Source organism: Mesorhizobium sp. WSM4822 (assembly GCF_055811155.1).
In genome coordinates, this window is record NZ_JBVVQM010000017.1 from 1 (window position 1) to 55984 (window position 55984).

At 62.9% G+C, this 55984-nt stretch carries 56 protein-coding genes and 1 tRNA gene (1 of these 57 cut by a window edge); 24 read left to right on the forward strand and 33 right to left on the reverse strand.

Annotation, left to right across the window (positions count from 1 at the left end; translation table 11 throughout):
* Positions 1–222 precede the first annotated feature (222 nt).
* Positions 223–2037, reverse strand: a complete 1815-nt coding sequence (locus AC0L3E_RS30005; protein WP_473606347.1) for a methyl-accepting chemotaxis protein — start codon at positions 2035–2037, stop codon at positions 223–225.
* A 424-nt stretch (positions 2038–2461) separates the two neighbouring features.
* Here AC0L3E_RS30005 and AC0L3E_RS30010 point away from each other — a divergent pair, with 424 nt between their 5' ends.
* From AC0L3E_RS30010 to AC0L3E_RS30025, 4 genes are all read left to right on the forward strand, one after another.
* On the forward strand, positions 2462–3343 hold the full coding sequence (locus AC0L3E_RS30010; RefSeq protein WP_473606348.1) for a D-alanyl-D-alanine carboxypeptidase family protein: 882 nt from the start codon (positions 2462–2464) through the stop codon (positions 3341–3343).
* Between the two features lie 402 nt (positions 3344–3745).
* Positions 3746–4672, forward strand: coding sequence for a DUF1003 domain-containing protein (locus tag AC0L3E_RS30015; protein WP_473606349.1), 927 nt, complete (start codon positions 3746–3748; stop codon positions 4670–4672).
* A 132-nt stretch (positions 4673–4804) separates the two neighbouring features.
* Positions 4805–4881: transfer RNA gene (locus AC0L3E_RS30020), tRNA-Arg, on the forward strand.
* Positions 4882–4996: 115 nt separating this feature from the next.
* Complete coding sequence (locus tag AC0L3E_RS30025) at positions 4997–5752, forward strand: sce7726 family protein (protein WP_473606350.1); 756 nt, start codon at positions 4997–4999, stop codon at positions 5750–5752.
* On the opposite strand, the gene AC0L3E_RS30030 is transcribed toward AC0L3E_RS30025, so the two are convergent.
* The 5 genes from AC0L3E_RS30030 to AC0L3E_RS30050 form a co-directional block, all read right to left on the reverse strand.
* Positions 5719–6768 carry a beta family protein gene (locus AC0L3E_RS30030; protein ID WP_473606351.1) on the reverse strand — a complete coding sequence of 350 codons (1050 nt, stop codon included), beginning with the start codon at positions 6766–6768 and terminating at the stop codon, positions 5719–5721. The two genes, AC0L3E_RS30025 and AC0L3E_RS30030, sit on opposite strands and share 34 nt — an antisense overlap.
* 17 nt (positions 6769–6785) lie before the next feature.
* Entirely contained in the window at positions 6786–7286 is a 501-nt protein-coding gene (locus AC0L3E_RS30035) for an ImmA/IrrE family metallo-endopeptidase (RefSeq protein ID WP_473606352.1), read from the reverse strand.
* Between the two features lie 11 nt (positions 7287–7297).
* Positions 7298–7684 carry a hypothetical protein gene (locus AC0L3E_RS30040; RefSeq protein ID WP_473606353.1) on the reverse strand — a complete coding sequence of 129 codons (387 nt, stop codon included), beginning with the start codon at positions 7682–7684 and terminating at the stop codon, positions 7298–7300.
* Positions 7685–7810: 126 nt separating this feature from the next.
* Positions 7811–7990 carry a hypothetical protein gene (locus AC0L3E_RS30045; protein WP_473606354.1) on the reverse strand — a complete coding sequence of 60 codons (180 nt, stop codon included), beginning with the start codon at positions 7988–7990 and terminating at the stop codon, positions 7811–7813.
* A 145-nt stretch (positions 7991–8135) separates the two neighbouring features.
* Positions 8136–9257, reverse strand: a complete 1122-nt coding sequence (locus AC0L3E_RS30050) for a LacI family DNA-binding transcriptional regulator (RefSeq protein WP_473606355.1) — start codon at positions 9255–9257, stop codon at positions 8136–8138.
* A 576-nt stretch (positions 9258–9833) separates the two neighbouring features.
* Between AC0L3E_RS30050 and AC0L3E_RS30055 the strand changes: the two genes are divergently transcribed.
* The 4 genes from AC0L3E_RS30055 to AC0L3E_RS30070 all read left to right on the forward strand — a co-directional run bounded on the left by AC0L3E_RS30055 (position 9834) and on the right by AC0L3E_RS30070 (position 14422).
* Positions 9834–10796: a sugar-binding protein gene (locus tag AC0L3E_RS30055; RefSeq protein WP_127330493.1), complete on the forward strand. Its 963-nt coding sequence runs from the start codon at positions 9834–9836 to the stop codon at positions 10794–10796.
* 115 nt (positions 10797–10911) lie between these two features.
* On the forward strand, positions 10912–12450 hold the full coding sequence (locus tag AC0L3E_RS30060; RefSeq protein WP_473606395.1) for a sugar ABC transporter ATP-binding protein: 1539 nt from the start codon (positions 10912–10914) through the stop codon (positions 12448–12450).
* A 53-nt stretch (positions 12451–12503) separates the two neighbouring features.
* Positions 12504–13499: an ABC transporter permease gene (locus AC0L3E_RS30065; RefSeq protein ID WP_128289663.1), complete on the forward strand. Its 996-nt coding sequence runs from the start codon at positions 12504–12506 to the stop codon at positions 13497–13499.
* A gap of 23 nt (positions 13500–13522) precedes the next feature.
* On the forward strand, positions 13523–14422 hold the full coding sequence (locus AC0L3E_RS30070) for an aldose 1-epimerase (RefSeq protein WP_473606357.1): 900 nt from the start codon (positions 13523–13525) through the stop codon (positions 14420–14422).
* A gap of 9 nt (positions 14423–14431) precedes the next feature.
* On the opposite strand, the gene phnN is transcribed toward AC0L3E_RS30070, so the two are convergent.
* From phnN to AC0L3E_RS30115, 9 genes are all read right to left on the reverse strand, one after another.
* Positions 14432–15061, reverse strand: a complete 630-nt coding sequence (gene phnN, locus AC0L3E_RS30075) for a phosphonate metabolism protein/1,5-bisphosphokinase (PRPP-forming) PhnN (RefSeq protein ID WP_164748922.1) — start codon at positions 15059–15061, stop codon at positions 14432–14434.
* Positions 15058–16197: an alpha-D-ribose 1-methylphosphonate 5-triphosphate diphosphatase gene (locus tag AC0L3E_RS30080; protein WP_473606358.1), complete on the reverse strand. Its 1140-nt coding sequence runs from the start codon at positions 16195–16197 to the stop codon at positions 15058–15060. The genes phnN and AC0L3E_RS30080 overlap by 4 nt, the downstream gene beginning before the upstream one ends.
* A gap of 13 nt (positions 16198–16210) precedes the next feature.
* On the reverse strand, positions 16211–16918 hold the full coding sequence (locus tag AC0L3E_RS30085) for a DUF1045 domain-containing protein (RefSeq protein WP_473606359.1): 708 nt from the start codon (positions 16916–16918) through the stop codon (positions 16211–16213).
* Between the two features lie 153 nt (positions 16919–17071).
* Positions 17072–17884 carry a 5-deoxy-glucuronate isomerase gene (gene iolB, locus AC0L3E_RS30090; RefSeq protein ID WP_127382913.1) on the reverse strand — a complete coding sequence of 271 codons (813 nt, stop codon included), beginning with the start codon at positions 17882–17884 and terminating at the stop codon, positions 17072–17074.
* A gap of 192 nt (positions 17885–18076) precedes the next feature.
* Complete coding sequence (locus AC0L3E_RS30095) at positions 18077–18295, reverse strand: DUF3329 domain-containing protein (protein ID WP_473606361.1); 219 nt, start codon at positions 18293–18295, stop codon at positions 18077–18079.
* Between the two features lie 58 nt (positions 18296–18353).
* Entirely contained in the window at positions 18354–19271 is a 918-nt protein-coding gene (gene iolE, locus AC0L3E_RS30100) for a myo-inosose-2 dehydratase (RefSeq protein WP_127330503.1), read from the reverse strand.
* A gap of 223 nt (positions 19272–19494) precedes the next feature.
* On the reverse strand, positions 19495–21345 hold the full coding sequence (gene iolD / locus AC0L3E_RS30105; RefSeq protein WP_473606362.1) for a 3D-(3,5/4)-trihydroxycyclohexane-1,2-dione acylhydrolase (decyclizing): 1851 nt from the start codon (positions 21343–21345) through the stop codon (positions 19495–19497).
* Positions 21346–21379: 34 nt separating this feature from the next.
* Entirely contained in the window at positions 21380–23314 is a 1935-nt protein-coding gene (locus tag AC0L3E_RS30110; RefSeq protein WP_473606363.1) for a bifunctional 5-dehydro-2-deoxygluconokinase/5-dehydro-2-deoxyphosphogluconate aldolase, read from the reverse strand.
* A 141-nt stretch (positions 23315–23455) separates the two neighbouring features.
* Positions 23456–24301: a MurR/RpiR family transcriptional regulator gene (locus AC0L3E_RS30115; RefSeq protein ID WP_164762714.1), complete on the reverse strand. Its 846-nt coding sequence runs from the start codon at positions 24299–24301 to the stop codon at positions 23456–23458.
* A 156-nt stretch (positions 24302–24457) separates the two neighbouring features.
* Between AC0L3E_RS30115 and AC0L3E_RS30120 the strand changes: the two genes are divergently transcribed.
* Positions 24458–25567 (forward strand): Gfo/Idh/MocA family protein, encoded by a 1110-nt coding sequence (locus AC0L3E_RS30120; protein ID WP_128308913.1) that lies wholly within the window; start codon positions 24458–24460, stop codon positions 25565–25567.
* 170 nt (positions 25568–25737) lie between these two features.
* On the opposite strand, the gene AC0L3E_RS30125 is transcribed toward AC0L3E_RS30120, so the two are convergent.
* Complete coding sequence (locus AC0L3E_RS30125) at positions 25738–26436, reverse strand: helix-turn-helix transcriptional regulator (protein WP_127331216.1); 699 nt, start codon at positions 26434–26436, stop codon at positions 25738–25740.
* A gap of 129 nt (positions 26437–26565) precedes the next feature.
* Between AC0L3E_RS30125 and AC0L3E_RS30130 the strand changes: the two genes are divergently transcribed.
* Complete coding sequence (locus tag AC0L3E_RS30130; protein ID WP_128310101.1) at positions 26566–27201, forward strand: LysE family translocator; 636 nt, start codon at positions 26566–26568, stop codon at positions 27199–27201.
* Positions 27202–27397: 196 nt separating this feature from the next.
* On the opposite strand, the gene AC0L3E_RS30135 is transcribed toward AC0L3E_RS30130, so the two are convergent.
* From AC0L3E_RS30135 to AC0L3E_RS30165, 7 genes are all read right to left on the reverse strand, one after another.
* Positions 27398–28489, reverse strand: coding sequence for a 3-deoxy-7-phosphoheptulonate synthase (locus AC0L3E_RS30135; protein WP_128308932.1), 1092 nt, complete (start codon positions 28487–28489; stop codon positions 27398–27400).
* A gap of 500 nt (positions 28490–28989) precedes the next feature.
* The gene (locus tag AC0L3E_RS30140) at positions 28990–29784 is read right to left on the reverse strand and encodes an SDR family oxidoreductase (protein WP_473606364.1); all 795 of its coding nucleotides are present in this window, start codon (positions 29782–29784) and stop codon (positions 28990–28992) included.
* A 32-nt stretch (positions 29785–29816) separates the two neighbouring features.
* Positions 29817–30812, reverse strand: coding sequence for an inositol 2-dehydrogenase (gene iolG / locus AC0L3E_RS30145; RefSeq protein ID WP_027039991.1), 996 nt, complete (start codon positions 30810–30812; stop codon positions 29817–29819).
* A gap of 111 nt (positions 30813–30923) precedes the next feature.
* On the reverse strand, positions 30924–31691 hold the full coding sequence (locus tag AC0L3E_RS30150; protein ID WP_023810655.1) for an ATP-binding cassette domain-containing protein: 768 nt from the start codon (positions 31689–31691) through the stop codon (positions 30924–30926).
* Positions 31692–31693: 2 nt separating this feature from the next.
* The gene (locus AC0L3E_RS30155) at positions 31694–32770 is read right to left on the reverse strand and encodes an ABC transporter permease (RefSeq protein ID WP_027039989.1); all 1077 of its coding nucleotides are present in this window, start codon (positions 32768–32770) and stop codon (positions 31694–31696) included.
* A 112-nt stretch (positions 32771–32882) separates the two neighbouring features.
* Positions 32883–33824 (reverse strand): sugar ABC transporter substrate-binding protein, encoded by a 942-nt coding sequence (locus AC0L3E_RS30160; protein ID WP_127382807.1) that lies wholly within the window; start codon positions 33822–33824, stop codon positions 32883–32885.
* A gap of 302 nt (positions 33825–34126) precedes the next feature.
* Positions 34127–35158, reverse strand: coding sequence for a LacI family DNA-binding transcriptional regulator (locus tag AC0L3E_RS30165; protein ID WP_473606365.1), 1032 nt, complete (start codon positions 35156–35158; stop codon positions 34127–34129).
* 169 nt (positions 35159–35327) lie between these two features.
* Here AC0L3E_RS30165 and AC0L3E_RS30170 point away from each other — a divergent pair, with 169 nt between their 5' ends.
* The 3 genes from AC0L3E_RS30170 to AC0L3E_RS30180 all read left to right on the forward strand — a co-directional run bounded on the left by AC0L3E_RS30170 (position 35328) and on the right by AC0L3E_RS30180 (position 38065).
* Positions 35328–36419: a fatty acid desaturase family protein gene (locus AC0L3E_RS30170; protein ID WP_473606367.1), complete on the forward strand. Its 1092-nt coding sequence runs from the start codon at positions 35328–35330 to the stop codon at positions 36417–36419.
* Between the two features lie 96 nt (positions 36420–36515).
* Positions 36516–36830: a Rieske (2Fe-2S) protein gene (locus AC0L3E_RS30175; protein ID WP_027161041.1), complete on the forward strand. Its 315-nt coding sequence runs from the start codon at positions 36516–36518 to the stop codon at positions 36828–36830.
* The gene (locus tag AC0L3E_RS30180; protein ID WP_473606368.1) at positions 36827–38065 is read left to right on the forward strand and encodes an NAD(P)/FAD-dependent oxidoreductase; all 1239 of its coding nucleotides are present in this window, start codon (positions 36827–36829) and stop codon (positions 38063–38065) included. The genes AC0L3E_RS30175 and AC0L3E_RS30180 overlap by 4 nt, the downstream gene beginning before the upstream one ends.
* A gap of 238 nt (positions 38066–38303) precedes the next feature.
* Here the strand turns inward: AC0L3E_RS30180 and AC0L3E_RS30185 are convergent, their stop codons facing one another.
* The 6 genes from AC0L3E_RS30185 to hslV form a co-directional block, all read right to left on the reverse strand.
* The gene (locus AC0L3E_RS30185) at positions 38304–39263 is read right to left on the reverse strand and encodes a DUF1402 family protein (RefSeq protein ID WP_473606369.1); all 960 of its coding nucleotides are present in this window, start codon (positions 39261–39263) and stop codon (positions 38304–38306) included.
* Positions 39264–39494: 231 nt separating this feature from the next.
* The gene (hslU, locus tag AC0L3E_RS30190) at positions 39495–40808 is read right to left on the reverse strand and encodes an ATP-dependent protease ATPase subunit HslU (RefSeq protein ID WP_473606370.1); all 1314 of its coding nucleotides are present in this window, start codon (positions 40806–40808) and stop codon (positions 39495–39497) included.
* A gap of 4 nt (positions 40809–40812) precedes the next feature.
* Positions 40813–41412 (reverse strand): DUF2585 domain-containing protein, encoded by a 600-nt coding sequence (locus AC0L3E_RS30195; RefSeq protein ID WP_473606371.1) that lies wholly within the window; start codon positions 41410–41412, stop codon positions 40813–40815.
* Positions 41413–41464: 52 nt separating this feature from the next.
* Positions 41465–42643 (reverse strand): hypothetical protein, encoded by a 1179-nt coding sequence (locus AC0L3E_RS30200; RefSeq protein ID WP_473606372.1) that lies wholly within the window; start codon positions 42641–42643, stop codon positions 41465–41467.
* On the reverse strand, positions 42640–43155 hold the full coding sequence (locus AC0L3E_RS30205; protein ID WP_473606373.1) for a GNAT family N-acetyltransferase: 516 nt from the start codon (positions 43153–43155) through the stop codon (positions 42640–42642). The genes AC0L3E_RS30200 and AC0L3E_RS30205 overlap by 4 nt, the downstream gene beginning before the upstream one ends.
* Positions 43145–43696 (reverse strand): ATP-dependent protease subunit HslV, encoded by a 552-nt coding sequence (hslV, locus tag AC0L3E_RS30210; protein ID WP_473606374.1) that lies wholly within the window; start codon positions 43694–43696, stop codon positions 43145–43147. Before hslV ends, AC0L3E_RS30205 begins: the two co-directional genes overlap by 11 nt.
* A 227-nt stretch (positions 43697–43923) precedes the next feature.
* Between hslV and hisB the strand changes: the two genes are divergently transcribed.
* The 9 genes from hisB to coaA all read left to right on the forward strand — a co-directional run bounded on the left by hisB (position 43924) and on the right by coaA (position 49703).
* Positions 43924–44523, forward strand: a complete 600-nt coding sequence (hisB, locus tag AC0L3E_RS30215) for an imidazoleglycerol-phosphate dehydratase HisB (RefSeq protein ID WP_127266875.1) — start codon at positions 43924–43926, stop codon at positions 44521–44523.
* A 4-nt stretch (positions 44524–44527) separates the two neighbouring features.
* The gene (locus tag AC0L3E_RS30220) at positions 44528–45004 is read left to right on the forward strand and encodes a DUF2628 domain-containing protein (protein ID WP_128289654.1); all 477 of its coding nucleotides are present in this window, start codon (positions 44528–44530) and stop codon (positions 45002–45004) included.
* Position 45005: 1 nt separating this feature from the next.
* A complete protein-coding gene (hisH, locus tag AC0L3E_RS30225; protein WP_128306798.1) occupies positions 45006–45656 on the forward strand; it encodes an imidazole glycerol phosphate synthase subunit HisH in 651 nt (216 codons plus the stop codon).
* 6 nt (positions 45657–45662) lie between these two features.
* The gene (locus AC0L3E_RS30230; RefSeq protein ID WP_127289536.1) at positions 45663–45953 is read left to right on the forward strand and encodes a DUF1330 domain-containing protein; all 291 of its coding nucleotides are present in this window, start codon (positions 45663–45665) and stop codon (positions 45951–45953) included.
* A 4-nt stretch (positions 45954–45957) separates the two neighbouring features.
* The gene (gene hisA / locus AC0L3E_RS30235; RefSeq protein ID WP_127380293.1) at positions 45958–46701 is read left to right on the forward strand and encodes a 1-(5-phosphoribosyl)-5-[(5-phosphoribosylamino)methylideneamino]imidazole-4-carboxamide isomerase; all 744 of its coding nucleotides are present in this window, start codon (positions 45958–45960) and stop codon (positions 46699–46701) included.
* Positions 46698–47534 (forward strand): arginase family protein, encoded by an 837-nt coding sequence (locus tag AC0L3E_RS30240; RefSeq protein ID WP_128306799.1) that lies wholly within the window; start codon positions 46698–46700, stop codon positions 47532–47534. The genes hisA and AC0L3E_RS30240 overlap by 4 nt, the downstream gene beginning before the upstream one ends.
* Positions 47531–48325: an imidazole glycerol phosphate synthase subunit HisF gene (gene hisF / locus AC0L3E_RS30245; protein ID WP_164748906.1), complete on the forward strand. Its 795-nt coding sequence runs from the start codon at positions 47531–47533 to the stop codon at positions 48323–48325. The genes AC0L3E_RS30240 and hisF overlap by 4 nt, the downstream gene beginning before the upstream one ends.
* A gap of 70 nt (positions 48326–48395) precedes the next feature.
* The gene (locus AC0L3E_RS30250; protein ID WP_128306800.1) at positions 48396–48719 is read left to right on the forward strand and encodes a phosphoribosyl-ATP diphosphatase; all 324 of its coding nucleotides are present in this window, start codon (positions 48396–48398) and stop codon (positions 48717–48719) included.
* A 24-nt stretch (positions 48720–48743) separates the two neighbouring features.
* Entirely contained in the window at positions 48744–49703 is a 960-nt protein-coding gene (gene coaA / locus AC0L3E_RS30255) for a type I pantothenate kinase (RefSeq protein ID WP_127320239.1), read from the forward strand.
* Here the strand turns inward: coaA and AC0L3E_RS30260 are convergent.
* The 4 genes from AC0L3E_RS30260 to AC0L3E_RS30275 all read right to left on the reverse strand — a co-directional run bounded on the left by AC0L3E_RS30260 (position 49690) and on the right by AC0L3E_RS30275 (position 53130).
* Positions 49690–50319 carry an alpha-ketoglutarate-dependent dioxygenase AlkB family protein gene (locus AC0L3E_RS30260; RefSeq protein WP_127808275.1) on the reverse strand — a complete coding sequence of 210 codons (630 nt, stop codon included), beginning with the start codon at positions 50317–50319 and terminating at the stop codon, positions 49690–49692. The genes coaA and AC0L3E_RS30260 overlap by 14 nt on opposite strands.
* A 101-nt stretch (positions 50320–50420) precedes the next feature.
* On the reverse strand, positions 50421–50894 hold the full coding sequence (gene lysM / locus AC0L3E_RS30265; protein ID WP_027039967.1) for a peptidoglycan-binding protein LysM: 474 nt from the start codon (positions 50892–50894) through the stop codon (positions 50421–50423).
* A gap of 88 nt (positions 50895–50982) precedes the next feature.
* On the reverse strand, positions 50983–51420 hold the full coding sequence (gene arfB, locus AC0L3E_RS30270; protein ID WP_023810634.1) for an alternative ribosome rescue aminoacyl-tRNA hydrolase ArfB: 438 nt from the start codon (positions 51418–51420) through the stop codon (positions 50983–50985).
* Between the two features lie 84 nt (positions 51421–51504).
* Positions 51505–53130, reverse strand: coding sequence for a phosphoenolpyruvate carboxykinase (locus AC0L3E_RS30275; RefSeq protein WP_127266884.1), 1626 nt, complete (start codon positions 53128–53130; stop codon positions 51505–51507).
* 343 nt (positions 53131–53473) lie between these two features.
* On the opposite strand from AC0L3E_RS30275, the gene AC0L3E_RS30280 reads away from it, so the two are divergent.
* Both AC0L3E_RS30280 and AC0L3E_RS30285 read left to right on the forward strand, forming a co-directional pair.
* Complete coding sequence (locus AC0L3E_RS30280) at positions 53474–54175, forward strand: response regulator transcription factor (protein ID WP_013528337.1); 702 nt, start codon at positions 53474–53476, stop codon at positions 54173–54175.
* A 142-nt stretch (positions 54176–54317) separates the two neighbouring features.
* Positions 54318–55984 carry the 5' portion of a sensor histidine kinase gene (locus AC0L3E_RS30285; RefSeq protein WP_013528336.1) on the forward strand. The gene runs 118 nt beyond the window's last position, so only the first 1667 of its 1785 coding nucleotides appear in the window; the start codon lies at positions 54318–54320; its stop codon lies beyond the right edge, outside the window.

Here is a 55984-nt window from a genome sequence, read left to right on the forward strand (position 1 = left end):
GGAATCGCCGCCGAGGCCGAAGGTGCGCATGGCGACGGCCTCGACCATGGTGCGGAAGCCGCCGACGGTGGCGCCTTGGGGGGGGGGGGGGGGGGGGGGGGGGGCGCGCGGCCGCCGCCGCGGGGGGGGGGGGGGGGGGGGGGGGGCCCTGGCGCCGGCGTTACCCCCACCCCGATCCGCTGGGCGGATCGACCCTCCCCACAAGGGGGAGGGTGGGCGCCTCTACTGCCGCTTGTATTCCCGCACCGGCGACTTGGTGTCGTCGGTGTAGGTGACCTGCACCGACATCGATTTCACGCTGTCGGCGACCTTGAAATAGGGCTGGTAGTCGTAGGGGATGGCGTAAGGGTCCTTCTTGTCGCAGGGCGGCATCTTGATCTCCTTATCGAGCGCCGCGCCGTTCAGGCTGTAATGCACCTGTTTGATGGCGCAGCGGTAGGACAGCATCTGGGTGAAATAGACCAGCCCGTGATTGCCGCTGGCATCGAAAGCGATCCACGAGGTCCAGAACTGGTCGAGGATCTGCTTGTTGCCTTGCTGGAGCGCTGTCTCCGGGTCGAAGCGGATGTCGAACGGGCCGGTCTCGCGGCCCCTGATGTCGAGATATTTGATGGCGATAATGCCGGCCACGGTGCTGTCGGGCATCTCGAAGCTCGGATTGGCCATCGGCTTGCCGGTCGTCTGATCGTTCATCGCCAGGAAACCGGTGTCGGTGAACGGACCGCTGTCGCCCATGCGCCAGGAGATGGCGGTCGCCGGCTCCGGCAGCGAGATGGTCATCGACCAGCCCTGGTTGGAGCGCATCGGCGTCAGCGAAGGCACGAAGCGGGCGGGGTCGAGCACGTCGCCGAGTGCCGCCAGCCGGCTGCGGCTGCGGTCCAGCCAGTCGGCCAGCTGCGTCTGGTCGACGAAATATTTGAGCAGCCCGCCATCCTTCTCGTAGGACACGAACCTGGTCAGCGCCTTGGCCTCGTTGCGCTTGTCGGCCAGCGTCTGGGCGCCGAGCCGGTCTTCCGAAAACTCCTGCGCCAGCAGGAAATAGGCCGGCGCGAAATCCGCATTGGCTGATATGAAGGCGTTGAGCTTGTCGAGGCGCTGGGCGTCGTCGAACTGCTGGATATGCACAAGCTTGATCGACAGCGCCTTGCCCTTGTCGGCAAGCGCGCCGAACACTTCGCGCGCGCCGGCCTTACCGTCCTGCACCCGAAGCAGCGTGGCAAAGCGCGTGTAGGGGTCGATGGCGTCGACATCGAAACCGGCGAAGGCGAGGTAGGAGCGCCGCGCGTTGAGCATGTCGCCGGACAGCTCGTAGACGCGGGCATTGTGGTAGAATTCGTCCGGCCGCTTCGGCTCGGCAATCGCCCCGCCTTGCGCGGCCAAGGCGGCAAAGCCCTTGGCGATGGTGTCGATCGAGGCGGCGATCTGCTGCGTCGTTTCTTGCAGCTTCTCGGTCTGGGCCTGCTGCTGCGCCTGGCCGGCGGCCAGCGTCTCGGTCTGCTTCTTCACCTCGTCGGTGGTCTTCTGCACCTCCGCCGTCTGCTGCGTCTGCTGCTGCTGGGTCGAGGCGATCTCGTCGGCCTTTTTCGCCACCGTGTCGGTCGTCTGCTTGACCTGTTCGACCGTCTTTTGCGTCTGCGTGACGGTCTGCTCGATCCTGGCCACTTTTTCGGACACGATCCCCATCGACTGCTGCAGCCCGGCAATGGCCGGCACCAGGCTTGCGATCACCCCGTTCTGGGCGTTGGTCTGCTGCTGCAGGCCGTAGACGCCGCTGGCGACGGCAGCCGCTGTTGTGGCGAAAATCAAGGCCGGCAGTGCCTTGGCCGCCAGCACCAGCCTGAGCACGATGGCAATGGCGATGATGATTGCGGCCACCGCGGCGATCAGCGCGATATAGGCGGCGAACGGCGCCAGCGGATTGAGGATGTCTGATACGGCACCCCCGATAAAGGCGACGCTGCCGGCCCATTTGCCGGTGCGGCTGAGCGATGCCTTGATAAGCGAGGGCGCAGCGCCCCCGGCCCCGATATTCGTCATGCCAAGCCCCCAAGCCCTCGGATACCACGCCCCTTCCCACGGGAAACGCGGCCCTGGCAAGGAAAGACACGGGAAAACCGGCGTTTTCGGGGCAGATGCTCGGCGGGGCCGATAGCCGACGCCGGCGCTGCCCCTCATCCGCCTGCCGGCACCTTCTCCCCGTGAACGGGGAGAAGGGAGATGCCGCGGCGTTGGCGTTCACTCTGCGACGCCGGCGGTTGGCGAACCCGTCGAGGAGAGCGTCCTTCTCCCCGTTCACGGGGAGAAGATGGCGGCAGCCAGATGAGGGGCGGCGCCAAGCTCTGAAAATTGCGCAAACCTGGGCAAATGCCTTGCTGCCGCCATTAACCAAATGGACGCATCACATGCGTTACGTTAGCTTCGCCGCATCTCAGCAACAGCCGACCCCAGAACAGACTTGCCCTTGTACAACCCCCTTCCGCTCATCCAGAGATTTTTTGCGGCACTCGCCCTGCTGGTGCTGCTTGCCGGCTGCGCCACGACGCCGCCGGACTCGGTGCTGGCCGTGCCGGCGCCGGCGCAGAAATATGCGGCCATCGTCGTCGACGCCAGGACCGGCAAGCAGCTGTTCGAGGTCAGCTCGACGGCGCAGCGCTACCCGGCCTCGCTGACCAAGATGATGACGCTCTATCTGCTGTTCGAGGCGCTGGACTCCGGCCGCGTCAGCAAGCAGACGCAGATCCCGGTTTCGGACCATGCCGCCTCGCAGCCGCCGACCAAGCTGCGCTTCCGGCGCGGCGAGAGCATCGACGTCGATTCCGCGATCCGCGCCATCGTCGTCAAATCCGCCAACGACGTGGCCGTGGCGGTCGGCGAATATCTCGGCGGTTCGGAGGACCAGTTCGCCGCCATGATGACATCCAGGGCGCGCCAGCTCGGCATGACCAGCACCATTTTCCGCAACGCCTCCGGCCTGCCCGACGGTGGCCAGATGACGACGGCGCGCGACATGGCGGTGCTCGGCATGGCGCTGCATCGGCGCTTTCCCCAGCAGTTCCACTATTTCTCCGAAAGCGACTTCATGTTCCGCGGCCGGCTGGTGCGCGGCCATAACGACATGCTCGGACGCGTGCGCGGCGTCGACGGCATCAAGACCGGCTACATCAGGGCCTCGGGCTTCAACATCGTCACCTCCTACAATGCCGACGGCCGCAATTTGATCGTCGTGGTGATGGGCGCCGACTCAGCCCGCCAGCGCAACGACCATGTCGAAGCGCTGATCCAGCGCAGCCTGTCGCCGACCATGGATGGCGCGAAGACAAGGCTGATGTTCGCCGAGCAGTAGTGGCCGCGGCGCGGTTCGCGTCTGGGTGCACGGCTGCCGCCCACCACTTCGTCATCCACGGGCGAAGCAAGGAGCGTAGCGACGCGGCGCAGACCCGAGGATCCATGCCGGGACTCCAAACGCATCACCACGGTGCAGAACCTTGCGCACGCTGGCAGGACAGAGGGGGGTGATTGGCGCCAACATCGGGCAAGTTCTTCACCGCAAGCGACACTCGCAGGTCGCGGCATGGATCCCTTGGGCCGCGAAGCAGCTCCAGGGGTCTGCGCGTCCGCTTCGCTCCCGCTCCGCCCGTGGATGACGAAGTCGGGAAGCGATCAAAAACACTTGTAGTCCCACGAAATCCGTCGCGATGCTGGCGATGTTGCGGCATACGTCGCCCAGCACCATCAGGAGCCCGCCATGAGCACCGTCCCCAAAACGCCCGAGCAACCGGAAGACAACCAGCACGACAGCGGCGGCGAATATTTCGAGGCGCCGACCCTCAGTGAGCTGGAGGCCGGTCCGGTATCGGACGAGCACTTCGAGACGCCCGAAGTGCCGGACTCCGAACCCGCGGGCCCCGGCGCCCACCGTGGCAAGCCGAAGAAAAAACCGTCGGCGATCTCGGGCCGCAAATTCCGCAAGCGCGATCTGGTGCGCATCGACACGCTGCGCCCGAGCCTCGCCGACCGCATCCGCTCGGACCATCCCGACCTGCCGGCCGGCGCCCGCATCAGCCGTGCCGAGCTCGGACGCTACCGCATGCGCTACATGGAGGAGCTGCTGCAACAGGAGCACGGCGAATTCTCCGAGCTCGACCGCCAGGTGGTCGAATCGATCGCCAGGCAGGACACGATTTCCGAAAACTCGGAGGAGGAGTTCGAAGAGCACCGGACCTTCGCCGACCGCGTCTCCGACAACATGGCGGCCTTCGGCGGCAGCTGGTGGTTCCTGATCTCGTTCGGCAGCGTGCTTCTGGTGTGGATCGGCATCAACCTGCTCGAAGGCATGAGCGCCGCCTTCGACCCCTACCCCTTCATCCTGCTCAACCTGCTGCTCTCCTGCATCGCCGCCATCCAGGCGCCGATCATCATGATGAGCCAGCGGCGGCAGGAGTCCAAGGACCGCCTGCGCTCCTTCAACGACTACCGCGTCAACCTCAAGGCCGAGCTCGAAGTGCGCCACCTGCACGAAAAACTGGACTACCTCATCTCGCGCCAATGGACGCGGCTCGCCGAAATGCAGCAGATGCAGCTGGATGCGATGCACGAACTGGCGGGCGCGAAGAAGCCGAAGCGCGCGGTGCGCGGAAGGCGGACGGTGAAGGCGGGGGCGGAAACCTCATAGGCCGCAGCCTGGGCGCCCCGGGCCCAAGTCGCTGCGCCAATCTCCAATTGCCCGTTGAAGCCCGCGCCCGCTTCCGCTAAGAAGCCGTGACTTGCCGGTTCACCGGCTGGTTCGTTTTCCGGATTCCGGAAAGCACCCGTAGCTCAGCTGGATAGAGCGCTGCCCTCCGAAGGCAGAGGTCACAGGTTCGAATCCTGTCGGGTGCGCCAGTTAAGGCAATCCGCGATGCCAAATTTGAAAAATTTCACTACCAAGCCATGTTGTTAAGGGTCCCTTGGTGGCGCGTGTCTATTGTTTCGTTCAGTCTCTGACAGGTACCTTTCCATGACAGGCAAATACTACGAGTCACAGATAAAATGCGATGTCCTGAACGTGTTGCGGAAGCGCAAAATCATTGATTCCCGTTCGATCGTTGCGTCTGAATATGTTCTGGGCTCGACGGGACGGCGGGCCGATCTTGCTGTCTATAACGGGTCAAAGCTGATTGGTATCGAGATTAAGAGCAAGCATGACACGCTGGCTCGCCTAAAGCCTCAGCTTGATGTATACACGTCGTGCTTTGACGAGGTCATACTTGTCGCTGATGAGAAACATTTAACATCCGCTGTAGACATTGCTCCACCTGACGTTCGCATATTCGCCATAGGCGAATCGGGTTCGATCGAGATATGGCGGGAACCGCTAGAGCAGGGAGCAAAAATAAAATCTGTTGGCCTCAGATTGCTAACTATGAGCGAACTAAAGAAGCTAGCGGGAGTTCCCGTCGGTGCGTCGGTGAAGAAGACGGTACTCCTGCAACTTGCACAAGAGCTTTCCCAGGAACTCATCTTCGAAGCAGTCACGGCATCGTTCATCCAGACGTTTTCCGAGACGTCTGTCAATTTCTGGAATCGCGTGGGTAGAAGAAATGTCTCCAACAAAGAGATGTTTCATTTGAGCCGTTTTGCTCCGGAACGAATCAATGTGATCGAAAAGAAAGAGAAACAACAACTCTTCTGGGAATTGTGGAGGCTTCAGGCGAAAGAGACTCTCCAAGCCATGGGCGTTCAGAGATCGCTCCATTCAATTTCGGTTGGTTGATCGTCCGCGCCCGACTGCATGTGCATGTGGATGTTGATGCGAGCTGAGGTTGACATTTTCGGTGAGTAAATCGCGTTCTCCTCTCCGACCGCAGTTTTCTTGATCATCTCAGTACCCCAAATGCCCATATCCTTCCAATCTGGACACTTGGTGGCGCGTTTTGCAGCGAGCTGATAGGCCTCGTCGCGATCCTCTTCGTCAGCTTCCCGGAAAAATTTCCATTTGGTTGAAAAGGCATTGTCGATTCTAGGTGCTGGACTCCCACCACCGCCGCTTTGCTTCTCCGCTCGAACGCTGGCGCGATCGCAATAGATATTGTGGGTTTGGCCAATTTGCTCTGCGACCAACTTATAAAAGCTTCGTTCGAAAATCTCTTGTTCGACTATTCCCGTGAACGATGTGGGAAATGTTGACGCCGACACAGATATATAGCAATCAGCCAGTTCGGATCGTATGGCCTTGCATATATTGGTTGCAATCAGCGCCTTATTCAGGATGTTCTTGTCCTGGCGCTGAAAGTCGAGGATGAAATACACGTCCTCGTTAGAAGGATATCCCTTAAATAATTTTGCGATATCTGCCGAGAGAGAGAAAATTTGCTCATGAAGGCGAATTACAACGCCCCGGCCCATCGCTTTGAATGCCCTGATCTGAGGCACCAGCTCCTTCGGATCGTTGAGTTGGACCGTAGGAGTGAACGTTGGATTCTCATCGATCAAGTTACGCCAAGCCAAATACCCACCTTCGGAGTCTCGCAACGCGTCGAAAACGTCGTGCACCGGCCTTTTGTTTCCGTCGAAGATCTCATCCGTCAGATCAACAATAATCGGCTTACCGGAAGTACAGGCGGAAACCTTGGCTATCGTGCTTGGGAATTCCTTCGCGGTAGCCCAAGGCTGAAGGATTATAAAAGGAAGCAGGCCTGCCTTAACTTGGGGCGACAGTTCCTCTATAGCCTGCATCTCTGAGGGGCGAACTCCGAGAATTGGAACGTAACCAAATGCCCCAAAATCCATGATTTACATGCCTTATCTTATGGGATGCCCAGCCGAATCTTCATCGCAGCCTCGGACACGTTAAACTTATCAGCAAGGAAACCAACAACGTTGTCAACCTTAAGTGTCCTTGCCCTATCCAACCAATCATCAACGAGGTGTTGGGGCATCAATAGGTCAGCAGCAATTCTGTTGGCTTGCGCCTCGCGCCGATCTGACATTTCAGAGCGGTACAGAACGTCATCCGTAATCCCGTCCCCAATCTGGTCGCTATGCAGGAGATAGTGCCCGATTTCATGTGCAACAGTGAAACGCTGCCGACGCGCTGAGTCATTCCTATTGACCTTGATGACAAACTGCCCAGCATTGTCGGGGTCCGGCCTAATCTCTCCAGAAATCCCGCTAGGTAACGTTGTAGCAACCACCTTGACGCCTAATGCGTTAGCGATTGCCGATAAGCGAATAGGTGCTCCGTCCTGATGAGCTTGAATTATCGCCAGTATCCCGTCATCTAAAGAATGCCATTCTCGGCTCATCATTTTGGCTCTCCTCAGTCAGTAAAAGGCTTTTCTTCTGGTGGTGCCGGATCCTTCTCCGCGCGTGAAGATGCGTCATTCAATATTATTCTATCAACTCGCTCGGCCAATAGATTACGTAATTGCCCCTGCTGGAGTTGTTCGGATACATGCTGAATTATTACCGCCTCAATTCGTTTGGCGAATGGGCTATCGATCAGCATTTTTTCTAAGTGATTCTGCGAGGCAGTCTCTGTTAATTTCTGAAACTGCGAATAACCCCATATAGCCAGTATGGCTATAAATATAGCCAAATTATCACTACAGTTACCGCCGTTAGCATCACTGTTATAAAGTCGGTATACGACATGTTCAAACTCTGAATCTGTTCCGGCGCTATCTTTATGCGGACTAGAATACATGCAATGAGAACGGCCCCGGCGAGAAGCCCTAAAACGAAAATTGGCAGGTAATCAGTTTGCTCTCTATCTCGCACGATTCTCTTTCGACGCTGTGTTCTCATTATGTTCACATTCGACGGACTGTCGTCAAGAGGATCTAGATGCGGACTGGCGCAGATATGCACCCAGCTCATCCTGCTTTACGTCCAGGGATTGCCATGCATGTTCGAAGATTTTCGCGCAGGCTTTTTTGGCGCGCGCCTGTTGCGCGGGGATGACCCGGTCGATGGAGTTGTCCAACTGCATCACCGGTGATGGTCGCGTCATCAGTGTTCGAACGATGGTGAAGTCGAAAGCTGGTCCTTTGAGCCTCCGAGCGCTGCGACAACTTCCGGAAAGGTGGCGTATGCCCTGTCGACGACGCGACAGCTCGGTTCGGACTATGCGATAGTCGTTGCCAGCCGCACCGCCGTCAACCAGCCTTCACCGCCCTTACACTCTCCCTTTCCACCAGCGGGCACTCCAGCTTCGTGATCGGGTACCTCCCGCGTCCAGGCGCCGCCGGCGCCTCCAGCTGTTCGATCGCCCATTGGCCCATCGCCATGTGCGGCAGGATCGAGGTGGTCAGCGGCGGGAACAAATGCCTGGCGATTTCCTCGTCGTCGTAGCCGACCACGGAAATGTCTTGCGGGATGTGCAGGCCGGCTTCCTTCAGCGCTTCGTAGCAGCCGATGGCTGTGCGGTCGTTCTGGCAGAAGATGGCGGTGGGCCTGTCCCTGAGCGCCAGCAGCTTGACGGTGGCGGCATAGCCGGCGCTGGCCGACCAGTCGCCCTCGACCACCAGGTCGGGATCGAACGGGATGTCGGCGGTGGCGAGCGCGCGGCGGTAGCCTTTCAGCCGGTCCTGGGCCGCCTGCATCCACGGCTCGCCGGTGATGGTGGCGATGCGGCGGTGGCCGTGGCTGATCAAATGCCGGGTCGAGCTCTGGCCGCCGGCGATCTCGCTCGGCACCACGGCGGGGAAGGCGTAGTCTGATGTGTAGCAGTTGAGCAGGATCACGGGGATGTCGAGGCCGTAGAGGTAATCGGGCGCCGTGATCTCGCGGGTGAAGATGGTCATGTAGATCAGCGCCGAAATGCCCCGCTTGGTCAGCGCCGAAATGGCGCGCGGTTCCATGACGGAATCGCCCAGCGTCTGCGCCACCAGAAGCACGTTGCCGGCATTCCACGAGGCCTGGCGCGCGCCCTCGATGGCGACCACGGCTTCCGGACTGGTGGCGAGCTGGTCCACGGCGAAGCCGATCACCCCGTCCAGCCCTTCGAAGGCGGCCCCCCCGAAGGCAGGCAACGTCGGGTGAAGGGCCTCGAAAGCGGGCGCGGCGTAGCCAAGTGCGCGCGCGGCTTCGATCACCCGCTCGCGGGTCTGCTGCGACAGCTTGATCCCCGGCGAATTGTTGAGCACGAAGGAGACGGTCGCCTGCGAGCAGCCGGCGGCCCTGGCGATGTCGATCATGGTGACGCGGCCCTTGGCGCCCTTGGCCGGCGCCTTGCGCCGCCTCGCCGTGTCGCTGGCCCGATCCGTCGTCTCGCTCATGGCAAATCCCAGTCTGGCAGGCCGGTCAGGCCGGCAAGGTGGTGTGACGCCGTCGGTATATAGAGATAACGTCAAAGCCGTTTATAACTATTAGTATACCGGAGGTCCATCCGCCACGGATCTCCATACAACCCAAAACTCAAAGGGCGAAAGGCTTGGGCTGCGGCTCAGCGGTGGCGACGGCTCGTGGACGTATACGCATCGAAACCGCTGATATTGCCTCAAAACTAATACAGTTTACTAATACAAAAATGCGCTGTACCGTCAATCCGTCGCGTCCGGCCGGTCAGGTCCGGGGCGGCGGGAGAGTACGAAAAATGGCCCGGTGGCGAGCGGATACGACCTCCGCAAGCCTTGTCTCGCATATGTGATATGTCAGACAAATCGGACTATTTACGAACGAAGGATGAGTCTTTAAGGTCCATGATCGTGGCTGGAACGACGCCATTCTTCGGTGCCGGGAACCCCTTTGAGGAGGAGGGCGTCCACGCTGCAAACGGCAAATCAGGTCAGTGCCAAAATCAGGTTAATGCAAGATCGGCCGGTCCAACGACTGAGCCAAACGGGAGGTTGAACATGAAATCCTTGATACGAACTGCATCCGTAGCCGCGACCGCGCTGCTGCTTGGCCTGTCGGCCACGGCCATCGCGCGCGCCCAAGACAAGCCGACGCTGGCCTTCGTCGTCAACGGCGCTTCCGATTTCTGGAAGGCCGCCGAAGCCGGCGTCAAGAAGGCGCAGGGCGAACTGCCCGACTACAATCTTGAGCTCAAATATCCCGAGCAGTCCTCGGTCGCCATCCAGCAGCGGCTGATGGACGATCTGGTGACCGCAGGCGTCAAGGGCATCATGGTCTCGGCCGTCGATCCCAAGACCTCGACCGATGGGTTGAACAAGATCGCCTCGGAAACGGCGCTGTTCACCACCGACTCTGACGCACCGCAGACCAAGCGCGTCGCCTATATCGGCTCGTCCAATGTCGACGCCGGCAAGCAGGCGGCCGAAATCGCCAAGAAGGCGATGCCCAATGGCGGAAAATGCCTCGGCTTCGTCGGCCTGCTCGGCGCCGACAATGCCAAGGAGCGCATCCAGGGCATGAAGGACGGCCTCGCCGGCACCAAGATCGAGCTGATCGACGTGCGCGGCGACGACATCGACCAGGCGCGCGCCAAGAAGAATGTCGAGGACGCGCTGGTCGCCAGCCCCGACGTCACCTGCATGGTCGGCTTCTACTCCTACAACACGCCGCGCATCTATGAAGCGCTGCGCGACGCCGGCAAGCTCGGCTCGATAACCGTCGTCGGTTTCGATGACGATCCGATCACGCTGGGCGGCGTCAAGGAAGGCACCGTTGCCGCAACCGTCGTGCAGCAGCCCTTCGAATGGGCCTATCAGGGCATGAAGCTGATGGCGGCCTATCTCAAGGGCGACAAGTCGGGCATCCCGGAAGGCAACCTCATCATCATCCCGACCAAGATCATCGGCAAGGATGACGTCGACGCCTACGCCGCCAATCTGAAGGCGATGTCTGGAAACTAAGACTTGAAGCAGTTCAGCCGGCTCAACGTCGCTTGGGCCGGCTGCTCGCATTGACGAACCGCACGCGGATCGTCAGTCTGCCAAAAGGTCGGCCCGCCAATCGCTGTCAGGCATGATGAATTATTCCGATACATCCATCGTCGCGACTAGCTCGTTCCTCAGCCTCGAGAACGTGCGCAAGACCTATCCGGGCGTCGTCGCGCTCGACGGCTTCTCCATGGAGGTCAGGCCGGGCGAGGTCATCGGCCTCGTCGGTGAAAACGGCGCCGGCAAATCGACCTTGATGAAGATCCTCGGCGGCGTCACCACGCCCGACAGCGGCACGATCACCGTCGACGGCACCGCGCATGACAGGCTCTCCGTCGAAGCCAGCCTGGGCTCGGGCATCGCCTTCGTCCACCAGGAACTCAACCTGTTCGAGAATCTCGATGTCGCCGCCAACATCTTCTTCGGCCGCGAGCCGTTGCGCGCCGGGCCGCTGAAACTCGTCGACCGCGCCAAGCTGCGCACCATGGTGGCGCCGCTGTTGAAGCGCGTCGGCGCCAATTTTTCCGCCGACACGCCGGTTGCGACCCTGTCGCTGGCGCAGCAGCAGATGGTCGAGATCGCCAAGGCGCTGTCGATCGAGGCAAGGCTGGTCATCCTCGACGAGCCGACGTCGAGCCTGCCGCTCGCCGAAACCGACAAATTGCTCGACGTCATCAAGGCGCTGAAGGCCGACGGCATCAGCGTCATCTTCATTTCGCACCGCCTGCACGAGGTCGAGCGCGTCGCCGACCGCGTCGTCGTGCTGCGCGACGGCATGCTGGCCGGTACGCTGGGCAAGCACGACATCGGCCACGACCAGATGGTCAAGCTGATGATCGGCCGCATGCTGAAGGAGCGCGAGAAAGCCTCGGAAGCGGCGCGGGCGCCCGGCGCCGTAGCGCTTGCGGCCAAGGCCATCCGCACACCTGCCTATCCCGGCCGGCCGGTCGACCTCGACGTCAGGCGCGGCGAAATCCTCGGTCTTGCCGGCCTTGTCGGTTCCGGCCGCACCGAGCTGGCGCGGGTGTTCTTCGGCATCGACTCGAAGCTTGGCGGCACGCTGGAACTCGACGGCAAGCCGCTTGCGCTGGCGTCCGCGGCCGACGCCGTCGCGCATGGCATCTTCCTGGTGCCGGAAGACCGTAAGCTCACCGGCATCCTGCTCGACCTGTCGATCGCGCAGAATATTTCCCTGCCCAATCTGCCGGCGCATGCGCGCCGCTCGCTGGTGTCCTCAAGCGCCGAGACCGCCACCGCCGAGAAGCAGAAGAAGGATCTCGGCATCAAGGCGCCTTCGGTGCAGACGCGCACCGGCACGCTGTCGGGCGGCAACCAGCAGAAGGTCGTGCTCGGCAAGTGGCTGGCCATGAACCCCAAAGTGATGATTTTGGACGAGCCGACGCGCGGCATCGACATCGGCGCCAAGGCGGAAATCTACGGGCTGATGCGGGCGCTCGCCGATGCCGGCGTCGCCGTGCTGATGATCTCGTCGGACATGGAAGAGGTGATCGGCGTGTCCGACCGCATCGCCGTCATGCATGAGGGCCAGATCTCCGGCATTCTCGACAAGGATCGGTTCAGCCAGGAAAACGTGCTGCTGCTGGCGGTGGGCAAGCAGCCGAAGTAGTTTTGCCGGGGTCTCGCTCAAGCGCGATCCGCTCAGGCATTGGGGAGAAGACGATGAGCAAGAAAGATCTCGGCCTGCTGATCCTGATCCTGGTGGTCGGGGCGATCGTGGCGATCATCAATCCGCGCTTCCTGCTGCCGATCAACCTCGCCAACACCTCGAACCTGATCGGCCTGTTCGGCATCCTGTCGATCGGCCAAGCCTTCGTCATCATCACCGGCGGCATCGAATTGTCGGTCGGCTCGGTGGTCGCGCTGCTCGGCACACTGTTCATCGACTTCATCGCCGTGCGTGGCATGGAATGGCCGCTGGCCTTCGTGCTCATCCTGGTGCTTGGCGCCATCATCGGCCTGGCGCATGGCTGGCTGATCACAAGGCTCAAGCTGCAGCCCTTCGTCGTCACCTTGTGCGGCCTGCTGATCTATCGCGGCGTCGCCCGCTTCTACACCGCCGACGGCACCGCGGGTTTTGCCTTCGGCCAGAATTTTCCCGACCTCGAATTCCTCACCGCCGGGCGCTCCTATGGCGTTCCCAACAGCTTCATCGCGCTGATCGTCATTTCCATCATCATGTGGGTGGTGCTGCACCGCTCGGTGTTCGGCCGCTATCTCTACGCCATCGGCAAGAACGAGGAGGCGGCGAAATATTCCGGCATCCGCACCGGCCGCGTCGTCATCGCCGCCTATGTCATCTGCGGCGTTCTGACGGCGCTGTCGGCGATCTATTTCGCCATGTACACGCGCTCGATCTCACCGGCCAGCCACGGCCAGTTCTACGAACTCTACGCCATCGCCGCAGCCGTGCTCGGCGGCTTTTCGCTGCGCGGCGGCGAAGGTTCGCTGATCGGCGTCATCCTCGGCACGGTGCTGCTGCAGGAGCTGCAGAACCTCGTCAACCTGCTCGGCATCCCGTCCTCGCTCAATTTCGCGGTGATGGGCGGCGTCATCCTCATCGGCGTGCTGGTCGACCAGCAATGGGGCGTGTTCCGGGAACGGCGGCTGATGGTCGACGCCACCCGCAAAAGCGCTGCCGGCGCGGCCGCGGAATAGCGCCTCGCGGCGAATGGCGGGCGATGGCTGCAATTCCTGAACCGTTGACGCTCAGGGCCGGCGCGCTCGAAGCCGAACTGGTGCCGCAAATCGGCGGCAGCCTCGGCGCGCTGCGCTGGCGCGGCATCGATCTCATGCGCAGGCTCTCGGACCATGATCGCGAAGCCGGCAATGTGCTTGGCGTCGCCATGTTCCCGATGACCCCCTACGCCAACCGCATCGCCGGAAACACCTTCGAGTTTCGAGCGATGCGCTGGCGAGTCCAGCCCAACAATCCGCCCGAAGCCATCAACGTGCATGGCAGCGGTTGGAAACACCCCTGGACTGTCACTGTGGCGGGCGACGCCCAGGCAACGCTGTCGCTGGATATCGCAGCCGGCCTCGAAGCCTACTCCTATCACGCGACGCAGGCTTTCGTGCTGTCCGAAGAAGGCCTCGACGTGACCATGACACTGACCAACACGGGGCCGGTTTCCATGCCGTTTGGTTTCGGCCTGCATCCCTGGTTCGATCGCGACCCGGACGTCACGCTGCAATTCAAGGCCGCGCGGTTCTATCTGGAGGAACCGCAAGGCATCGCCGGCGATCCGATAGCGCTTGCGCCCGAACTCGACTTCGCCGAGGGCCGGCCTTTACCCGCCGGCTGGCGCAACAATGATTATGGCGGCTGGACGGGTGAGGCGACGCTTCGCTTTCCGGCGCGCGGCGCGGGTTTGCGCATCAAGGCCGATCCGATCTTCAAGCACCTGATGCTGTACGCCGACCCGGCCAAGCCTTACTTTTGCGTCGAACCGCAGACCATGGCCTCCGGTGCTTTCAACCGGGGCGGATGGAGCGATCCGGACGAGGGCGCCATCGTGCTCGCCCCAGGTGAAAGCATCGCCGGCACCGTCTCGTTCACGCCCTTCGCGCTTGGGGCCTGAAGGCCTATTTCAGATCAGGCCCGACATGTCGGAAAAAGCCATCGCCTTGCGCAGCACCTCGGCGAAGCGTTCGCCGGCCGCCTCGCGCGGGCCGCTGTTGTCGATCGAGGTGACGCCGGACCCGGACAGAGTGACATTGGCGCTGCGTGCCAGCCGCGCCAGCACTTCGCCGCGTGACTCGCGGCCGCGCATCGCCAGACGCTCGGCCAGCACTTCAGGCGAGGCGGTGATCTCGACGATGGCCAGATTGGCATAGCGTTCGCGCAAGGAGGGGATGATCGCGCGCGACACATTGGCGACAGCGACACGGCCATTGGCGACGGACCAGTCGACATCGGCGGGGATGCCGTAGCGCAAGCCGTGCGCTTCCCAGGAGATGGCGAAGGCGCCATCGGCTTCGGCCTCGACGAAGGCGGCATCGGCCAGCGTGTCGTGGTCCTCGCTGGCGACATCGCTCGGCCGCGTGATGACGCGGCGGACGAACTCCAGCCTTGTCTCATCGGCAAAGCGGGCGCGGGCGTAGCCGATCACTGTGTCCTTGCCGGCGCCGCTTGGGCCGACGACGGCGACGAAAACGCCATCGCGGATCGGAAACGTCTCGGCCGACAATTCCCGCTCGATCGACGCCGACACCATCATGCGACCCGGCTTCCCTGCCGCCACACGGTACGCACCACCGGGACATGGTCGTCGACGCGCACCCGCACCAGGTCGGCGCGGCGGCCCTGTTCGATGACGCCGCGATCGGTCAGGCCAACCGCATCGGCCGGGTTCTTCGAGACCATGGCGACGGCCTGCGGCAGGGAAATGCCTTCGACGACATCGCCGAGGAAGAACGCCGACTGGATCAGGCTGAAGGGAATGTAGTCGGACGACAAGATGTCGAGCAGGCCGTCGCTGGCCAGCGTACGGGCCGAGACATTGCCCGAATGCGAGGCGCCGCGCATGACGTTGGGCGCGCCCATCAGCACGCCCATCCCGGCCTCTTTCGAGGCCCTGGCGGCCTCTTCCGTGGTCGGGAATTCGGCGACGCGCACGCCCTGCTCGATCGCCTCGTCGACATGGCCTGATGTGGCGTCGTCGTGGCTGGCCAGCACGATGCCGCGCTCCTGGCAGGCGGCTGATATCACCGCCCGGTTCGGCGCCGAATTGCGCGCCGATTCGGCCATCCGCTTTTCGCAGAACAGCTTGAAGTCGCGATCGGTCAGCTTCAGCTTGCGCTGGTAATAGTAGGCATAAGTCTCGAGATCGACGAACTGGCGCTGGCCTGGCGCATGGTCCATCAGCGACGCCAGCTTGACCCGCTCGTCGTCGTCGAAATTGGCGAAAGCCCTGAGGCAGTCCGGTGCCGAAACCTCGCAGCGCAGGTGGATGAAATGGTCGGCGCGCAGACGGTCCTGCTTCACACTGTCCTCGATAGCGTCGGCCAGCTTGCGGATGTCGGCCGATGTCAGGTCGGCGTCTTCGTCCATGCCGACGCGCAAGGCGTCGAGCACGGTGGTGATGCCGGCGGTCGCCACCTGCGCGTCATGGGCGAGCACGGCGGCGATCGGATTCCAGCGCACCTTGGGCCGCGGCGCGTAGTGGCCTTCGAGATGGTCGGTGTGCAATTCGACCAGCCCGGGAATGATATAGTCGCCGCCCATATCCTCGCCGATGCGGCTGATGCCGGATTCGATGCCGGCGATAAAGCCGTCGCGCAGCACCAGCGAACCTTCGACGATCTCGTCGGCAAGCACGATGCGGGCATTGTGGAGAACAGTCTCGGCGGTCATTTCAGGCAGTCCTTCAGGCGGTTTTTCTGGCCGGGCGGCGCCCGAGCGCGTGATGCGAGAGCACCATGAACGGTGCACCCGGTTCGGTTTCGACAAACAAGGTCAGCGCATCCACCAGCACCTTCTGTTGCAGCACTTCCGCGAACAGGCTGTCGATCGCTGCGCGCAAACGAGGGCTTTCCTGTGACCCCGCCCGGCCGGAGAGCGTCATGTGGAAGCGAAAGGTTTCGAAGACATAGGGATAACCCCATTGGCAGAGATTGCGGAACTCGGCCGGCTTCAGCGAATCCGGGCTGCGCCGCTCGATTTCCGCTTCGCTCAGCGGTGCGCGAAACCGGTCGAAATCGCGCACCACGTCATCGGCGAACCGGTTGAGCGCAGGCACTGGCCCTTCCGGCACCAATGCGAAGAAGCCGTCGATCTGGCTGACCACGAGACGCGGGATGGTCACCAACGGCGTCGCCTCGGCGAATTGGTCGAGTGCGGCGCGCAGCGAGGCTTCCGTCTCGTCGGCAGCCAGGCGGAAGGGGGCTTTCAGCGTTGCGTGAAAGCCATAGCGGCGCGCCGAAGCGGTGTGGAAAGCGACTTCCGCCGCCGACAGGTCCGCCACCGCTTCGACCGGCCTCGTCGCGGCGCCGAACGCGTCGCGGCCCAGCCAGTCGGCGGCGATCCGCGCCAGAGGCTCGTCCTGCCGGGGGGTGAAATAGAGGGCGTAGCGCATGGAAAGTCCTTGTCAGCTTCGCTGCCATAGGTGATTTCCATGACGAATTGACGAAGCCTTGCTGGCTTTCAGGTAACAAAACGCTGCGGCGGGGTCATTAGCCGACGATTTTTTCGTGCTGGACCAGGGAGCGAGTGCTCACGCAGCGACCGATCAGGCCTTCATCAACCACTCGTGCTCGGGCGCGTTGTGGAATTTCCACGTCCGCTTCGGCCCTGCCATGACGTTGAGATAATAGAGGTCGTAGCCGTGGCAGGCGGCGCAGGGGTGATAACCCTCGGGCACCAGCACGACATCGCCATCCTCGATCGCCATCGCTTCGTCGAGCGCGCGGTGGCCATTCTTGTCGGCATCGGTGTAGACGCGCTGGAAGGCAAAACCCTGCGGCGGGTTGAGGCGGTGATAGTAGGTTTCCTCGAGGTAGGATTCGGCGGGTAGATTGTCCTGGTCGTGCTTGTGCGGCGGATAGCTCGACGTGTGGCCGCCGGGCGTGATCACCTCGACCACCAGCAGCGAATCGGCCGGCTTGCCTTCCGGCAGGATGTTGGTGACGTAGCGGGTGTTGGTGCCCTTGCCGCGCACCTCCTGGCCGAGGTCGTCCGGCGCGATCACCCGCACCGGCAGACCGCCGCCAAGGCCCGGCGCCGAGCAGACCGCGAGTTCCAGTCCGGTGTCCGCTGTCACCGACCAGTCCGAACCCTCAGGCACATACACCGACCACGGCTTGCCCTCGAAGGGCGACATGCGCTCGCCGAGCAGGCCGAGCTCCTTGCCACCGGCTGACGCCTTGCCCTTGCCGGTGACGAACACCAGGCAGACTTCACGATCCTCCGTCTTGCCGGAGACGCTCTCGCCGGGCTTCAGCCGATGCAGGTCGAAACCGACATAGGTCCAGCCGGCGCTTTTCGGCGTCACATGGGCGACGCGGCCAAGGCCTTTGTCGGCTTTGACGAGCAGCTTCGACATTTTTGTCTCCTATTCCGTTGGCTTGAAGGACTCCGTGAAGCCAAGCCGCCTGTTTGAAAGGGCCATCGCAAATCTTCGGCCGGCGCTCTTCCAACTTCGTCATCCTAGGGTCTGCGTCGCTTCGCTCCTTGCTCCGCCCCAGGATGACGAAACGAGAAGCACTGCAAGCTAGTCGCCAACGCATGCGATCAGTTACTCCTTCGGCTCGGGCTCGACTGGAGACTTCGCCTCGTCAGCAGGCTTGTAGAGATAAAAAAACTGCCAGACGGCGTAGCCGGCGAAGCCGAGCGCGATCATGCCCCAGAACGGCGTACCGGTGGCGAACTCGATGATCGACCAGATGACGCAGACCGCGACGATGGCGACACGCCGCCACAAAGGCCGGAAGAAGGGGTGTTCGGAATCTTTCATAGGGCCAATCTACAGCAATCGGTCTCGCCGGGAACCCGTCGCACCAGCCATTGGGAAACTAGACATTTGGAAAGCCTTGCGTCTCGACCGTATAGCCGGCGGCGGTCATGACGCGCATCAATTCCTTGTAGCCAACCTGCGCCATCCTGAGTGGCGGGTTCTTCTTCGGGTCCTGCTCGGCCTCGACCACGAACCAGCCCTCATAGCCATGGTCGGCGAAGCGCTGCACGATGGCGCCGAAATCGAGCGAACCATCGCCCGGCACGGTGAAGGCGCCCAGCGCCACCGCGTCGAGGAAGGATTGTTTGGTGCGATCGAGCTTTTCGATCACGCCCATGCGAACGTCCTTCACATGCACATGGCTGATGCGGGTATGATGGTTGTCGATGGCGCGCAGCACGTCGCCGCCGGCGAATGCCAGATGTCCGGCATCGAGCAGCAGGGGAATGCCGGCTCCGGAATAGCGCATGAATGCATCGAGTTCCGGCTCGGTCTCGACCACCGCCGCCATGTGGTGATGGTAGGACAGCGGCATACCCTGTTCGGCGCACCATTCGCCAAACGCGGTCAGGCGTTTCGCGTAAGCCTTCATCTCGTCATCCGACAGCTTCGGCTTGGTCGCCAGCGGCTTCGAGCGGTCGCCCTGGATCGAGCGGCCGACCTCGCCATAGACGATGCAAGGCGCATTCACCGCCTTGAACAGGTCGATCATCGGCTGGATGCGATCCTTGTTGTCGGCCATCTCCCCATCGACCAGCGTGCCGGAGAACCAGCCGCCGCACAGCGTGACGTCGGCGGCCTTCAGGATCGGCAGCATGATTTCGGGGTCATTGGGAAAACGCCGGCCCATCTCCATGCCGGTGAAGCCGGCCGAGCGCGACTGGCGCAGGCATTCTTCCAGCGACACGTCATCGCTGAGTTCCGCAAGATCGTCGTTCCACCACGCAATGGGGGACATGCCCAGTTTGGCTTTCAAGTCGTCACTCCGGTTTAGAACAGTTATCCTTTGGTTGCCGCCGCCCCTCATCCGCCTGCCGGCACCTTCTCCCCGTATAGTGACGGGGAGAAGGGGTCTAGCCGCGACCTCGGCGTCTTTCTTGCGACGGCGGTGATTGGCGAAACCGGTGGTGACAGCGTCCCTCTCCCCGTCCCTATACGGGGAGAGGATGCCGGCAGGCAGGTGAGGGGCAGCGCCGACCTCAATCACCCACACTCTGCATCTTCCGCTTTTCGTCATACGCCTTGCGCGCCGCGTTGACCTGCGGCCGTACAGACACTTCCGGCACCGCCACGTCCCACCAATGGCCGCCGGCATCCGTGGAAACCAGCGGGTCGGTGTCGATGACGAGCACCGTTGTGCGCGTATTCTTCCTGGCTTGTGCCAGCGCGTTTTCCAGCCCGGCGATCGACGGCACTTTCTCGGCAATCGCCCCCATGCTCGCCGCATGCGCGGCGAAGTCGATGTCGGGCAGAACCTCGTGGCGCGAGTCCTTCAGGAGATTGTTGAAGTTGGCGCCGCCGGTCGCCATCTGCAGCCGGTTGATGCAGCCATAGCCTCTGTTGTCGAGCAGCACGATAGTGAGCTTGAGGCCGAGCATCACCGAGGTGGCGATTTCGGAGTTCATCATCAGGTAGGAGCCGTCGCCGATCATGACGACGATCTCCTCGCCGGGCTTCGCCATCTTGGCTCCGAGCCCGCCGGCAATCTCGTAGCCCATGGTCGAGAAGCCATATTCGCCATGATACGATCCGGGCGCGCCCGCCTGCCAAAGTTTGTGCAATTCGCCCGGCAACCCGCCGGAGGCATTCAGCAGCGTCACACCGGAGCCCATGGCGCGCTGCACGGCGCCGATCACCTGCGCGTCGGACGGGTAGGCGGCATTGGTCGACGCCGTCACCTTGGCCGCCTCGGCCTGCCAGGCCTTCTTGCCGGAGGACGCATTGTCGGTCCAGCTTGCCGGCGCCTTCCAGCCCTTCAGCGCAGCACTGAGTTCGGCCAGGCCCTCGGCCGCATCGGCGACCAGTGGCAGGGCGCGGTGCTTGCCGGCGTCGAAGGGCTGCACGTTGAGCCCGATGATGGTCTTGCCCGAATTCTTGAACAGCGCCCACGAACCGGTGGTGAAGTCCTGCAGACGCGTGCCGATGGCCAGCACGACATCGGCTTCCTCAGCCAACCGGTTGGCGGCAGAAGTTCCGGTGACGCCGACCGCCGCCATGTTGAGCGGATGATCGTCCGGCAACGAGGATTTGCCGCCTTGCGTCTCGCAGACCGGGATGCCGGCGCTCTCGGCGAATTTCGCCAGTTCGTCCGACGCCTGCGAATAGAGGACACCGCCGCCGGCGATCACCAGCGGTTTTTTTGCACCCTTGAGCACGGCGACTGCGGCGGCAAGCTCATGGCGATCCGGGCGCGGCCGGCGCTGGTGCCAGACCCTCTCGGCAAAGAAACTCTCGGGGTAGTCGTAGGCCTCGGCCTGCACGTCCTGGCACAGAGACAGCGTCACCGGGCCGCATTCGGCCGGATCGGTCAGCACGGCCATGGCGCGGCTGAGCGCAGGAATGATCTGCTCCGGCCGGGTGATGCGGTCGAAATAGCGTGAAACCGGACGGAAGCAGTCATTGACCGTAGCCGTGCCGTCGGAGAAATCCTCGGCCTGCTGCAGCACCGGATCTGGGATGCGGTTGGCGAAGACGTCGCCCGGCAAAAACAGGACGGGCAACCTGTTTACATGGGCGAGCGCCGCCGCCGTCACCATGTTGAGCGCGCCGGGGCCGATCGAAGAGGTCGCGGCCATGAAGCGGCGGCGGAAATTGGCCTTGGCGTAGGCGATCGCCGCATGCGCCATCGCCTGTTCATTGTGGGCGCGGAAGGTCGGCAGCTCGTCGCGCAGCTGATAAAGCGCCTCGCCGATGCCGGCGACATTGCCGTGGCCGAAGATCGCCCAGACGCCGCCGAAGATCGGGACTTTGCTCCCGTCGATCTCGGTCATCTGGCGTGACAGGAAGCGGGTCAGCGCCTGCGCCATTGTCAGGCGGATTGTCTTGCTCATGGTGTTTTCCTCCGCAGTCCTATTCCGCGCCTTCTTATGCCGCCTTGCGGCCGCGCGCGGCAAGCCACGCATCCGTCAACTGTTCGAAGCGCTGCGCCATGTCGGCGATCGCCTCGTTATCCGACATCTTGCCGGCCAGCCATTGTTCGGCCGCATGGACGAAGATGGTGCGGCCGACGGCAAAGCCCTTGACGATGGGCGCCTTGGCGGTGGCGGCGAACGCCGCTTCCAACTCGCCCTGCGGCGCTTCCAGGCCCAGCAGCACGACGCCGCGGCACCAGGGGTCGTGCTTCAGGATGACGGCCTCGATCTTCGCCCAGGCGCCGCTCGACGCCTGCGGCTCGAGCTTCCACCAGTCCGGCTTGATGCCGAGCGCATAGAGTTCCTCCAACGCGCGCGGGATCGTCGTGTCGTCGAGCTTGCCATGTTTGCCGGCAATGATCTCGATGAGAAGTTCCCTGCCGACCTTCCGCGCGCCTTCGAACAGGGCGCGCAACTTCTGCTGCTGTTCTTCCTTGAGCGCCGCCGGATCGTCGGGGTGATAGAAACACAGGCATTTGATGCAATGGTCGACCGGCCATTCGACAAGCTGCGAGCCGATGTCCTGCGAGAATTCGAAGCGCAGCGGCCGCGAACCCGGCAACTCTACCGGCCGCCCGAGCCAGGCGAAGGAATGCCTGGCGAATTCGAACATTGCCTTGCGGCCGTGTTTCTCGTCGATCAGCATGCCGTAGCCGTCGCGGCCGGCAGCGACCTTCGCAGCCGCCTTGACCGCCAGCACCTTGAATTCTTCGATCCGAGCCGGATCGGCGCCGGCCTTCGCCGCCACATCCTCGAGCTGCACGCGGTGGTCGCAGGCAAGCGCCATCAGCGAGGGGATGTCGCGCCGGCGCGTCGTCGCCCAATGGATGTGGTTGATCGCCTCGTCCTTGCGCAACGCCAGATGCTTGCTGCCGTGTTTGAGGAAGAACCGCAGTTCTTCGAAGGTCGGATATTCCGGCGCGCAGAGCAGCCGCGACACGGCGAAGGCGCCGCAGGCGTTGGCCCAGGTCGCCGCTGTCGCATGATCTTCGCCACCCAGCCAGCCGCGCAGGAAGCCGGACATGAAGGCGTCGCCGGCGCCCAGCACATTGTAGATCTCGATCGGAAACCCCTTGCCGACGACACCGTCCTCGAGGTCGTCGCTGATCGGTCCGTCATAGACGATGCAGCCCATTGCGCCGCGCTTGAGCACAATGGTCGCGGACGACAGTGAGCGGATCGTCTTCAGCGCGCTCAGGCAATCATCGGCGCCCGACGCGATCATGATCTCTTCCTCGGTGCCGACGATGAGGTCGCAATCGGGCAGCACCGTCTTCAACTGCGCCGAGACCCGGTCCGATTTCACATAGCGCTCGAAGCCTTCGGCATGGCCGGCAAGGCCCCACAGGTTCGGCCGGTAGTCGATGTCGAACACCACCTTGCCGCCCTTGGCCTTCATGATGCGGATCGCCTTGCGCTGCGCGGCATCGCTGTTGGGCCTGGAAAAATGCGTGCCGGTAACGACGATCGAGCGCGCCGAGGCGATGAAGGCCTCATCGATGTCTTCCGGCGCCAGCGCCATGTCGGCGCAGTCCGAGCGGTAGAAGATCATCGGCGAAACGCCTTCGTCCTCGACCGACAGCAGCACCAAAGCGGTAAGCCGTTCCTTGTCGGTCTTCAGGCCGTCGACATTGACGCCTTCACGCGTCAGCTGCTCGCGGATGAAGCGGCCCATCTGCTCGTCGCCGACGCGGGTGAGCAGTGCCGAGCGCAGGCCGAGCCTGGCCGTGCCGACCGAGATGTTGGCCGGGCAGCCGCCGACCGACTTGGCGAAGGAGGTGATGTCCTCCAGCCGCGAGCCGATCTGCTGCCCATAAAGGTCCACGGAAGCGCGACCGATAGTGATAACGTCGAGCGGCGCGTATTCAGCGTCCACGGCTTCGCTCATTGGAACCTCCCGTCGGCCTTGTTGTGTTGGGGTACACGCGCGAGCGGCAGCGTGGCGCCGGGAATATGAAATAATAATTCCAATCCATAGTCAATATGGAATGAGCGTTCCTTCCGTGAAAAGTGCCTTTTCGGCGATGGATCAGGCCTTGCGCTTGCGGCCCGTGTCGCGTCGCTTCTCGCCGACGCCGACGGTCAGCGCCATGGCCAGCGCCATTGTCGCCGACAGCGAGCGGAAGCCGGCGAAATCGGCCTCGGCAACCTCGAACCAGACCTTGGCGAACTGGGCGAGCGGCGAAAACGAGCTGTCGGTGATGGCGACGATCGGCACGCCCTGTTCCGAAATGCTGCGCGCTTCCTCGATCGTGGCCGGTGCGTAGGGCGAGAAAGAAATGGCGATGACGGCATCCGCCGGCGTCGCGAAGCCGATCATCTCGGCATTCAGCCCGGCCGCCGATTCGATCAGCTGGTTGCGGATCTTCAGCTTGCCCAGCGCATAGGCGATGTAGGACGCCACCGGATAGGAGCGGCGCTTGGCCAGCACATAGATGGTCTCCGCCTTGGCCAGCAGGGAAATGGCCTCTTCCAGATGCGCGTCGTCCAGCGTGCGCGAAATGTCGTTGAGCGAGGTCGAGGCGGCGGCGACGAAGCCGTCGAAGATCGCCCGGTGGCCGGCACCGCCCTCTGCCTTGGCGCGCAACGCCTGCAGCCTTTCGTCATAGGATGAGTTGCGCTCGCGCAGCCGTTCGCGAAACACCTGCTGCAGGCTGGTGAAACCATCGAAGCCAAGCTGCTGGGCAAATCGGATCAGGGTCGAAGGCTGCACGCCGGCCGAAGCGGCGATGCTGGCGGCGGTGCCGAAAGCGATATCGTCGGGATTGTCGAGCGCATGGGCAGCGATCTGGGCGATGCGCTTCGGCAGGCTTTCGCGCCGCTCCAGGATGGTGGTGCGCAGCGTCTCGAAATCGCGAGGTACCCGTTCGTCCATCGTCGCTCTGTCCAGGCTCATGCGTGAAGCGTCCCTCTGTGCCTCATCATAGCGAGCCTGCGCAAGAACACCATAAAAAATGAGGCAGACATTCCATTCCAGGGAAAAATGGACTAATTCATCCACGCAGCGCTTCAAGCAGTGGAGAAACGGAAAATGGTCGGCGTCGGTCTCATCGGTACGGGTTTCATGGGCAAGTGTCACGCCATCGCATGGAGTGCCGTCGGCGCCGTCTTTCCGGACGTTGCCAAGCCACGGCTGGTCCATCTCGGCGAGGTCAATGAAGAGCTTGCCCGGCGCAAGGCGGGCGAGTTCGGTTTCGCCAAGGCGTCGGGCGACTGGCGCGCCATCGTCAACGATCCTGACGTGGATATCGTCTCGCTGACCACGCCCAACCAGTTCCATCCGGAAATGGCCATCGCCATCCTCGAGGCAGGCAAGCATCTGTGGTGCGAAAAGCCGATGGCGCCGAGCTTTGCCGAGGCCGAGGCGATGGCAGCGGCGGCGAGAAAGTCCGGTAAGGTCGCGGCGCTCGGCTACAACTACATCCAGAGCCCGGCCATCCGCCACATCGGCGCTTTGCTGGACGAGAAGATCATCGGCGAGGTCAACCATCTGCGCATCGAGATGGACGAGGACTTTATGGCCGACCCAGAGGCGTTGTTCTTCTGGAAGCACGAAGCCGCGTCAGGCTATGGCGCGCTCGACGATTTCGCCGTGCATCCGCTGTCGCTGGTCTCAGCCTTGTTCGGCCGCGTCGCCAGTGTCATCTGCGACATGGCCAAACCCTATGCCGATCGCAAGCTGGCCAGCGGCGGCCGCCGCGCGGTCGAAACCTACGATATAGCCAGCGTGCTGATGCATCTGGAAAATGGCATTGCCGGCACGCTGCTGGTCAACCGCTCGGCCTGGGGCCGCAAGGGCCGCATCGCCGTCCAGATCTTCGGCTCGAAAGGGTCGATCCTGTTCGACCAGGAACGATCGAACGAATTCCAGCTCTACCTCACATCAGACCGGCCGACCGAGCAGGGCTACCGCACCATCCTGGTGGCGCCGCACCACAAGCCTTATGACCTCTTCGTGCCGGCGCCAGGCCATGGCCTCGGCTTCAACGATCTCAAGATCATCGAGTGCCGCGAATTGCTGACGCGGCTTGAAGGCAGGCCGGCGCGGCTCATCGAGTTTGCCGAAGGGCTGGAGATCGAGCGCACGGTGCACGCGATGGCGCGCTCGTTCGAGGAGAAGCGCTGGGTCGATGTGCGGTAAGGCGGCGGCACACCTTCTCCCCTTGCGGGAGAAGGTGGCCTCGCGAAGCGAGGTCGGATGAGGGGTGCTCCAGGGAACACCAACGTCTCACTCCGCTGGAACACCCCTCATCCGTCTCGGCGCTGCGCGCCGATCCACCTTCTCCCACAAGGGGAGAAGGGGAAATCGCGTCAGCCGCCAACCGCCGCATTGATCTCCCACCCGCTCACCCAGACCTGCCGCAAGCGGTCGCCTTCGCCCTTGAACCGCAACCCCGTCGCCTGGCAATCCTCGATCCGGTCGCTGCGGAAATTGCGGATCGCCTGGCGCAGCTCGCACCAGGCGACGATGTTGGCGGTTTCGGCGTAGTAGATGAGCGCGATCGGGCGGATGAGACGCTCGGAGGCGCGGCCCATCTCGTCGCGATAAGAGAGATCGAGCTTCTCCTCGTCGCGGATGGCGCGGCGCACCAGCGCCAGATCGATCGCGCCGGTCGAAGGCGCGGCGAACCCCCATGCATGCAGCGCATTGGCGTCGAATGCCTGCCGCAAGGGTGGCGGCACCGCGCCGGCGATCTTAGCGCTGACGCGCTTGGCCGCTTGCTTGAGCTCGCTGTCTCCGGTGCGCTCCAGCAGCGCCAGCGACAGGACGATCGCCTCCATCTCCTCGATCGAGAACATCAGCGGCGGCAGGTCGAAGCCGGGGCGCAGGATATAGCCGATGCCGCGGCCCCCTTCGATCGGAACGCGCATCGCCTGCAGCGCTGCGATGTCGCGATAGATCGAGCGCACCGTCACTTCCAGCCGCTCGGCAATCGTTGCCGCCGTCACCGGCTGCCGCGCCAGCCGCACGATCTGGATGATCTCGAACAGGCGTGACGCCTTGCGCATTTTTTACCCCAGCTTGCGCGCCCAACTGACACAGCATTGTCAGTTGGGCTGACCTATAGGAGCGCCTATCGAATTGAAAATCAACAGGTTCCGCTGCGGTTTGGCGGAGCGAGGCGGCAGGCAACTGACATGGGCTATGCGGAAAATCTCTGGCTTTTCTTTATCCTGCTGTTCGGCATCATCGCCGTACCGGGCATGGACATGCTCTTCGTGCTTGCCAATGCACTGACCGGCGGGCGCGACAGGGCTCTCGCCGCGACCGGCGGCATCATCGTCGGCGGCATGGTGCACACGCTGAACGGCGCCATCGGCGTCGGCCTGCTGATGCATTTCGTGCCGATCCTGTTCAAGCCGCTTCTGCTTGCCGGCGCCGCCTACATGGCCTTTATCGGTATCACGCTGATGCGCAGTTCCATCACTGTCGGTCAGGAGGGGCCTGCCGGCAGCCGTTCCGCATGGAAGGCCTTTCGCCAGGGTTTTGTGACCTGCCTGATCAACCCGAAGGCATACCTGTTCGTGCTTGCCGTCTACCCGCAGTTCCTGAAACCGGAGTACGGTCCGATCTGGATGCAGGCGACGGTCATGGGGTTGCTGACCGTGGCCACCCAGGCTGCGATCTATGGCGGACTGGCGATCACGGCTGGCCGCAGCCGCAACCTTCTGATCGCCAATCCGCGGGCGACCATTTTTGCCGGCCGGGCGGCCGGACTGCTGCTCTTTGCCGTGTCGGTGTTCACGGCATGGGAGGGACTGAGAGCGGCGTAGGGATTTCTTGCGAAGAAGACCCCCACCCCTAACCCCTCCCCACAAGGGGAGGGAGACTCCCGCCGGCGCTGACAATGGCAACTGTCGAGGCTTTCAGGCGTCAAGGTTCGAGTAGGAGTGCGCGGCAGCGTTCCCTCCCCCTTGTGGGGAGGGTTAGGGTGGGGGTCCGTGCCGGGCAAAGGCCGGCAATAGTGGCTCAAGCAGCTCCCTGTCGGTTGTCGATCATGGCGCGGCGTGCCGAGCGGCGCCACTCGACGGCGCCGGCAAGGCCGTACAGCACCGTCTCGGTGGTCGCCCAGTCGATGCAGCCATCGGTGATGCTCTGCCCGTAGACCAACGGCTTGCCCGGCACCACGTCCTGCCGGCCGGCGACGAGGTTGCTCTCGATCATCAGGCCGATGATGCGCTCGTCGCCTGCCGCGACCTGGCCGGCGACATCGGCCGCGACCTTGGGCTGGTTCTCGGGCTTCTTGGCCGAGTTGGCGTGGCTGACATCGATCATCAGACGAGGTGCAACGCCGATGCGGGCGAGTTCCACAGCGGCGGCTTCGACGCTCGCCGCGTCATAGTTGGGCTGAACGCCGCCGCGCAGGATGACGTGGCAGTCCTCATTGCCCGTGGTCGTGGCGATGCCGCTGCGTCCGCCCTTGGTCACCGCCATGAAATGATGCGGCTGGGCGGCCGATTTCACAGCTTCGGCAGCAATCCTGAGATTGCCGTCGGTGCCGTTCTTGAAGCCGACCGGGCAGGAGAGGCCCGAGGCGAGTTCGCGGTGGATCTGGCTCTCGGTCGTGCGCGCGCCGATCGCGCCCCAGGCGACCAGGTCGGCAATGTATTGCGGGGTGGTCATGTCGAGGAACTCGGTCGCAGCCGGCAGGCCGAGATTGTTGACGGCCGACAGCACATTGCGTGCCATCCGCAGCCCCTTATCGATGTTGAAGCTGCCGTCGAGGTCGGGATCGTTGATCAAGCCTTTCCAGCCGACCGTCGTGCGCGGTTTCTCGAAATAGACCCGCATCACGATCTCCAGCCGGTCCGACAGGCTCTCGCGCAGCGCCGCCAGACGGCTGGCATAGTCGACGGCCGCGACTGGATCGTGGATCGAACACGGGCCGACAATGACGAGCAGCCGGTCGTCGGTGCCGTTCAGGATGGCATGGGTTGCGTTGCGCGATGCGCTGACGGTGCGCGTCGCCGTCAAAGTGCGCGGGATCTCCCGCATCACCTCGTCCGGCGTACTCAGTTCTCGGATTTCCTTGACCCGGAGGTCGTCTGTGGTGGTCAACACGGCTTTCTGCTCCTGTCGAGAGCATGATGCCGAAAAGTGTGAAGCGGTTTCGGACGACATCATGCTCCTCTTTGATTTAGAGGGAACCTGCCGGCTGAAACAAAAAAGCCGCCAGGTATGGCGGCTGTTCGGATATTGTTGCTGCAATCTTCAGATCGAGCGCAATCCTCCCGCCGCCAGCGAGCTCCTAAAGTACCAATATGTGGCGGTCAGGTTGATCATGAGGTTCATATAGTCGATGCGGAGGCGCTTGTCACGTGCCGTAGATGAGTTGGCGAAATCGCTGGCGAGAGCGCCCCTCTCCCCGTCACTATACGGGGAGAGGATGCCGGCAGGCAGGTGAGGGGCGGCGCTTGCGTCGGAAGGATAAGGACAGGGCCAAAAAGCCCCGACTTCAATCGACCCTCTAACTATCAAAGTCGGCGCTGCCTCTCATTGCCCTGCCGGGCATTTCTCCCCGTATAGTGACGGGGAGAAAGGGGCCGGCCGCGACGCCGACCCTATTCCGGAGACGACCCCGCAATGCTCTGGTCATAGTCTACCAGCGATCCGGTCATGACGCCGGACTGCGGGCTGACCATGTAGCTGATCAGCCGCGCCAACTGGTCCGGCTTCACCAATTGCCCCATCGGCTGCGCGGCTTCGGCCTTTGCCAGCCAGTCGTCCGGCGCATCGTGCCACTTCTTCTGCACGATGTCCTCGCCCTCCGTGTCCATCCAGCCTGGCAGCACCGCATTGCAGCGGATGCGGTTGTGACGATAGGCGTTGGCGACGTTCTTGGTCAGCGTCATCAGCGCGCCCTTGCTGGTCGAATAGGGCGTCAGGAACGACTGGCCGGTATGCGCCGACATCGACAGCACGTTGACGATCGAGCCGGGTGCCTTCTTTTCCAGGAGATGCGCCACCACGCCTTGCATCAGGAAAAACGGGCCGCGCACATTGGTGTCGAAGATGGTGTCGAAAAGCTCCTCGGAGGTTTCGACCAGCGAACCGCGCGCCGATGTCGCGGCGGCGTTGACCAGGGCGTTGATGGTGCCGAAATGCGAGATCGCGGTGGCGACCGCCCGCTTGCAGTCGGCCACTTTAGAGACGTCGGCGCTGATGAAGATCGCGTCGACGCCGGCTCTCCTGAAATGGGCGACGGCCTTGTCGCCCTTCTCCTGCGAACGGCCGATGAGCGCCAGTGCCCGGCAACCTTCCTTGGCCAGAGCTTCGGCGACGGCAAAGCCGATCCCCTGGGCGCCGCCGGTGACGATGGCGCGTGTCTGTGAATTGCGATCGGCGGATGCGCTCATCGCTCTGCTCCTGTGGTTCTTCCTAGGGTTTCTTACTTGTCGAGACGGACAGTCTTGCCGGTCGTTGCTGATTTCAGCGCCGCGTCGGCCAGCTTCAGCGCCACCAGCCCATCCGCACCGCTCGGCGACGCTTTCTTGCCCGAGGTCGCGGCCGTGATGAACGCGGCGATCTCAATGGCATAGGCGTCGAGGTAGCGGGTCATGAAGAAGTCGTGCAGCGGAGGGCGGGTGTAGCCCTTCTCGTTGGCCAGTTCGATCGACACCGGGCGCTGGTTCTCGGCGGCAACCATGCCTTTCGAGCCATGCACCTCGATGCGCTGGTCGTAGCCATAGGTGGCGCGGCGCGAGTTGGAGATGACGGCCTGCTTGCCGGAAGCGGTTTCGAGGATGACGCTGACGCTATCGAAATCGCCGGCAGCACCGATCTTCTTGTCGACCAGCACCGAGGCATGGGCGCTGACCGCCACGACCTCTTCGCCGAGCAGGAAGCGCGCCATGTCGAAATCATGGATGGTCATGTCGCGAAAAATGCCGCCCGAGCGCTTGATGTAGTCGATCGGCGGCGCGCCGGGATCGCGCGAGGTGATGGTGACCATCTCGACGGTGCCGATGGCGCCGTCGTCAATTGCCTTGCGCACGGCGGCGAAGTGCGGATCGAAGCGGCGGTTGAAGCCGACCATCAGCGTCGCCTTGGTCTTCTCGACCACGGCCAGGCACTTCTCGACGCGCTTGACGTTGAGGTCGATCGGCTTCTCGCAGAAGATCGCCTTGCCGGCCTTGGCGAAGCGCTCGATCAGATCGGCATGGGTGTCGGTCGGCGTGCAGATGACGACGGCGTCGATATCACCGGCTTTCTCGATATCCTCGATGCTGCGCACCTCGGCGCCATAGGCGCTCGCCAGCTCTTTGGCGGCCTTCTCGAACGCATCGGCGACGGCAACCAGTTTGGCCTGCGGATTGGAGCCGACGGCGCGGGCATGGACCTTGCCGATGCGGCCGGCACCGAGGAGAGCGAAGCGAACGGTCATGGGTATTTCCTCTGGGGGATGGGTTAGAGAGAGTTGTGTCCGCACCTTCCTTTTGGGGAAGGTGGCAAGTCTATTTTTCGAGCGCGCCAGAAAACAGGATGACCATCCTGTTTAGGCCGCGAGTTCCGCCTCCCCGGTCTTGGCGCCGGTGATGTAGGAGACGATGTCGTTTCCGTCGGTGTTCTCCTTGCGTAGATTGGCGACGATGCGGCCGCGCCGGAACACGACGATACGGTCGCAGAGATCGAACACCTGGCGCATATTGTGGCTGATCAGGATCAGCGGCTCGCCATTGTCCTTGAGCGTACGGACGATGTTTTCGACCTGCGCGGTCTCCTGCACGCCAAGGGCAGCCGTTGGCTCGTCCATGATGATCAGCTTGGAGGCGAAGGTCGCGGTGCGGGCGATCGCCACGCACTGGCGCTGGCCGCCCGACATGTGGCGGATGGTGTTGGACAGATTGGGGATCTTCACCGCCGTGCGGACGAGCGCCGCCTCGGTCGCCTTGCGCATGTATTTGCGGTCGAGGATCGAGAACGGGCCGAGATTGAACAAAACCTTCTCGCGGCCGAGGAACAGGTTCGACGGCACGTCGAGATCGTCGGCCAGCGCCAGGTTCTGGAACACGGTCTCGATGCCCGCCGTGCGAGCCTCGATCGGCCCGGCAAAATTCACTTCCTTGCCGTCGAACCAGATCTGGCCGCTGGTGCGCTGCTCGACACCGGTGATCTGGCGCACGAAGGTCGACTTGCCGGCGCCGTTGTCGCCCATGATGGCGACATGCTCGCCCTTGCGCAGTTCGAAATTCGCCCCTTCCAGCGCGTGCACGCCGCCATAGCGCTTGGTCAGGTTTTCAGTCTTCAGGACGATGTCTGACATGGTCATGCCCTCATTGCCCGCAGGCGTTGGCGCCACTGGTCGAGAACCACCGCACCGACGATGATCACACCCTTGACCATCTCCTGGTAGTAGGCGTCGAGGCGCAGGAAGGTGAAGCCGGAGATGATGACGCCGAAGATCAGCGAGCCGATCACCGTGCCGATGATCGAGCCGCGGCCGCCCGACAGGGAGACGCCGCCGATGACCGCCATGGCGATGGCGTCGAGTTCGTACATCACGCCCATGCCGGACTGCGCGGTCAGGTTCTTGGAGCTCAGCACCACGGCGGCGAGCGCGGCGAGAATGCCGGCGATGACGTAGACCAGGATCTTGTGGTTGGCGATCTTGATGCCGGACATGCGCGCGGCATCCTCGTTGGAGCCGATCGCGTAACAATGCTTGCCGTACCTGGTGTAGGTCATGATCAGCTGGAACAGGATGGCCAGCGACAGGAAGATGACGACGGGCATCAGGCCTTTGCCGATGCCGGCGAAACTCTCGGTGGGAAACGAGATCGGCTGGCCCTTGGACCACCATTTGGCGATGCCGCGCGCGGTCACCATCATGCCGAGCGTGGCGATGAACGGCGGAATGCGCGTGTAGGCGATCAGCGCGCCATTGACCAGGCCGGCGAACAGGCCGCAGGCGATCGCCACCAGCAGCGGCACGATGACAGGCAGGTCGGTCCAGCCTTGCGCCAGGAACATCGCCTTGGGATTGGGGTTGCCGTTGACCGTGGCCACCTGGGCGAAGCTCATGGCGATCATGGCGGTCGCGCCGACGATCGAGCCCGAGGACAGGTCGATGCCGCCGGTGATGATCACTTGCGTCACGCCGATGGCGATGATGCCGACGATCGACACCTGCAGGATGATGATCTGCAGGCGCGCTTCGTTGAAGATGCCGCCGACGTCGCTGCGTGTGTTGAACAGAAAGCTGTCGCCCAGAAAGATGCGGCCGATCAGTTCGAAGATGACGACGAGAATGACCAGTGCCAGGAAAACATTGAACTCGGCCGGCCATGTGCGCTTCCTCGCATCATAACCGACGCCGCCGACGCCATGAGATGTCTGTGCCACGTATTCTGTCCTCCATCAGCCGCGGTCGCCCTCGCGCCTGCGGCGCTGAGGGAGAGAGGGGAGCGGCGCTGTCTTGATCGAGAGCGCCGCTCCGTATCGAACCGTTGGCGGCTCAGTTCTTCTTCAGGAACTTGTCGATGTTGGCGGGCGTCACCAGCTGGAAGGGCACGTAGACCTTGTGCTCGACCTTCTCGCCCTTGGAGAGCTTGAGTGCCGCATCGAGAGCGCCGGCGCCCTGGCCGGCGGCGTCCTGGAACACGGTCACGTCGAGGTCGCCCGCCTGCATGGCCGCCAGCGCGTCCTGGGTGGCATCGACGCCGCCGACGACAACCGCCTTCATGTCGATGTTGCCGGCCTTCATCGCCTGGATGGCGCCGATGGCGCTTTCGTCATTGTTGGCGATGACGCCGTCGAACGGCTTGCCGGTCGACAGCCAGTTGGTCATCAGGTTCTGCGCCTCGTCGCGGTTCCAGTTCGACGTCTGCTTGTCGATGATCTTGATGAAGCTGCACTCCGGCGTCGCGATCACGTCGTCGATGTCCTTGGTGCGCTGCACGGCGGCCTGGTTGGAAAGCTCGCCCATGATCACATAGACATTGGCTTCCTTCTTGCCGGCTTCCTTGAACAGGCGGCAGACTTCCTTGGTCTCGAGCGTGCCGGAATCGGCTTCGTTCGAGGCGACGAAGGCCTGGTTGTCGGGCAGCGTGTCGACATTGACCGGCTCGCGGTTGACATAGACCAGCGGGATCTTGGCTGCGGCGGCTGCGTCCGACATCGCCTGCGTGGCCGAAGTGTCGACCGGGTTGACGATGATGGCATCGACGCCCGAGGCGGCGAAGTTCTTGATCTGGTCGAGCTGCTTGGCAACGTCGTTCTGCGCGTCCTCGACCTGCAGCTCGACGCCGCTCATGCCCTTGGCCTGCTCGATCATGCCGTTGCGCAGCACGGTCAGGAAGTTGTCGTCGAACTTGGCCATCGACACGCCAACCTTGGCGGCCATGGCGGATGAGCTCATCAGCGCCGCGAAGGCGACGCCCAAAATCAATTTCTTCATTGTGTTTCTCCTCCACATATTGGTGTCCGGTTTCACCGATTTATCCGGAATCCCCGATCTCCCCGGGGAATCTCTCCCTGATGTCTTTTCTGTTCCGGGTGACGCCTGCCTCCTGGCTGGAACGTCAAGCCCTCTGTTTGAAACAGATATTCCGGAACGAAAGAACCAAAATACACAGATGATGAAATATTTATTCCATTTCACATCGGGGCGTCAAGGGCGATTCCGCGGCCTGCGGGCCGATTTACGCATCGCTCTGATGGATTCTATCATTTGCCTCGGCGGGCTTGCGCGGCGGCGGGCTAGATGTTTTCCGGCAGATAGATGTCGAAGGGCAGGAAGGTCTGGCCCGGAGCGTTGGCGGCGCCGGTCTCGATGGCATGCGCCATCAGGTCGACAAGCTCACGGCACAAAGCGGCGAGCGGGGTCGAGATCACCATGGTGAGGATGTTGTCGGCGAGTGCCGCGCGCGATTCGGCGTTGATCTCGTTGCAGACGACCACCGGCATGGTCGCGGGCTTCGCTGCCCGCAGCGCCGAGACCGCGCCTTCCATGCCGCCGCCCGCGACGTAGCAGCCGGCAAGATCCGGATAACGCGCCAGAAGATCGATCATCGCGTCATGGGTCACCTGGTTGGCTTCCAGATTGACCAGCGTTTCAAGCACGCTGAACTCCGGCGCATGCTCGCGGAAGAAGGAGCGAAAGCCGATCTCGCGCAGCTCATGGCCGTGGAAGCGGTGGCTGCCGACGAAGAGGGCGACCTTGCCGGGCCGCTTGGCTGCCTTGGAGATCATCCATGCGGCGGTGCGCCCGACCTTGCGGTTGTCGAGGCCGATATAGCCTTCCCGGATGCCGGCGGCAAAGTCGGACAGCACGGAAAAGACCGGCTGCCCTCTCGCCTTCAAGGTTTCCACAACCGCTGTCAGGGTCGGATGGTCCGGACCGACAACGGCGATGGCCCTCGATTTCGCCGCCAGCCTGCGCATCTGGGAGGCGATCTCGTCGGGAGCCAGGGAACTGGCGAAATCGATGGTCGCAACGCCACGGAAGCGTTGCGATTGCGAGATGGCCAGTTCGAGTTCCCGCGCGAAGTCGCCGTAAAAGGCATCATTGCCCCGCAGCAGCAGGAAGCCCAGCCGGTACTCCGGCAATTCCTGGCGCATGCGCTGCCTGATAAGGCCGGCGGCGTGATAGCCGATATCGGTAGCGGTCTCGTAGACGCGGCGCGCTGTCTCCTCGCGCACCGGCAGCCGGTTGTTCAGCACGCGGTCGACGGTGGCGACACTGACGCCCGAGATGCGCGCCAGATCAGATATGGTCGGCCGCTTCGCCATGCTTGCCCCGTCGGATTTGCTTGAGCCTTCGTACAGCATCCTGATGGGAAATGATAGAAACTATCTTTATGATGTTGAGTCCATCATCGGTCGGCGTTACTTTGACGCTAGAAGCCAAAGGAATTCATGGCATTCGCCTTGGCGGATGCCTTTGCCGAGGGAGGCAATCATGTCCACTGCGCCGTCCCGGCGTGACTACAGCCTGATCGGCCGCGATGCCAAGCTCGCGGTCGAGACCGGCCTGTCGGCGGCCGAGTGGTATCACACCGACATACCGCGCAAGCAGATGAAGGAGCTGATGCAGCGCTCCGACGGGCCGGCGATCCGCGATACGGCAATCTGGTTCGCCGCGCTGATCGTCAGCGGGGCCGGCGGCGCCTGGTTCTGGGGCACATGGTGGTGCGTGCCGTTCTTCTTCGTCTATGGCGTCCTCTACGGCTCCTCGACGGATTCGCGTTGGCACGAATGCGGCCACGGCACCGCTTTCCGGACGCAATGGATGAACGATGCGGTCTATCAGATCGCCTGCTTCATGATCATGCGCAATCCGGTGACCTGGCGCTGGAGCCACACGCGCCACCACACCGACACCGTCATCGTCGGCCGCGACCCGGAAATCTCGGTCATGCGGCCGCCCGATCTGGTTCGCGCCATGCTGGGCTTCGTCGGTGTGCTCGATGCCTGGCATGCGATGTCAGACATGCTGCGCAACGCCGCCGGCACCGTCAGCGCCGCCGAAAAGACCTTCATTCCCGAACAGGAACAGCCCAAGGCGATCCGCGTCGCCCGCATTTGGACGGCGATCTATGCCGCCACCATCGGGCTGGCGCTCTACACCGGTTCGTTCCTGCCGCTGATGCTGGTCGGCCTGCCCAGGCTCTACGGCGCCTGGCACCATGTCATGGTGGGGCTGCTGCAGCATGGCGGCCTGGCCGACAATGTCACCGACCACAGGCTGAACAGCCGCACCGTCTACATGAACCCGATCAGCCGCTTCATCTACTGGAACATGAACTACCATGTCGAGCATCACATGTTCCCGATGGTGCCCTATCATGCGCTGCCGAGGCTGCACGAACTGATCAAGTACGATCTGCCGGAACCGACACCGTCGATCCTGGCCGGCTATCGCGAGATGATCCCTGTCTTCCTGCGCCAGCTGCGCAACGAGGACTATTTCCTCAAGCGCGAGCTGCCGCCGACCGCACGGCCATATCGCGAAGAATTCCACAACGACACCATCGCCGCCGCGGCGGAATGATCGTGCTTCTATCCGATCTAGGCTGTTATTTTAACGCAATTCCGGGCGGAAAACCGCTGCGCACTTTTCCTGGATTTGCTTTTGGGGAGGACTTGAATGAGCGACTGGGTCGAGGCCTGCGCCACCGGCGACATAGACGAGGAGGATGTGATGCGCTTCGACCATGGCGGCCGCACCTTCGCCATCTATCGCAGCCCCGACGACGAGTTCTTCGCCACCGATGGCCTGTGCACGCATGAAAAGGTGCACCTGGCCGACGGGCTGGTGATGGACGACATCATCGAATGCCCCAAGCACAATGGCCGCTTCAACTACAAGACGGGGGACGCCCGCGGCGCGCCGGTCTGCGTCAATCTGAAGACCTATCCGGTCAAGGTCGACGCTGGCAAAGTCCTGATCCAGATCGGATGACTGACATGGCGCGGGGAATGGTCATCATCGGCGCCGGCGAATGCGGCGGGCGCGCGGCACTTGCGCTGCGCGATCTCGATTATCAGGGGCCGGTGACGCTGGTCGGCGACGAGCCGCATCTGCCCTACGAGCGCCCGCCTCTGTCCAAGGAGGCGATGGCCAGCGATGCGCCCGAGATCAAGGCGATCGCCAGCGACGCAATTCTGGCCGAGAAATCGATCCGGCATATCCATTCCGTCCAGGCCGTGGCGATCGATCGCGCGGCGCATGCGGTGCGCCTTTCGGACGGATCGGTCCTGCCTTACGACAAGCTCCTGCTGGCAACCGGCTCGATCCCGCGCAAGCTGCCGATGCCCGGCCTTGGCGCGCACTGCGTCTATCTCAGGACCTTCGCCGACGCGCTCGCCATTCGCGCGCATCTTACCCCCGGCAACCGTATCGCCATCATCGGCGGCGGTTTCATCGGCCTCGAACTCGCCGCCGCGGCACGCAAGCTAGGCGCTGCGGTCACCGTTATCGAGGCGCAGCCGCGCATCCTGATGCGCGGCGTGCCGGCGGAGATTGCCGAAATCATCCATGACGCGCATGTCGCCGAGGGCGTTGATATCCTGTGCGGGGATGGCATCGCGTCCATCGCCGACGACGGCAACAAGGTGCGCATAGCGCTTGCCGGCGGCCGGGAAATCGTCGCCGACCTCGCGATCATCGGCATCGGCGCCGTGCCGGTGACCGGGCTTGCGGCCGAAGCCGGCCTGGCGATCGACAACGGCATTGCAGTCGATGCCGAGCTGCGCAGCAGCGATCCCGACATCTTTGCCGCCGGCGATTGCTGCTCGTTTCCGCTCGCCGTCTATGGCGGCCGTCGGGTGCGGCTGGAAGCTTGGCGCAACGCCCAGGAACAGGGCGCGCTGGCGGCCAGGAACATGCTCGGTGCCGGCGAGGCGCATGCGGCGGTGCCGTGGTTCTGGTCGGATCAATATGGTCTGTCCCTGCAGATCGCCGGGCTGTCCGACGAAGGCAGCAGCACCGTGCGCCGCGACCTCGGCGATGGCGCCTTCATTCTCTTCCATTTGGCGCAAGACGGCAGGCTGGTGGCGGCCAGCGGCATCGGCCCCGGCAACGCGGTCGCCCGCGATATCAGGCTGGCCGACATGCTGATCGGCAAGCACGCGAAACCGGCGCCGGAAGCGCTGGGATCACAGGCGGTCAAGCTGAAGTCGCTGCTGGCGGCGTGAGCCGTCACGCCAATTGCCGACGTCTGCGCTGCCCCTCATCTGCCTGCCGGCATCTTCTCCCCGTATAGTGACGGGGAGAAGGGCGCTATCATCGCCGGTTTCGCCAATCACCAGCATCGCAAGAAGGGCGCCGAGGTTGCGGCCAGCCCCTTTCTCCCCGTCACTATACGGGGAGAAATGTCCGGCAGGACAATGAGGGGCGGCGCAGGCGTCGGCAAATTAACGCCAGAGAGCCGCCCTAAAACAGCGCCTTCAGCTCCGGCAGCTTATCATTCACCAGCCAGCCATAGTAATTCTCTTCCGGCAGCTTTTCCGGTTCGCCGGCGGCGCGGCGCCTGTCGTTCTCCGCCTTCAGCGCGTCGGCCCGCTGCTCCGGATTGCCGACATTGTAGAGCGTGGCGGTGACACCCGGATTGCCCGAAATGTCGAAGCCGGCAATGCTCTTGTAGGCATCGATCGATTTCCGGATCGTCGCGGCGACGTATGGCAGCGTCAGGTCGGGATCCATGATGGTCTTGTAGACAGAGTTTGGGTCGCCGACGTCGAGCTTCGGCAGGCCGGAGACCTTGTGCACGAGATCGCTCATCTGCAAGGCGGTCAGCGGATTGAGCTGGCCAAGGCCGAAGGTCTGGCCGGCATAATAGGGCTGGAAGAAGGTGGCGCCGAAACGATCGTCGGGAAAGCTCGTCCCGCCGACGCTCTTGCCGCGAAACGAACGGTTCCACACCTGCTCGCGGCATTCCCACAGATCATAGCTGTCGGACATCCCCGCGCATTTCTTGAATTCCGGCCGCTGCACGAAATCGGTGATGTCCTCGCCGTCATAGGCGAAGGACAGCTTGCTGGAGAGATAGGAGATCGCCTTGACATAGTAGGTCTGCAGCCGGTCATAGGCGTCGACATTGTAGGTGTGCTCGCCGACGATGGCGCCGACGATGTGCAAGGGATCGATGCCGTAGGTGGCTGCTGCCTTCTTGATCTTGCCGCGCAATTCGGCGTCGTTCTGCAACAGGGCGTAGACCTTGCGATACTTCGCCTGGAAACTGGTGTTGGTCGCCTGCGTGCGCCGGCTGGATGCGCCGGGAATGTCGGGCTGCACGGCATTGCGATTTCCCGGCGGCACCAATGTCGCTGCCTCGGCGACGAACAGCGTCGCCGCCAGCGTCAAGCCGAGAATGACCAGGATCAGTTTTTTCATGCACCCGCCGCCCAAGCAATTCCAGGAAAAGTGTGAAACGGTTTTCCGGAATTGCGTCAACCAAGAGATCGAGAATTGCCGCGCAAACTAGGTAAAGCTCTTGGTCGAGTCGAGAGCGCCCCTTCACCCGGCACTACGAAAGGTGGCCGGATGGTACCATCTGGCCACACATGATTTTGCTTGCCGGAAAATGTTGCCTGGACCGGCGCCGGAACGTTCCGGCGCCGTCGTTTAAAGGATGAACCGCGACAGGTCGGTATTCCTGGACAGGTCGCCGACATGCTTTTCCACATAGGCGGCGTCGATGGTGACTGATGTGCCGTTGCGGTCCGGCGCGTCGTAGGAGATTTCGTCCAGCACCCGTTCCATCACCGTCTGCAGCCGCCTTGCGCCGATATTCTCGACGCTGGCGTTGAGGTCGACGGCAATGCCGGCCAGCGAATCGATGGCGTCGTCGGTGAAGGTCAGGTCGACGCCCTCGGTCTTCATCAGCGCGATATACTGCTTGATCAGGCTCGCCTCGGTCTCGGTCAGGATGCGGACGAAATCGTCCTTCTCCAGCGCCCGCAGCTCGACGCGGATCGGCAGGCGGCCCTGCAATTCCGGCAACAGGTCTGACGGCTTCGAGACGTGGAAGGCGCCGGAGGCGATGAACAGGATGTGGTCGGTCTTCAGCGGTCCGTATTTGGTCGCCACCGTGGTGCCTTCGATCAGCGGCAGCAGGTCGCGCTGCACGCCTTCGCGGGAAACGCCGGCGCCCATGCCGCCTTCGCGCGACGCGATCTTGTCGATCTCGTCGAGGAAGACGATGCCGTCATTTTCCGTCGCATCGAGCGCCCGGCGCACCACTTCGTCCTGGTCGAGCAGCTTGTCGGACTCGTCATTGACCAGCAGGTCGTAGGACTCCTTCACCGTCGTCTTGCGCATCTTGGTCTTCTTGCCGCCCATCGCCTTCGACAGCATGTCGTTGATGTTCAGCACGCCGATATTGGCGCCCGGCATGCCGGGGATCTCGAAACCGGGCATGCCGCCAGCGCCGGTATCGGCGACCTCGACCTCGATCTCCTTGTCGTCGAGCTCGCCGTCGCGCAGCTTCTTGCGGAAACTATCGCGGGTGGCCGGGCTCGCCGTCTTGCCGACCAACGCTTCCAGCACGCGTTCCTCGGCGTTGACGTGGGCGCGCGCCTTGACGTCCTCGCGCATCTTCTCGCGCACCAGCCCGATGGCGATCTCGACCAGATCGCGGATGATCTGCTCGACGTCACGGCCGACATAGCCGACCTCGGTGAACTTGGTCGCCTCGACCTTGACGAAAGGCGCACCGGCGAGCCGCGCCAAGCGGCGCGAAATCTCGGTCTTGCCGACGCCGGTCGGCCCGATCATCAGGATGTTCTTCGGCATCACCTCGTCGCGCATCTGGCCTTCCAGCTGCTGGCGGCGCCAGCGGTTGCGCAAGGCGATGGCCACGGCGCGCTTGGCGTCCTTCTGGCCGATGATGAAGCGGTCGAGTTCGGAAACGATTTCGCGGGGAGAAAATGTGCTCATATCACTAAATTCCACTTTGCCACTGCTTGATGGCCTCGAACGGATGCAGCAGCATGATCACGTTGAGTGTCAGATTGTCCCGGATAAGATAGCCGGTACCGAGTTCGAAGATGATGGCGAGGCTGACGATCACCCATATAGGTAGCCTTCGCGCCATCACAAATCCCAGCACCATGGCCAGTGTGTCGGACACCGAATTGATGATGCTGTCGCCGTAATAGTCGAGCGAGATGGTGCCGGCGCGGTAGCGCTCGATGATGAATGGGCTGTTTTCGAGCAGCTCCCAGCCGCCCTCGATGAAGACGGCGAACGCCAGCCTCAGGCCGATCGGCGAACGCGGGAATAGGAACCTGGCCAGCGCATAGAACAGGAAGCCGTGGATGATGTGCGAGAACGTGTACCAGTCCGAAATGTGCTGGGAATTCTCCGAACTGTTCACCACGCCATGCCAGAGCTTGACGTAGCCGCAGGTGCAGATCGGCGCTCGCCCCATGCCGTAGAGCGCCCCGGCCTGGAAGATGATCAGGGCGAGGACGAGCAGAAGCCCCATCCGCCAGCTGTCTTCATAGGCCGAATAACTGTTCTCCGTGGCCGGTGTCGTCATCGGTTCATTCCCCCTCGTTTCGCGTCGCCGTCTCGACCATCACAAAGCCTTGTCACGCCTTCAGCGGCGGTAGCCGGCGGATCACGGCCGCCGGCAAGGTGGGTTTGACGACAATCCGCCGGATACGCTGCCAGCCAGCCCCGAACAGAATAATCAGCGCGCCAACAACGACCAGGATCAAGGCAAAAGGCGGGATACCCGTCGAATCGGAGGCGGAATTCACCAGATAATAGATGCCCAGCGAGCCGAAGTAAGCCAATGTCGGAACCAGAAGCGAACGGCGGTCTATGGCAAGCGCGACATAGAGGAAGCCAAGGATCAGTATCGTCAGCATGATGGTTGCATTGGCATCCGGCGCGATATGTCCGAATACGACGTTCTGGCCGGTTGCCATGATAAACAGCGGATGCACCAGCATGGGCGCCGAGACGACATGCAGCCAGAAAGCGCAATCGGACCAGATCTTGCGCCGATCCCTGTCGTAAATGTCAAAAGCTACACCCGTTGCGAACACGATCAGGCCGCAGATCAGCGGCATGTAAAGTGCCGCGCGCAGCAATTCTGGAACATCCTCGAGGCGCGGCGGCGCAATCGCGCCCGTTGTCACACTGTCATACAGGATTATCGCCGTTTGCAGGAAGGCAAGCAATGTGAAGGCGATGGCGATAACCCCGGCAATAATGGGGACGCGAAAGCGCCAGAAATAGATCGCCGCCGCGATTATTCCTCCGCCCAGGAACAGATATCCGGCCCGGGACGCCGTCTGGCGCAACGCCAACAGCTGCCAGATAGTCTCCGGCTTGCGTATGCCGAAGCTGGCCTCCACTTGTAGCGCCAGAGCGGCCAGAATGGCGGCCATGAAAATCAGGGCAAGCACGGACGACGATAATTTCATCCGGTGCTGGCGCGTGACGATTTCGGCGAGCCCCCAGGCGAAAACCGCCAGGATGCCGGCGATCCAGAATGTCTGGCCTGGAAGCAAGGTGGTGAGGACAAAGAAGAAGCCGGCGCTGAGCAGAACGGTTCCCACGGTGACGAACAGGTCGTTGCCGCCGCCCACCAGCCGCAGGTTTTCCTCGTCACCCTCGTCACCCTCGTCACCCTCGTCATCGGCACGCCTCGCCTCGGGGGCGAGAGCGACCGCGCGTTCCATGGCCTCCAACTGATCGCGCAGGGTCTGCGAGATCAAACCTTTCGCGATTGCCTTGTCGAGGGTTTCGGCGCTGATCAATTGGGCTCCTGCGTCGCGTCGCGCGCCATCATCAAGGCCGGCCCGTACTCCGATGTTCTTGTGTCAAAAGCAACAAAGCCGGCCTTTTCGTAGGCGCGGATGGCCCTGACATTGGCGGGATCCGGGTCGATGATTACGCGCGGAACACCTTCCTCGAAAAGCTGTTCGACGAACTGGCGCACGATCGCCGAGCCGTGGCCACGCCCGACCAACTCCGGCACGCCGATCGACACGTCGATGCCGAGCGTGCCGAATGGTTGGTCGGCATAGGGATGGTCGTCTTCCAGATGCGGGTCGTAGCTCTGCAGATAGGCGATCGGCTTGCCGTTGAGCTCGACGATCAGCGGCTCGACGGAAATAGAGTCAATATGCTCGCGGATCCCGGCGATTTCCGTCTCCGGATGGTCCCACCACTCTGCAACATGCGGCTCGGCGAGCCAGCCGGCGATCATCGGCAGGTCTTTTTCCGTCACCGGCCGAAAATCATAGGTCACCACCTCTTCAGGCGGCATCGAGCGTTTCGATGACGAAATTATTGTTGGTGTAGACGCAGATATCGGATGCGATCTGCATCGCCTTGCGGGCGATCTCCTCGGCATCCTTGTCGCTGTCCATCAGCGCGCGCGCCGCCGCCAGCGCGTAATTGCCGCCCGAACCGATGGCCATGACGCCGAATTCGGGCTCGAGCACGTCGCCGTTGCCGGTCAGCGCCAGCGAAACCGACTTGTCGGCAACCAGCATCATCGCTTCCAGCCGGCGCAGATAGCGGTCGGTGCGCCAGTCCTTGGCGAGCTCGACGCAGGCGCGCGTCAGCTGGTCGGGATATTGTTCGAGCTTGGCTTCGAGTCGCTCCAGCAGCGTGAAGGCGTCGGCGGTGGCGCCGGCGAACCCGGCGATCACATTGCCGCCCTTGCCGATGCGGCGCACCTTCTTGGCGTTGCCCTTCATGATGGTCTGGCCAAGGCTGACCTGGCCGTCGCCGGCGATCACCACCTTGTTGCCCTTGCGCACCGTCACGATGGTCGTGGCGTGCATGGTCAGATTATCGGACATTTCCTGGCTCCGAGCAGCGCCATCCCGATAAGGCGATCGGCGCGGTACGAGTGACTTGATCGGCCATATGTATGCATGGGACCGATGATTGCAAACCGCTGGATAGCGGCCGGGTTCGCAACTGGCAATCGCCGGATCATGCTGCTAGAAGGCTTTCGTTTTCAAGCCTGCGAGCGCTTGAACCTCTGAGCTGGTCACGATGTGAACCTCTGGACAAGGATAGAGTGATGCCGCCCCGCGCCGCCGAAGTCAGCCGCAAGACCAAGGAAACCGAGATTGCCGTCTCGGTCCATGTCGACGGCACCGGAAAATCGGACATTTCGACGGGCGTCGGCTTCTTCGACCATATGCTGGACCAGCTGGCGCGCCATTCCCTGATCGACATGACGGTCAGGGCCAAGGGCGACCTGCATATCGACGATCATCACACGGTCGAGGACACCGGCATCGCGCTCGGCCAGGCGCTGGCCAAGGCACTGGGCGAGCGGCGCGGCATCATGCGCTATGCCTCGATCGACCTTGCCATGGACGAGACGCTGACGCGCGCTGCGATCGACGTGTCCGGCCGTCCGTTCCTGGTCTGGAACGTTTCCTTCTCGTCGCCGAAGATCGGCACCTTCGACACCGAGCTGGTGCGCGAATTCTTCCAGGCTTTGGCGCAGAATGCCGGCATCACGCTGCATGTCACCAATCACTATGGCGCCAACAACCATCACATCGCCGAGACCTGCTTCAAGGCGGTGGCGCGCGCGCTGCGCGCGGCTCTCGAGCGCGATCCGCGCCAGCCGGATGCGGTTCCCTCCACCAAGGGATCGTTGAAGGGATAAGGCAATGGCCACCTATGTCGTGATGGAACCGCCAGGCCGCAGCGAGAAGGCCGATGCCACGGCCTTTGTCCGCGATGGCTTCACCTGGCTGGGCCTCCTGGTGCCGCCGCTATGGTTCGCCTGGCATCGGCTGTGGATCGAGGCAGCGCTTGCCTTCGTCGTCATGGGCCTGCTTTCGATGCTGGGCCAGAATCTCGGCCTTGGTCTGGCCGGCTCGCTGCTGTCACTGTTGGTTTCGCTCTATGTCGGACTGGAAGGGCAAGGCCTGCGCATCGCGGCACTTCGCCGGCGCGGTTGGCACGAATGGGGCGCGGTCGAAGCCGGTTGGCTCGACGACGCCGACACACGCTATGCGCTGGAAGCGGAAGCGCTTGCCGATGAGGTTGTGCCGGCGCCGCGCATGGTCCCCGATGCTGCCCTCGCGCGGCCAGCGCAGCCGGGCATGGCGCTGGGGCTGACCCACATTCCGGGAAGAAGCTGACATGCGGGTTGCGATCATCGACTACGGCTCGGGCAATTTGCGCTCGGCCACCAAGGCTTTCGAGCGCGCCGCGCGCGAAGCCGGCATATCGGCCGATATCGACCTGACCGCAGATGCCGAGCGGGTGCGCACGGCCGATCGCATCGTCCTGCCCGGCGTCGGCGCCTATGCCGACTGCGCCTCCGGCCTGCAGGCCGTCGAAGGCATGTGGGAAGCCGTCGACGAGGTTGCGATCGTCAAGGGCCGGCCGTTCCTCGGCATCTGCGTCGGCATGCAGCTGATGTCGCAGCGCGGCCTCGAAAAGACGATTACCAAGGGCTTCGGCTGGATATCGGGCGACGTGAAGGAGATCATGCCTTCCGATCCGGCGCTGAAGATCCCGCAGATCGGCTGGAACACGATCGAGCTCAAGCGCCAGCATCCGCTGTTTGCCGGCATACCGACTGGCGCAAGCGGGCTGCATGCCTATTTCGTGCATTCCTATCATCTCGATGCGCGCAAGGCGGACGAGGTTCTGGCGGTTGCCGACTATGGCGGCCCGGTGACGGCGGCTGTCGCCCGCGACAATCTCGTCGGCACGCAGTTCCACCCGGAAAAGAGCCAGGCGCTCGGCCTGGCGCTGATCACCAATTTCCTGCGTTGGAGGCCCTGAAAACCGATGAGCAAGAAGGGCTACTGGATGGCGATGGTCGAGGTGACCGATCCGGAAAACTATCCGCTATACATTGCCGCCAACAAAGCGGCTTTCGACAAATATGGCGCAAAGTTCCTGACCCGCGGCGGTCAGTCGTCGAGCCCGGAAGGGCCATCGGGCAATCGCCATGTCATCATCGAGTTCGAGAGCTATGCGGTCGCACTCGCCTGCTTCCATTCGCCCGAATACCAGGCGGCGCTGAAATTCAGACGCCTCTATTCGACGTCCCATTTCGCCATTGTGGAAGGCGCCTGAACGGATGATCCTTTTCCCGGCGATAGATCTCAAGGACGGCCAGTGCGTGCGCCTCAGGCATGGCGACATGGCGACCGCGACCATCTACAATGATGATCCTGCCGCGCAGGCGCGGGCCTTCGAGCAACAGGGCTTCGAATGGCTGCATGTCGTCGACCTCAACGGCGCCTTCCAGGGCCAGAGCGTCAACAGTGCGGCGGTCGGTGCCATCCTCAAGGCAACGAAGAACCCGGTGCAGCTCGGCGGCGGCATCCGCACGCTGGCGCAGATCGAGGATTGGCTCGATCGCGGGCTGGCCCGCGTCATCCTCGGCACGGTGGCGGTGCGTGACCCGGACCTTGTCAAACAGGCCTGCAAGGCGTTTCCGGGCAAGGTCGCCGTCGGCATCGACGCCAAGGGCGGCAAGGTCGCCGTCGAGGGCTGGGCCGAGGCGTCGAGCCTCGGCGTCATCGAACTGGCGAGGAAGTTCGAGGGCGCCGGCGTCGCTGCCATCATCTACACCGACATCGACCGCGACGGCGTTTTGACCGGCATCAACTGGGACGCCACCATCGACCTCGCCGATGCCGTGTCGATCCCGGTCATCGCGTCGGGCGGCCTCGCCTCGATCGCCGACATCGTGCGCATGACCATGCCCGATGCGCAAAAGCTCGAAGGCGCGATCTCCGGCCGCGCGCTCTATGACGGCCGCATCGATCCGGCCGAGGCCCTGGCGATCCTGCAGGGCAGGGCGGAGACGCGGACGTGAAAATCTCCATTATCCTGGCCTCCTATGACAGCGGCCACTACCATGGCGGCATGGGCCAGGGGCCGGACGCGTTGGTCTCGGGCGGGCTCGTCGACGCCCTGACGATGGCTGGCCACGATGTGATGGTCGAGGATATCGGCAAGGTTGGAGATGCCCAGGAGCGTGAAATCGCCACCGGCTTTGCCGTCTGCAACGCGGTTGCGAGCGAGGTTCGCCTTGCCCGTGACGCCGGTCGGTTTCCCATCGTCCTTGCCGGAAACTGCCTGACCAGCGCCGGCGCGGTCGCCGGCGAAGACGCCGATGCGATCATCTGGGCCGACCAGCATGGCGATCTCAACACGCCCGAGACATCCACATACGGCTTTCTCGACGGCATGGCGCTGGCGACCGTGCTCGGCCTGTGCTGGCGGCCGATGGCGTCGGCCATTCCGGGCTTCAAGCCGATCGATCCGTCGCGTTGCGTGCTCGTCAGCGCGCGCGATCTCGATCCGGCGGAAAAACAGCTTCTCGAGACATTGCCGATCGTGCGGACGGAATGCTCCGGGGTGGCCCAGGCGGCCGAAAGACTGATGGTCGCCGGCGCCAGACGCGTGCACATGCATCTCGATATGGACGTGCACGATCCCCGGGAGCTGCAGGCCAACCGCTATATCACTTCGGGCGGGCCGAGCCCGGAACAGTTGCGCGATGCCACGTGCGCCATGGCGCTGGCGGTGCCGATCGTCGGCATCACCGTTTCCGCCTACGACCCGGCCTTCGACGCCCAGGCCGATGTTCCGCCGCTGGTCGGCCAGTTGCTGAACGATCTCATCGCCACGATAGAGGGCCGCTGATGCTGAAAGCCCGTGTCATCCCCTGTCTCGACGTCAAGAACGGCCGTGTCGTCAAGGGCGTCAACTTCGTCGATCTCGTCGACGCCGGCGATCCGGTCGAGGCGGCCAAGGCCTATGACGCGGCCGGCGCCGACGAACTCTGCTTCCTCGACATCACCGCTTCGTCGGACAATCGCGAGACCATCTTCGACGTCATCGCACGCACCGCCGAACAATGTTTCATGCCGCTGACCGTTGGCGGCGGCGTGCGCCAGGTCGCCGATATCAGGAAGCTGCTCTTGGCCGGCGCCGACAAGGTGTCGATCAACACGGCCGCGGTGAAGAACCCGGATTTCGTCGCCGAGGCCGCCGACAAGTTCGGCAACCAGTGCATCGTCGTCGCCATCGACGCCAAGAAGGTGTCGGGCACCAGTGAGACCGACCGCTGGGAGATCTTCACTCATGGCGGCCGCGAAAAGACCGGCATCGATGCGGTCGAGTTCGCCCGGAAAATGGTCGATCGCGGCGCCGGCGAGATTCTGCTGACCTCGATGGATCGGGACGGCACCAAGGCCGGCTACGACATCGCGCTGACCCGCGCGATATCAGACGCCGTGCGTGCGCCGGTGATCGCCTCCGGCGGCGTCGGCACGCTCGACCACATGGTCGAAGGCATTCGCGACGGCCATGCCGGCGCGGTGCTGGCCGCGTCCATTTTCCATTTCGGCACCTACACGATAGCGCAGGCCAAGGCGCATATGGCCGCCGCCGGCCTGCCGATGCGGCTGGACTCTGTGAATAATCGGCCCTAAAGCATGATCCCGAAAAGTGGGAGCCGGTTTTCGGAAAAGATCATGCCTAAACAAGCAGATAGATGACGCCATGGCTGAGTTTTCGCTGTTAGATCTTGAAGAAACCATCAGGGAACGCGCCCATTCCGGAGATCCGGATTCGTGGACGGCAAAATTGTTCGCGCGCGGCATCGACAAGGCGGCGCAGAAGCTCGGCGAGGAGGCCGTCGAGACGGTGATTGCCGCCGTCAGGGGCGACAAACCGGCCATCGTTTCAGAAAGCGCCGATCTTATATATCATTGGCTCGTCGTTCTCGGCCTCTCCGGGGTACCGCTGAGCGACGTGCTTAGGGAACTCGAAGGCCGCACCCGGCGTTCGGGCATCGCCGAGAAGGCGTCACGGCCCAAGGGCTGACCGCGAGGAAGGGCAGGTATCTCGATGGATCAGCTCGCGCCAACCGAGAAATATTCTCCCTTTCGTTTCTTCTCCGCCGATCAATGGTCGCAATTCCGCGCCGACACGCCGCTGACGCTGAGCGCGGACGAATTCCGCCGCCTGCGGTCGCTCAACGATCCGGTCGATCTCGAAGAGGTCACGCGCATCTATCTGTCGCTGTCGCGGCTGTTGTCGGCGCATGTCGAAGCAAGCCAGCTGCTGTTTCGGCAACGCCAGGCCTTTTTCAACGCGGTCGACGTGGTCAAGACACCGTTCATCATTGGCATCGCCGGTTCGGTCGCCGTCGGCAAATCGACCACCGCACGCGTGCTGAAGGAACTTTTGGCGCGCTGGCCGTCGAGCCCCAAGGTCGATCTCATCACCACCGACGGCTTCCTGCTGCCCAACGAGGTCCTGCGCCGCGAGAACCTGATGGAGCGCAAGGGTTTCCCCGACAGCTACGATGTGGGCGCGCTGCTGCGCTTCCTGTCGGGCATCAAGTCGGCGCTGCCCGATGTCCGCGCGCCGGTCTATTCGCACCTGACCTATGACGTCATTCCCGGCGAGTTCGTCACCATCGACCGGCCCGACATATTGATCTTCGAAGGCATCAATGTCCTGCAGCCCGGCAAGCTGCCGCAGGACGGCAAGATCGTCCCTTTCCTGTCGGACTTCTTCGATTTCGCCATCTACATCGATGCCGACGAGAAGCTGATCCACAACTGGTACATTTCCCGCTTCATGCGGCTGCGTGAGACCGCCTTCCGAAACCCGGACTCCTTCTTTCACCGCTATTCGCAGCTGTCGGAGAGTTCGGCGCGCGCCATCGCCGAAGGCCTGTGGACCAACATCAATTTGAAGAATCTGCGCGAGAACATCCTGCCGACGCGGGCCCGCGCCGACTTGATCCTGCGCAAAGGCGCCGACCACCTGATCGAGGAAGTGGCGCTCAGGAAGCTGTGACGGCCGGCTCCGTCACCCGCCGCAGCGTCAGATTGATCCGCCCGCCGTTTTTCAGCAGCGCCGAGGTCGAGGGATAGATCCGATCGACGCCGTGAAAGCACAGCCGCCCCTCGCCGCCGAGCACCACGACGTCACCGCTTTGCAGCCTGAACGACTTGGTGGCGCCATCACGCGTAGTCTGGCCGACTCGGAACAGGCAGTCGTCGCCGAGCGAGACGGAGACGACCGGCGCCGAAAGATCGGTCTCGTCGCGGTCCTGATGCAGGCCCATTTTTGCGTCCGGCGTGTAGAAATTGATGAGGCATGCTTCCGGCGGGTGCGAATAGCCCGAGACCTCGCGCCACAGGTCGAGCAGCGCATCCGGGATCGGCGGCCAAGGCGCCCCGGTTACCGGATGCGCCGGCTGGTAACGATAGCCGTGCTCTTTGTCGGTGACCCAGCCCAGCGGCCCGCAATTGGTCATACGCACGCTCATCTCCTTGCCGGTGCGCGGCATGGCCGGCACGAACAGCGGCGCCTGCTGCACGATCCGTCTCACCTCGTCGACCAACTCTTCCTGCGCGCTGCGCGACAGGTAGGCCGGCATGTGGCGGACGCCTTTGGGCAGGACGAGCACGGATTCGATTACCTCTTGGATGGTTCGGAACCGTAAAATGTCACGATCAATGAAAACGGCGACCCGAAAGCCGCCGCTCTTGTCGAATTGGCAGCCGCCGATCAGGCGAGGTCGGGAATGCGCAGCACCTGGCCCGGATAGATCTTGTCGGGATGGGTCAGCATCGGCTTGTTGGCCTCGAATATGACCGTGTTCTTGACGCCTTGGCCCTTGCCGTAGCTTTTCTCGGCGATCTTCCAGAGATTGTCGCCCTTCTTCACGGTGTAGAAGGTGGGCTCCTTGGCGGGGGCGGCGGCCGTGCCAGGTGCTGGCGCGACCTGCAATTCGTCGGCCTGCACTTTGGAGACGCCGAGCGTGTTGCCGACGGCGATGACCGCCTTCTCGAAGATCGACTGGTCCTTGACTACGCCCTTCAGCACCGCCGTATCGCCCGTGACGACGACCTCGACGCCATCGGTGCCGAGCTTGTGCGAATCGAGCTCCTTCTTGAGTGTGTCGGCCGTGGGTGCGGCTTCGTCGTCACCGCCGATGCCCAGTTTCTTGCCGACGCTCTTGACGAAATCGAACATGCCCATCCTTGGTCTCCCTTGCTAATGGCAATGGTTGAACTTTGCATCTGCGGTCCAAAATGGGAAGTCGTTTTGCGCGTGATTGGTGTGGTGCTTAATCGTTCTCCACCCGGCCGCGCAGCTTCTTGATCGTGCCGCGCCCGGCCTTGCTCTTCAGCCGCCGTTCCACGGCACCCTTCGACGGCCGTGTCTTCTTGCGCGGCGGCGGTGGCGGTTCGGCGGCCTTGGCGACCAATGCCGTCAGCCGTGCCCGCGCATCCGCCCGGTTCTGTTCCTGGGTGCGGAAGCGGCCTGCCTCGATGACGATGACACCGTCCTTGGTGGCACGCTGGCCGGCAAGCTTGATCGTCCGCTCGCGCACGCGCTCCGACAGACCCGTTGCGTTGGCCGCGTCGAAGCGCAGTTGCACCGCCGTCGCCACCTTGTTGACGTTCTGGCCGCCGGGACCGGACGAGCGGATGAAATCCTCGTGCAGGTCGCCCGGATGGATCACCGCATCGCCTGATATGATGATGTTGTCGTCGCTCGCCATGCCGCAGTCATGGCGCGGCGGATCGAAAAAGAAAAGGCCCGATCGAACCGGGCCTTTCAACGAAAGCTGACCCCTGTGGCGCGATTACTCCGCCGCTTCCTGCATGCGCGGCGCCGCGCCCAGCACCACGGCGTCGACATGGCTTTCGAATTTCTCGAAATTGACGGCGAACATGCCGACCAGCCGTGCCGCCTGCCGGTCATAGCCGGCCTTGTCGGCCCAGGTCGCCCGGGGGTCCAGAATCATCGGGTCGAGAATGGCGCTATCGATGCCCGGCACAGCCACCGGCACCTCGAAACCGAAATGAGGGTCGGTGCGGAACTCGGCCGTCTTCAGCGAGCCGTCAAGTGCGGCTGCAAGCAAGGCGCGCGTCGCCTTGATCGGCATGCGCTTGCCGGTGCCGTAGGCGCCGCCGGTCCAGCCGGTATTGACCAGCCAGCAATCGGCGCCGTGGCGTGCAATCAGCTCGCGCAGCAGATTGCCGTATTCGGAAGGGTGGCGCGGCATGAACGGCGCACCGAAACAGGTCGAAAACGTCGCTTCGGGCTCGGTCACGCCCTTTTCGGTTCCGGCCACCTTGGCGGTGTAACCGGACAGGAAATGATACATCGCCTGCGCCGGGGTCAGCCGCGCGATCGGCGGCATCACGCCGAACGCATCGGCGGTCAGCATGATGATGTTGTTGGGATGGTTGGCGCGGCCGGTCTTGCTGGCATTGGGGATGAAGTCCAGCGGGTAGGCGCAGCGTGTGTTCTCGGTCAGTCTTCCGTCGTTGAAATCCGGCACGCCATCAGCGTCGAGCACGACATTTTCCAGCACCGTGCCGAAGCGTTGCGTGGTGGCGAAGATTTCCGGCTCGGCTTCCGCCGACAGCTTGATCGTCTTGGCGTAGCAGCCGCCTTCGAAATTGAAGATGCCGTGCGGCCCCCAGCCATGCTCGTCGTCGCCGATCAGCGTGCGCGAGGGATCGGCCGAGAGCGTCGTCTTGCCGGTGCCCGACAGGCCGAAGAAGATGGCGGCGTCGCCGGCCGCACCCTCATTGGCCGAGCAATGCATCGGCATCACGCCTTTCGCCGGCAGCAGATAGTTGAGCATGGTGAACACCGACTTCTTCATCTCGCCGGCATAGGAGGTGCCGCCGATCAGCACGATCTTGCGCGAAAGATCGACGGCGATCACCGTTTCGGTGCGGCTGCCGTGACGAAGGGGATCGGCGCGGAAGGACGGCAGGTCGATGATCGTCATCTCAGGCACGAACTGTTCGAGTTCGGCGGCATCCGGACGGATCAGCAGATTGCGGATGAACAGCGAGTGCCAGGCAAATTCGGTGATCACCCTGGTCGGCAGCCTCGACTCCGCATCGGCGCCGCCGACCAGATCCTGGACGTATAGATCCTTGTCCGCGGCATGCGCCTGGAAATCGGCGAGCAGCGTGTCGAACTGGGCCGGCGAGATCGCCTTGTTGTTGTCCCACCAGACATGTGGTTCGGTGGCGCCATCGCGGACGACGAACTTGTCCTTGGGCGAGCGGCCGGTGTGCTGTCCGGTCTCGGCGACCAGCGCGCCATGGGCGGTCAAGCGGGCCTCGCCGCGCCGGATCGATTCCTCATAAAGGGCAGCCGCACCGAAATTATAGCGCACCACGCCGGTGGTTTTCAGGCCGATATGATCGATCGCGCAGGCGGAATTGCGTTTGCCGACTTCCGACATCGAGTGTCCCTCTTGGATTTGCCGCATCTTTGCCGGCACGTTTCCAGCACGCCCACTACGCGGGCTGAGATGGTCAGAACCAGAAAAGCCAAATGATATCAAATCATTAATCGATTTAAATATTTTGAAAGTTGTTTAAATCGTTTATATGTGTAAAAAGTTTCGCGGTTGCCCAAAGGATTGGCGATGTCCGTTCGTCCAATCCATGTCGAGGTAGGATTGTGGCCGCCGGCATGCCGCGCGTGACAGCGGACAAGGCCTATGCCACATTTTGTACCTAATTTGTCCTGCAAAAGCCCCTTCTCTACGACAGAAGGGACAGCTCATGAGGGAGCCGCTTGAAATGGCAACAATCGCGCTTGTCGATGACGACCGCAACATTCTGACATCGGTGTCGATCGCCCTGGAATCCGAGGGGTATCGCGTCGAGACCTACACGGATGGTGCGTCAGCGCTGGAAGGCCTGGCGGCACGCCCGCCGAACCTTGCCATCCTCGACATCAAGATGCCGCGCATGGACGGCATGGAACTGCTGCGCCGGATGCGCCAGAAGTCAGACCTGCCGGTGATCTTCCTGACATCCAAGGACGACGAGATCGACGAATTGTTCGGCCTCAAGATGGGCGCCGACGACTTCATCCGCAAACCCTTCTCGCAGCGCCTGCTGGTCGAGCGGGTGCGCGCCGTGCTGCGCCGCGCCAGTGCCCGCGAGGCTGCCGCCAAGACGCCAAGCCAGCAGGCCCGCTCGCTCGAGCGCGGCCAGCTCGTCATGGACCAGGAGCGCCACACCTGCACCTGGAAAGGCGAGCCGGTGACGCTCACCGTCACCGAGTTCCTGATCCTGCATTCGCTGGCGCAGCGTCCCGGTGTCGTAAAAAGCCGTGATGCGCTGATGGATTCGGCCTATGATGAACAGGTCTATGTCGACGATCGCACCATCGACAGCCACATCAAGCGGCTGCGCAAGAAGTTCAAGGCCGTCGACGACGACTTCGAGATGATCGAAACCCTTTACGGAGTCGGATACCGGTTCCGCGAAGCATAATGATGCATGTCGCTCAAAAGTGGTCCCGGTTTTGGGATGACGACATGCATCAAAGCAAGGTAATCCATGTCGCCCAAAAGTGGTCCCGGTTTTGGGACAACGACATGCATCAGGCCAAGGACTAGGCGGGAGCTGCTATTCGATGGCAGTGGAAGCACAGCGAACAAGACCGGCGGGCGCCTCCAGGCGGCCGTCGCGGATCATGCCGTCCTTCGTCTCGAAGATCACGGTGCCGATGCGCCGCTTCCTTGGCCATCATATCTTTTCCAGCCTGACGCGGCGTATCCTGTTCCTCAACCTTGCCGGCCTCGCCGTCCTGGTGACCGGCATCCTCTATCTCAACACCTTCCGCGACGGGCTGATCGATGCCCGCGTCGAAAGCCTGATGACCCAGGGCGAGATCATCGCCGGCGCGATCGCCGCGTCGGCGACGGTCGAGACGGATTCGATCAGCATCGACCCGGAAAAGCTGCTTGAACTGCAGGCCGGCGAAAGCCTGGGACCGGGCTCCGACCAGCTCGACAATCTCGATTTCCCGATCAACCCGGAGCGGGTCGCCCCGGTGCTGCGAAGGCTGATCTCGCCGACCAGGACCCGCGCCCGGATCTATGACCGCGATGCCAATCTGCTGCTCGATTCGCGCCACCTCTATTCGCGTGGCCAGATCCTGCGCTACGACCTGCCGCCGGTCGAGGAGGAAGAGCCCGATCTGGTCGAGCGCATCCAGAAATTCGTCTTCGACTTCTTCCGCAACACCGAACTGCCGGTCTATCACGAGCAGCCGGGCGGCAATGGGGCCGCTTTCCCGGAAGTGGTCAAGGCGCTCACCGGCAGCCCGTCGACCATCGTGCGCGTCAGCGAGCAGGGGGAGCAGATCGTTTCGGTGGCGGTGCCGATCCAGCGCTTTCGTGCCGTCCTGGGCGTGCTGATGCTGTCGACCGAAGGCGGCGACATCGACAAGATCGTAGCCGCCGAGCGCAAGGCGATCCTGCGCGTCTTCGGTATCGCGGCCCTTGTCACCGCCATCCTGTCGATGCTGCTTGCCTCCACCATCGCCAATCCGCTGCGCCGGCTGTCGGCGGCGGCGGTGCGGGTGCGGCGCGGCGTCAAGAGCCGTGAAGAGATCCCCGATTTTTCCGACCGCCAGGACGAGATCGGCAATCTGTCGATCGCCATACGCGACATGACCAACGCGCTCTACGCCCGCATCGAGGCGATCGAAAGCTTCGCGGCCGATGTCTCGCACGAGCTGAAGAACCCGCTGACGTCGCTGCGCAGCGCGGTGGAAACCTTGCCGCTGGCCAAGAACGACGATTCGCGCGGCCGGCTGATGGATATCATCCAGCACGATGTCAGGCGGCTGGACCGGCTCATCACCGATATTTCCGACGCATCGCGCCTGGACGCGGAGCTCGCGCGTGAAGATGCCGGGACGGTCGACCTGAAGAAATTCATCACCGATCTGGTCGCCGTTTCGCGCGAAGCGACGCGCAACAAGAAGGCGGTCGAGATCGAGTTCAAGGCGGCCAAACTGCCGCAAGGCGTCAAAGGCTACGTCGTCGTCGGGCATGATCTTCGCATCGGCCAGGTCATCACCAATTTGATCGAGAACGCCCGTTCCTTCGTTCCCGAGGATCATGGCCACATCAGCCTGTCGCTGGCGCGTGCCGGCAAGTTCAACATCGTCACCGTCGACGACAATGGCCCCGGCATCCGGGCCGACAACATCGACCGCATCTTCGAACGGTTCTACACCGACCGGCCGGCCGGCGAGGCATTCGGCCAGAATTCGGGGCTTGGCCTGTCGAT

Bases quoted from the DNA above. Each gene is read 5' to 3' on its own strand.
- AC0L3E_RS30005 (WP_473606347.1), bottom strand. From the start codon at position 2,037: ATGACGAATATCGGGGCCGGGGGCGCTGCGCCCTCGCTTATCAAGGCA.
- AC0L3E_RS30015 (WP_473606349.1), top strand. From the start codon at position 3,746: ATGAGCACCGTCCCCAAAACGCCCGAGCAACCGGAAGACAACCAGCAC.
- AC0L3E_RS30025 (WP_473606350.1), top strand. From the start codon at position 4,997: ATGACAGGCAAATACTACGAGTCACAGATAAAATGCGATGTCCTGAAC.
- AC0L3E_RS30030 (WP_473606351.1), bottom strand. From the start codon at position 6,768: ATGGATTTTGGGGCATTTGGTTACGTTCCAATTCTCGGAGTTCGCCCC.
- AC0L3E_RS30035 (WP_473606352.1), bottom strand. From the start codon at position 7,286: ATGATGAGCCGAGAATGGCATTCTTTAGATGACGGGATACTGGCGATA.
- AC0L3E_RS30040 (WP_473606353.1), bottom strand. From the start codon at position 7,684: ATGTATTCTAGTCCGCATAAAGATAGCGCCGGAACAGATTCAGAGTTT.
- AC0L3E_RS30045 (WP_473606354.1), bottom strand. From the start codon at position 7,990: ATGACGCGACCATCACCGGTGATGCAGTTGGACAACTCCATCGACCGG.
- AC0L3E_RS30050 (WP_473606355.1), bottom strand. From the start codon at position 9,257: ATGAGCGAGACGACGGATCGGGCCAGCGACACGGCGAGGCGGCGCAAG.
- AC0L3E_RS30055 (WP_127330493.1), top strand. From the start codon at position 9,834: ATGAAATCCTTGATACGAACTGCATCCGTAGCCGCGACCGCGCTGCTG.
- AC0L3E_RS30060 (WP_473606395.1), top strand. From the start codon at position 10,912: ATGAATTATTCCGATACATCCATCGTCGCGACTAGCTCGTTCCTCAGC.
- AC0L3E_RS30065 (WP_128289663.1), top strand. From the start codon at position 12,504: ATGAGCAAGAAAGATCTCGGCCTGCTGATCCTGATCCTGGTGGTCGGG.
- AC0L3E_RS30070 (WP_473606357.1), top strand. From the start codon at position 13,523: ATGGCTGCAATTCCTGAACCGTTGACGCTCAGGGCCGGCGCGCTCGAA.
- phnN (WP_164748922.1), bottom strand. From the start codon at position 15,061: ATGATGGTGTCGGCGTCGATCGAGCGGGAATTGTCGGCCGAGACGTTT.
- AC0L3E_RS30080 (WP_473606358.1), bottom strand. From the start codon at position 16,197: ATGACCGCCGAGACTGTTCTCCACAATGCCCGCATCGTGCTTGCCGAC.
- AC0L3E_RS30085 (WP_473606359.1), bottom strand. From the start codon at position 16,918: ATGCGCTACGCCCTCTATTTCACCCCCCGGCAGGACGAGCCTCTGGCG.
- iolB (WP_127382913.1), bottom strand. From the start codon at position 17,884: ATGTCGAAGCTGCTCGTCAAAGCCGACAAAGGCCTTGGCCGCGTCGCC.
- AC0L3E_RS30095 (WP_473606361.1), bottom strand. From the start codon at position 18,295: ATGAAAGATTCCGAACACCCCTTCTTCCGGCCTTTGTGGCGGCGTGTC.
- iolD (WP_473606362.1), bottom strand. From the start codon at position 21,345: ATGAGCAAGACAATCCGCCTGACAATGGCGCAGGCGCTGACCCGCTTC.
- AC0L3E_RS30110 (WP_473606363.1), bottom strand. From the start codon at position 23,314: ATGAGCGAAGCCGTGGACGCTGAATACGCGCCGCTCGACGTTATCACT.
- AC0L3E_RS30115 (WP_164762714.1), bottom strand. From the start codon at position 24,301: ATGGACGAACGGGTACCTCGCGATTTCGAGACGCTGCGCACCACCATC.
- AC0L3E_RS30120 (WP_128308913.1), top strand. From the start codon at position 24,458: ATGGTCGGCGTCGGTCTCATCGGTACGGGTTTCATGGGCAAGTGTCAC.
- AC0L3E_RS30125 (WP_127331216.1), bottom strand. From the start codon at position 26,436: ATGCGCAAGGCGTCACGCCTGTTCGAGATCATCCAGATCGTGCGGCTG.
- AC0L3E_RS30130 (WP_128310101.1), top strand. From the start codon at position 26,566: ATGGGCTATGCGGAAAATCTCTGGCTTTTCTTTATCCTGCTGTTCGGC.
- AC0L3E_RS30140 (WP_473606364.1), bottom strand. From the start codon at position 29,784: ATGAGCGCATCCGCCGATCGCAATTCACAGACACGCGCCATCGTCACC.
- iolG (WP_027039991.1), bottom strand. From the start codon at position 30,812: ATGACCGTTCGCTTCGCTCTCCTCGGTGCCGGCCGCATCGGCAAGGTC.
- AC0L3E_RS30150 (WP_023810655.1), bottom strand. From the start codon at position 31,691: ATGTCAGACATCGTCCTGAAGACTGAAAACCTGACCAAGCGCTATGGC.
- AC0L3E_RS30160 (WP_127382807.1), bottom strand. From the start codon at position 33,824: ATGAAGAAATTGATTTTGGGCGTCGCCTTCGCGGCGCTGATGAGCTCA.
- AC0L3E_RS30165 (WP_473606365.1), bottom strand. From the start codon at position 35,158: ATGGCGAAGCGGCCGACCATATCTGATCTGGCGCGCATCTCGGGCGTC.
- AC0L3E_RS30170 (WP_473606367.1), top strand. From the start codon at position 35,328: ATGTCCACTGCGCCGTCCCGGCGTGACTACAGCCTGATCGGCCGCGAT.
- AC0L3E_RS30175 (WP_027161041.1), top strand. From the start codon at position 36,516: ATGAGCGACTGGGTCGAGGCCTGCGCCACCGGCGACATAGACGAGGAG.
- AC0L3E_RS30180 (WP_473606368.1), top strand. From the start codon at position 36,827: ATGACTGACATGGCGCGGGGAATGGTCATCATCGGCGCCGGCGAATGC.
- AC0L3E_RS30185 (WP_473606369.1), bottom strand. From the start codon at position 39,263: ATGAAAAAACTGATCCTGGTCATTCTCGGCTTGACGCTGGCGGCGACG.
- hslU (WP_473606370.1), bottom strand. From the start codon at position 40,808: ATGAGCACATTTTCTCCCCGCGAAATCGTTTCCGAACTCGACCGCTTC.
- AC0L3E_RS30195 (WP_473606371.1), bottom strand. From the start codon at position 41,412: ATGACGACACCGGCCACGGAGAACAGTTATTCGGCCTATGAAGACAGC.
- AC0L3E_RS30205 (WP_473606373.1), bottom strand. From the start codon at position 43,155: ATGCCGCCTGAAGAGGTGGTGACCTATGATTTTCGGCCGGTGACGGAA.
- hslV (WP_473606374.1), bottom strand. From the start codon at position 43,696: ATGTCCGATAATCTGACCATGCACGCCACGACCATCGTGACGGTGCGC.
- hisB (WP_127266875.1), top strand. From the start codon at position 43,924: ATGCCGCCCCGCGCCGCCGAAGTCAGCCGCAAGACCAAGGAAACCGAG.
- AC0L3E_RS30220 (WP_128289654.1), top strand. From the start codon at position 44,528: ATGGCCACCTATGTCGTGATGGAACCGCCAGGCCGCAGCGAGAAGGCC.
- hisH (WP_128306798.1), top strand. From the start codon at position 45,006: ATGCGGGTTGCGATCATCGACTACGGCTCGGGCAATTTGCGCTCGGCC.
- AC0L3E_RS30230 (WP_127289536.1), top strand. From the start codon at position 45,663: ATGAGCAAGAAGGGCTACTGGATGGCGATGGTCGAGGTGACCGATCCG.
- hisA (WP_127380293.1), top strand. From the start codon at position 45,958: ATGATCCTTTTCCCGGCGATAGATCTCAAGGACGGCCAGTGCGTGCGC.
- AC0L3E_RS30250 (WP_128306800.1), top strand. From the start codon at position 48,396: ATGGCTGAGTTTTCGCTGTTAGATCTTGAAGAAACCATCAGGGAACGC.
- coaA (WP_127320239.1), top strand. From the start codon at position 48,744: ATGGATCAGCTCGCGCCAACCGAGAAATATTCTCCCTTTCGTTTCTTC.
- lysM (WP_027039967.1), bottom strand. From the start codon at position 50,894: ATGGGCATGTTCGATTTCGTCAAGAGCGTCGGCAAGAAACTGGGCATC.
- arfB (WP_023810634.1), bottom strand. From the start codon at position 51,420: ATGGCGAGCGACGACAACATCATCATATCAGGCGATGCGGTGATCCAT.
- AC0L3E_RS30275 (WP_127266884.1), bottom strand. From the start codon at position 53,130: ATGTCGGAAGTCGGCAAACGCAATTCCGCCTGCGCGATCGATCATATC.
- AC0L3E_RS30280 (WP_013528337.1), top strand. From the start codon at position 53,474: ATGGCAACAATCGCGCTTGTCGATGACGACCGCAACATTCTGACATCG.